The organism is Fructilactobacillus sp. X2R1C3 (assembly GCF_059901425.1).
This window is the reverse complement of record NZ_JBWXUW010000004.1, coordinates 1-57,671: the sequence shown is the minus strand read 5'-3', so window position 1 is coordinate 57,671 and position 57,671 is coordinate 1. Positions and strand designations below refer to the sequence as shown.

48 protein-coding genes and 1 pseudogene (1 of these 49 running past the window's edge) are annotated in these 57,671 nt (G+C 39.2%); 28 read left to right on the top strand and 21 right to left on the bottom strand.

Features of this window, described 5'->3' with window-relative positions; all coding sequences use genetic code 11:
• Nucleotides 1-375, bottom strand: the 5' end (the start) of a protein-coding gene (locus AC6UDD_RS05330; protein WP_500719396.1) for an oxidoreductase. Its footprint begins 438 nt before the window's first position; the window shows 375 of its 813 coding nt (coding positions 1-375); the start codon lies at nt 373-375; its stop codon lies beyond the left edge, outside the window.
• 119 nt (nt 376-494) lie between these two features.
• Between AC6UDD_RS05330 and AC6UDD_RS05325 the strand changes: the two genes are divergently transcribed.
• The 10 genes from AC6UDD_RS05325 (at nt 495) to AC6UDD_RS05280 (ending at nt 10,336) form a co-directional block, all read left to right on the top strand.
• The gene (locus tag AC6UDD_RS05325) at nt 495-1,034 is read left to right on the top strand and encodes a TetR/AcrR family transcriptional regulator (protein ID WP_500719394.1); all 540 of its coding nucleotides are present in this window, start codon (nt 495-497) and stop codon (nt 1,032-1,034) included.
• A gap of 12 nt (nt 1,035-1,046) precedes the next feature.
• Nucleotides 1,047-1,742: a type 1 glutamine amidotransferase domain-containing protein gene (locus AC6UDD_RS05320; protein WP_500719392.1), complete on the top strand. Its 696-nt coding sequence runs from the start codon at nt 1,047-1,049 to the stop codon at nt 1,740-1,742.
• 353 nt (nt 1,743-2,095) lie between these two features.
• Nucleotides 2,096-3,142 carry an NAD(P)-dependent oxidoreductase gene (locus tag AC6UDD_RS05315; RefSeq protein WP_500719390.1) on the top strand — a complete coding sequence of 349 codons (1,047 nt, stop codon included), beginning with the start codon at nt 2,096-2,098 and terminating at the stop codon, nt 3,140-3,142.
• Between the two features lie 164 nt (nt 3,143-3,306).
• Nucleotides 3,307-4,479, top strand: a complete 1,173-nt coding sequence (locus tag AC6UDD_RS05310) for an MFS transporter (protein ID WP_500719388.1) — start codon at nt 3,307-3,309, stop codon at nt 4,477-4,479.
• Entirely contained in the window at nt 4,472-5,533 is a 1,062-nt protein-coding gene (locus AC6UDD_RS05305) for a hypothetical protein (RefSeq protein WP_500719386.1), read from the top strand. The genes AC6UDD_RS05310 and AC6UDD_RS05305 overlap by 8 nt, the downstream gene beginning before the upstream one ends.
• Nucleotides 5,534-5,571: 38 nt before the next feature.
• Nucleotides 5,572-6,387, top strand: a complete 816-nt coding sequence (locus tag AC6UDD_RS05300) for a prenyltransferase/squalene oxidase repeat-containing protein (protein ID WP_500719384.1) — start codon at nt 5,572-5,574, stop codon at nt 6,385-6,387.
• 25 nt (nt 6,388-6,412) lie between these two features.
• Nucleotides 6,413-7,279, top strand: coding sequence for a sugar nucleotidyltransferase (locus AC6UDD_RS05295; RefSeq protein WP_500719382.1), 867 nt, complete (start codon nt 6,413-6,415; stop codon nt 7,277-7,279).
• Entirely contained in the window at nt 7,276-8,250 is a 975-nt protein-coding gene (rfbB, locus tag AC6UDD_RS05290; protein ID WP_500719380.1) for a dTDP-glucose 4,6-dehydratase, read from the top strand. Before AC6UDD_RS05295 ends, rfbB begins: the two co-directional genes overlap by 4 nt.
• The gene (locus tag AC6UDD_RS05285) at nt 8,244-9,092 is read left to right on the top strand and encodes an acyltransferase (RefSeq protein WP_500719378.1); all 849 of its coding nucleotides are present in this window, start codon (nt 8,244-8,246) and stop codon (nt 9,090-9,092) included. The genes rfbB and AC6UDD_RS05285 overlap by 7 nt, the downstream gene beginning before the upstream one ends.
• Before the next feature lie 5 nt (nt 9,093-9,097).
• Nucleotides 9,098-10,336 (top strand): hypothetical protein, encoded by a 1,239-nt coding sequence (locus AC6UDD_RS05280; RefSeq protein ID WP_500719376.1) that lies wholly within the window; start codon nt 9,098-9,100, stop codon nt 10,334-10,336.
• On the opposite strand, the gene AC6UDD_RS05275 is transcribed toward AC6UDD_RS05280, so the two are convergent.
• Nucleotides 10,333-10,689: a winged helix-turn-helix transcriptional regulator gene (locus AC6UDD_RS05275; protein WP_500719374.1), complete on the bottom strand. Its 357-nt coding sequence runs from the start codon at nt 10,687-10,689 to the stop codon at nt 10,333-10,335. The two genes, AC6UDD_RS05280 and AC6UDD_RS05275, sit on opposite strands and share 4 nt — an antisense overlap.
• Before the next feature lie 290 nt (nt 10,690-10,979).
• Between AC6UDD_RS05275 and AC6UDD_RS05270 the strand changes: the two genes are divergently transcribed.
• From AC6UDD_RS05270 to AC6UDD_RS05255, 4 genes and pseudogenes are all read left to right on the top strand, one after another.
• Entirely contained in the window at nt 10,980-12,548 is a 1,569-nt protein-coding gene (locus AC6UDD_RS05270; protein WP_500719372.1) for an ATP-binding cassette domain-containing protein, read from the top strand.
• 370 nt (nt 12,549-12,918) lie between these two features.
• On the top strand, nt 12,919-13,935 hold the full coding sequence (locus tag AC6UDD_RS05265) for a zinc-dependent alcohol dehydrogenase family protein (RefSeq protein ID WP_500719627.1): 1,017 nt from the start codon (nt 12,919-12,921) through the stop codon (nt 13,933-13,935).
• Nucleotides 13,936-13,953: 18 nt separating this feature from the next.
• Nucleotides 13,954-14,676, top strand: a pseudogene (locus tag AC6UDD_RS05260) (DUF6198 family protein); the annotation flags it as partial.
• 72 nt (nt 14,677-14,748) lie between these two features.
• On the top strand, nt 14,749-15,141 hold the full coding sequence (locus tag AC6UDD_RS05255; protein WP_500719625.1) for a VOC family protein: 393 nt from the start codon (nt 14,749-14,751) through the stop codon (nt 15,139-15,141).
• Between the two features lie 95 nt (nt 15,142-15,236).
• Here the strand turns inward: AC6UDD_RS05255 and AC6UDD_RS05250 are convergent, their stop codons facing one another.
• Complete coding sequence (locus AC6UDD_RS05250) at nt 15,237-18,011, bottom strand: cation-translocating P-type ATPase (RefSeq protein WP_500719623.1); 2,775 nt, start codon at nt 18,009-18,011, stop codon at nt 15,237-15,239.
• A 262-nt stretch (nt 18,012-18,273) separates the two neighbouring features.
• On the opposite strand from AC6UDD_RS05250, the gene AC6UDD_RS05245 reads away from it, so the two are divergent.
• Nucleotides 18,274-19,185 carry an alpha/beta hydrolase fold domain-containing protein gene (locus tag AC6UDD_RS05245; RefSeq protein ID WP_500719370.1) on the top strand — a complete coding sequence of 304 codons (912 nt, stop codon included), beginning with the start codon at nt 18,274-18,276 and terminating at the stop codon, nt 19,183-19,185.
• A gap of 18 nt (nt 19,186-19,203) precedes the next feature.
• On the opposite strand, the gene AC6UDD_RS05240 is transcribed toward AC6UDD_RS05245, so the two are convergent.
• The 3 genes from AC6UDD_RS05240 to AC6UDD_RS05230 form a co-directional block, all read right to left on the bottom strand.
• On the bottom strand, nt 19,204-19,797 hold the full coding sequence (locus AC6UDD_RS05240; protein ID WP_500719368.1) for a cadmium resistance transporter: 594 nt from the start codon (nt 19,795-19,797) through the stop codon (nt 19,204-19,206).
• Between the two features lie 11 nt (nt 19,798-19,808).
• A complete protein-coding gene (locus AC6UDD_RS05235; RefSeq protein WP_500719366.1) occupies nt 19,809-20,324 on the bottom strand; it encodes a hypothetical protein in 516 nt (171 codons plus the stop codon).
• A gap of 152 nt (nt 20,325-20,476) precedes the next feature.
• On the bottom strand, nt 20,477-21,664 hold the full coding sequence (locus AC6UDD_RS05230; protein ID WP_500719364.1) for a multidrug effflux MFS transporter: 1,188 nt from the start codon (nt 21,662-21,664) through the stop codon (nt 20,477-20,479).
• 162 nt (nt 21,665-21,826) lie between these two features.
• Here AC6UDD_RS05230 and lepB point away from each other — a divergent pair, with 162 nt between their 5' ends.
• From lepB to AC6UDD_RS05210, 4 genes are all read left to right on the top strand, one after another.
• Complete coding sequence (gene lepB / locus AC6UDD_RS05225) at nt 21,827-22,429, top strand: signal peptidase I (protein WP_500719361.1); 603 nt, start codon at nt 21,827-21,829, stop codon at nt 22,427-22,429.
• Nucleotides 22,430-22,493: 64 nt separating this feature from the next.
• Nucleotides 22,494-23,588, top strand: a complete 1,095-nt coding sequence (locus tag AC6UDD_RS05220) for a hypothetical protein (protein ID WP_500719359.1) — start codon at nt 22,494-22,496, stop codon at nt 23,586-23,588.
• A 76-nt stretch (nt 23,589-23,664) separates the two neighbouring features.
• The gene (locus AC6UDD_RS05215) at nt 23,665-24,990 is read left to right on the top strand and encodes a C1 family peptidase (RefSeq protein ID WP_500719357.1); all 1,326 of its coding nucleotides are present in this window, start codon (nt 23,665-23,667) and stop codon (nt 24,988-24,990) included.
• Between the two features lie 285 nt (nt 24,991-25,275).
• Nucleotides 25,276-26,274 (top strand): ADP-ribosylglycohydrolase family protein, encoded by a 999-nt coding sequence (locus AC6UDD_RS05210; protein WP_500719355.1) that lies wholly within the window; start codon nt 25,276-25,278, stop codon nt 26,272-26,274.
• A 215-nt stretch (nt 26,275-26,489) separates the two neighbouring features.
• Here the strand turns inward: AC6UDD_RS05210 and AC6UDD_RS05205 are convergent, their stop codons facing one another.
• From AC6UDD_RS05205 to AC6UDD_RS05190, 4 genes are all read right to left on the bottom strand, one after another.
• Nucleotides 26,490-27,296, bottom strand: coding sequence for an alpha/beta hydrolase family protein (locus AC6UDD_RS05205; protein WP_500719353.1), 807 nt, complete (start codon nt 27,294-27,296; stop codon nt 26,490-26,492).
• A complete protein-coding gene (locus tag AC6UDD_RS05200) occupies nt 27,293-28,042 on the bottom strand; it encodes an ABC transporter permease (RefSeq protein WP_500719351.1) in 750 nt (249 codons plus the stop codon). Before AC6UDD_RS05200 ends, AC6UDD_RS05205 begins: the two co-directional genes overlap by 4 nt.
• A complete protein-coding gene (locus AC6UDD_RS05195; protein WP_500719349.1) occupies nt 28,039-28,914 on the bottom strand; it encodes an ATP-binding cassette domain-containing protein in 876 nt (291 codons plus the stop codon). Before AC6UDD_RS05195 ends, AC6UDD_RS05200 begins: the two co-directional genes overlap by 4 nt.
• A 433-nt stretch (nt 28,915-29,347) precedes the next feature.
• Nucleotides 29,348-29,506: a hypothetical protein gene (locus AC6UDD_RS05190; RefSeq protein ID WP_500694255.1), complete on the bottom strand. Its 159-nt coding sequence runs from the start codon at nt 29,504-29,506 to the stop codon at nt 29,348-29,350.
• A gap of 119 nt (nt 29,507-29,625) precedes the next feature.
• Between AC6UDD_RS05190 and cls the strand changes: the two genes are divergently transcribed.
• Nucleotides 29,626-31,098 carry a cardiolipin synthase gene (gene cls / locus AC6UDD_RS05185; protein WP_500719347.1) on the top strand — a complete coding sequence of 491 codons (1,473 nt, stop codon included), beginning with the start codon at nt 29,626-29,628 and terminating at the stop codon, nt 31,096-31,098.
• Between the two features lie 86 nt (nt 31,099-31,184).
• Here the strand turns inward: cls and AC6UDD_RS05180 are convergent, their stop codons facing one another.
• Nucleotides 31,185-32,609, bottom strand: coding sequence for an NAD-dependent succinate-semialdehyde dehydrogenase (locus AC6UDD_RS05180; protein ID WP_500696202.1), 1,425 nt, complete (start codon nt 32,607-32,609; stop codon nt 31,185-31,187).
• Between the two features lie 186 nt (nt 32,610-32,795).
• Nucleotides 32,796-34,109 (bottom strand): NCS2 family permease, encoded by a 1,314-nt coding sequence (locus AC6UDD_RS05175; RefSeq protein ID WP_500719345.1) that lies wholly within the window; start codon nt 34,107-34,109, stop codon nt 32,796-32,798.
• A gap of 174 nt (nt 34,110-34,283) precedes the next feature.
• Here AC6UDD_RS05175 and AC6UDD_RS05170 point away from each other — a divergent pair, with 174 nt between their 5' ends.
• The 4 genes from AC6UDD_RS05170 to AC6UDD_RS05155 all read left to right on the top strand — a co-directional run bounded on the left by AC6UDD_RS05170 (nt 34,284) and on the right by AC6UDD_RS05155 (nt 43,786).
• Nucleotides 34,284-34,859, top strand: a complete 576-nt coding sequence (locus AC6UDD_RS05170; RefSeq protein WP_500719343.1) for an NAD(P)H-binding protein — start codon at nt 34,284-34,286, stop codon at nt 34,857-34,859.
• On the top strand, nt 34,859-38,443 hold the full coding sequence (locus AC6UDD_RS05165) for a PD-(D/E)XK nuclease family protein (RefSeq protein WP_500719341.1): 3,585 nt from the start codon (nt 34,859-34,861) through the stop codon (nt 38,441-38,443). The genes AC6UDD_RS05170 and AC6UDD_RS05165 overlap by 1 nt, the downstream gene beginning before the upstream one ends.
• On the top strand, nt 38,430-42,155 hold the full coding sequence (addA, locus tag AC6UDD_RS05160; RefSeq protein ID WP_500719339.1) for a helicase-exonuclease AddAB subunit AddA: 3,726 nt from the start codon (nt 38,430-38,432) through the stop codon (nt 42,153-42,155). Before AC6UDD_RS05165 ends, addA begins: the two co-directional genes overlap by 14 nt.
• A gap of 272 nt (nt 42,156-42,427) precedes the next feature.
• Complete coding sequence (locus AC6UDD_RS05155; RefSeq protein WP_500719337.1) at nt 42,428-43,786, top strand: cytosine permease; 1,359 nt, start codon at nt 42,428-42,430, stop codon at nt 43,784-43,786.
• Between the two features lie 61 nt (nt 43,787-43,847).
• Here the strand turns inward: AC6UDD_RS05155 and recA are convergent, their stop codons facing one another.
• Both recA and AC6UDD_RS05145 read right to left on the bottom strand, forming a co-directional pair.
• A complete protein-coding gene (gene recA, locus AC6UDD_RS05150; protein WP_500719335.1) occupies nt 43,848-44,984 on the bottom strand; it encodes a recombinase RecA in 1,137 nt (378 codons plus the stop codon).
• Between the two features lie 105 nt (nt 44,985-45,089).
• Nucleotides 45,090-45,323 (bottom strand): hypothetical protein, encoded by a 234-nt coding sequence (locus AC6UDD_RS05145; RefSeq protein WP_500719333.1) that lies wholly within the window; start codon nt 45,321-45,323, stop codon nt 45,090-45,092.
• Nucleotides 45,324-45,563: 240 nt separating this feature from the next.
• Here AC6UDD_RS05145 and AC6UDD_RS05140 point away from each other — a divergent pair, with 240 nt between their 5' ends.
• The gene (locus tag AC6UDD_RS05140; RefSeq protein ID WP_500719331.1) at nt 45,564-47,258 is read left to right on the top strand and encodes an oleate hydratase; all 1,695 of its coding nucleotides are present in this window, start codon (nt 45,564-45,566) and stop codon (nt 47,256-47,258) included.
• 54 nt (nt 47,259-47,312) lie between these two features.
• On the opposite strand, the gene AC6UDD_RS05135 is transcribed toward AC6UDD_RS05140, so the two are convergent.
• Nucleotides 47,313-47,723, bottom strand: a complete 411-nt coding sequence (locus AC6UDD_RS05135; RefSeq protein WP_500719329.1) for an ImmA/IrrE family metallo-endopeptidase — start codon at nt 47,721-47,723, stop codon at nt 47,313-47,315.
• Nucleotides 47,704-48,021, bottom strand: a complete 318-nt coding sequence (locus AC6UDD_RS05130) for a helix-turn-helix domain-containing protein (protein ID WP_500694272.1) — start codon at nt 48,019-48,021, stop codon at nt 47,704-47,706. The genes AC6UDD_RS05135 and AC6UDD_RS05130 overlap by 20 nt, the downstream gene beginning before the upstream one ends.
• Nucleotides 48,022-48,310: 289 nt before the next feature.
• Here AC6UDD_RS05130 and AC6UDD_RS05125 point away from each other — a divergent pair, with 289 nt between their 5' ends.
• Nucleotides 48,311-50,458 carry a glycoside hydrolase domain-containing protein gene (locus AC6UDD_RS05125; RefSeq protein WP_500719326.1) on the top strand — a complete coding sequence of 716 codons (2,148 nt, stop codon included), beginning with the start codon at nt 48,311-48,313 and terminating at the stop codon, nt 50,456-50,458.
• Nucleotides 50,459-51,115: 657 nt separating this feature from the next.
• On the opposite strand, the gene AC6UDD_RS05120 is transcribed toward AC6UDD_RS05125, so the two are convergent.
• From AC6UDD_RS05120 to AC6UDD_RS05105, 4 genes are all read right to left on the bottom strand, one after another.
• The gene (locus tag AC6UDD_RS05120; RefSeq protein WP_500719323.1) at nt 51,116-51,646 is read right to left on the bottom strand and encodes a hypothetical protein; all 531 of its coding nucleotides are present in this window, start codon (nt 51,644-51,646) and stop codon (nt 51,116-51,118) included.
• 723 nt (nt 51,647-52,369) lie between these two features.
• A complete protein-coding gene (locus AC6UDD_RS05115) occupies nt 52,370-52,915 on the bottom strand; it encodes a hypothetical protein (RefSeq protein ID WP_500719320.1) in 546 nt (181 codons plus the stop codon).
• Nucleotides 52,916-53,040: 125 nt separating this feature from the next.
• Complete coding sequence (locus AC6UDD_RS05110; RefSeq protein WP_500719317.1) at nt 53,041-53,181, bottom strand: hypothetical protein; 141 nt, start codon at nt 53,179-53,181, stop codon at nt 53,041-53,043.
• A 55-nt stretch (nt 53,182-53,236) separates the two neighbouring features.
• Nucleotides 53,237-53,770: a GNAT family N-acetyltransferase gene (locus tag AC6UDD_RS05105; RefSeq protein ID WP_500694276.1), complete on the bottom strand. Its 534-nt coding sequence runs from the start codon at nt 53,768-53,770 to the stop codon at nt 53,237-53,239.
• A gap of 144 nt (nt 53,771-53,914) precedes the next feature.
• Here AC6UDD_RS05105 and brnQ point away from each other — a divergent pair, with 144 nt between their 5' ends.
• On the top strand, nt 53,915-55,267 hold the full coding sequence (brnQ, locus tag AC6UDD_RS05100) for a branched-chain amino acid transport system II carrier protein (protein ID WP_500719315.1): 1,353 nt from the start codon (nt 53,915-53,917) through the stop codon (nt 55,265-55,267).
• 58 nt (nt 55,268-55,325) lie between these two features.
• On the opposite strand, the gene AC6UDD_RS05095 is transcribed toward brnQ, so the two are convergent.
• Nucleotides 55,326-56,507, bottom strand: a complete 1,182-nt coding sequence (locus AC6UDD_RS05095) for a thiolase family protein (protein ID WP_500719312.1) — start codon at nt 56,505-56,507, stop codon at nt 55,326-55,328.
• Between the two features lie 142 nt (nt 56,508-56,649).
• On the opposite strand from AC6UDD_RS05095, the gene AC6UDD_RS05090 reads away from it, so the two are divergent.
• Nucleotides 56,650-57,189, top strand: coding sequence for a hypothetical protein (locus AC6UDD_RS05090; RefSeq protein ID WP_500719309.1), 540 nt, complete (start codon nt 56,650-56,652; stop codon nt 57,187-57,189).
• Nucleotides 57,190-57,671: the final 482 nt, after the last annotated feature.

Below are 57,671 nucleotides of genomic sequence, written 5' to 3'. Positions count from 1 at the left end.
TTTGCCAGTGTGTTGTTTTTCCATATAAGGTAAAACCAGTTTCGTTAGGGCAACTAATCCGAAGACGTTGACGTCAAATTGGCGTTTGGCTTCCTTATTGCTGACGTTTTCGATAGCGCCAAAAGAACCATAACCAGCACCGTTGATCAAGACATCAATCTTGCCGGCGGTTTGAATAACTTGATGAACACCTTTTTGCATCGAATCTTGGTTGGTAACGTCCATGATAATTGGAGTAACCCCGAAAGCCTTTAATGGTTCCATTGCGTCCGTGTTTCTGGCAGCCCCAAAAACTTGATAACCGGAGTTTGCCAGTCGTTTAGCGGTTTGATATCCCATTCCGGAGCTAGCTCCTGTGATTAAGATTGTTTTCATTAGTTACCTCCTAAATGATATAAGTTTCGTTGATTAAGTTACACGAGTATACTATAATACAACTGTTGCATTTGCAACTATTGCATTTGCAACTATTAACCTAAAAAAGGTGATTATTAATGGAAAAGAAGATTGACAGAAGGGTTCGAAAGACCCAAAAAGCCATCCAAGATAGCTTTCGTGAACTGTTGCAGGAGAAACCTAGTTTAGATCACATTTCGGTCAAAATGATTTGTGATCAAGCCGACATTACGAGAAAAGCCTTTTACGACCATTATTCTGACAAGTCGGCGCTGGTGTTGGACTTTATGAATGCGTATTTTAAAGAGTTGAAGTTGACCTGTCAGAATGTTGACGATACGAAAGTTCAGGAAAAGATTGAACTTTGGATTAATTTCTTCACTCAGGACCGCAATTTCTTTCGTAACCTATTAAAAAGTCAAGATTCGTATCAGTTCAGAAAAGAATTCAACTATTTTACCAGGGAACAACTGGCGTTTGTCACTAAAGACATCAGTCAAACGGAACTAGACTTCATTTGCTACGGAATTGATGGCATCATCGAAGAGTTGGTTTTATCAGACAAACAGGTTGATAAGGGTGAACTGGCTAAGAGAGTGAAGGCGATTTTAGTGCCATATCTGAGTCAAGATAGATAGGAGGATGCTGCGATGAAAAAAATTTTAGTGGTCGAGACTAACACGACTAATTTTCCCAAGAGTAATCGACTGACTGGTCTGTGGTTGGGTGAATCAGCTGAGTTTGTGGTGGAAGTTCAAAGGGCTGGATACGACGTGGACTATCTTAGTCCGAATGGGGCATATATTCCGATTGATCCGAGAAGTATGAAGTCGTCGTATGTTGATGCCGACACCTTAAACATGTATCAAGATCGAGACTATCAGAATCGTGGATTGTCTAACACTATGAAGCCAACTGCCATTAACCCAGAAGACTATTTGGCGATTTATTATACTGGTGGCCACGGCGTGATGTGGGACTTCCCCGATGACCCGCAGTTACAGAAAATCAGTTTGGAAATCTATAATAACGGTGGATACATCTGTTCGGTGTGTCACGGTATCGCTGGAACCCTTAACATTAAGCTGCCAGATGGGAAATATCTCATTTCTAATAAAAAGATTACTGGTTTTACGACTGCTGAAGAAGTTTTAAGTGGCAACTATAAAAGAGTGCCGTTCTTAAATGAGAAGGTTGCCAAAGAGCACAGGGCCCATTTTGAAAAAGTACGACCATTTAAAAGCCATGTCGTCAGAGATGGACGCTTAATTACGGGACAAAATCCGCAATCGCCAAAAGCGGTTGCAAAGGAGCTCGTGAGGGCGATAAATAGTAGAAGTGTTTGAACAATTAAAAAAGAGCTAGATATATTTTTATAATATCTAGCTCTTTTTCTATAGATAATATCCTTATTTGTATATTTTCCCAGTATTCATAAATGATAAAAAAATTTATATCGACAGTGCTATTTTTAAACAATTGTAGTTATATCCAAATTAAAATTTATGTGCATTGATAGGTCAAAATTACTTTATAAATAAAAATATATATCTAGAAAAAATTTTTGAAAATGACTTTCTATATTGTACGTAATAATATTTTATAACTTTAATTTTTAGAAGTAACAATTAAATGTTTGTATGTTTTAATATAATTAGTAGTGTTAAATTTATTTTATTAGTCTTGAACTTTGAAATAAATGTTATGTTTTTGCATTAGTAAATGTTTATATAAGAAAGAAGTAACTTTTATGTTTAGGATTACTATATATGATCTCGATAATATGCAAATTCCATATTATAAAAAATTGAATGTATTTAATTATGAATTAAATTTTGTCAATGAACCGTTAACTATAAATAATATTAACGAAGCAAAAAAATCTAATGCAATTTTAATTGCGGGATCATGCAGAGGAGACAAACAGATTTTGAATAAAGTGAAAGAGTATGGAATCAAATACTTTTTTACTAGATCTGCGGGAATAAATAATATTGATGTTAGGTATGCTAGTAAGCTAGGTATAAAAGTTGCTAATGTTCCAGATTATTCTCCTGATTCAATAGCAGAGTTATCTTTTATTTTAGGCTTTAATTTGTTTAGAAAAGTAGCGTTAATGACTAATAATACTAGGAAAGGAAATTTTAAAATACCAGACTGTTACCTAGGGGAAAGTATTAAGAATGCTACTGTTGGAATTATCGGAATTGGTCATATTGGTCTTTCAGAAGCAAAAATGTATCATTCTTTAGGGTCGAGGGTAATTGCTTATCAACGTTATCCAGATAACAGTATTAGTGAAGTTGAATTTGTTTCTTTAGTAGATCTTCTTAAGCAATCTGATATAATTTCTTTACATGTGCCTTATATACAGAATGAAACAAATAATTTGATTGATAAAACTGAAATTGACTTAATGAAGAGTGATGCAATAATTATAAATACCTCTCGTAGTGAAGTTTTAAATTCTAATGCTGTTATTGAAGCTTTAGATAATGATAAATTAGGTGGTTTTGGAACAGATGTTTTTCCTGATGAATCAAATATCTTAGGGCGTGACTTTGGAAGTATAAACAAAATTCATAATAAATCAACTAGAGAGTTATTATCTAAGTATCCTAATATTATGGTTACTCCACATATTGGATACTATACTAAAGAATCAATAGCTGGAATGGCTAAGGGAAGTTATAATAATTTTTATACAGCTATTAAAAATAATAGAGCAACTAATCAAATAAATTAGTATAAATAATAAAAGAAGCTATAACTTAACAAGAATTTGCATTTGTTAAGTTATAGCTTCTTTTTATTACATAGAAATGTTACCTAGTTAAATTTAATTCACTTGTTTGATAAGTTAGAACGCTGTAAGTTATTGTCAAATTATATTTAAGGAGGCTTTTATAGATGAGCAAAGGAAAAAATTTTTTAACAATATTAGGATTGTTTTTTGGTGTATTTGTTACAGGGGCAGATTCATTTATCATTTCACCAATTTTACCTGAAATAGCACGTAGCTTTAATTCTTCAATTAGCTTAGCTGCATATGGAGTAACCATATATGCTCTTTGTTTTGCTGTTGGATCACCAATTTTTGGCCCATTAGGTGATAAATATAATAAAAAGCTACTTTTAATTACAGGAATAACGGTATTTTTTGTTGGAACATTATTGTGTGGTTTTTCTAATAGTTTAGTTAGCTTTTATATGTATCGAGCACTAGCAGGGATCGGGGCTTCATTGTTTGTTCCAAATGTTTGGGCATTTATAGGATCAACTTTTACTGGTGAGAAACTAAACCAGATTATGGGAATAGTTATGTCAGCTCTGTCATTATCTATAGCAATAGGTGTTCCATTAGGAACTACACTAGCTCAACTAAGCAATTGGCATATGGCTTTTTGGGGATCTGCTGGATTAACGTTTGTATCACTAATGTTGATCTTATTGATCCCAAATAAAGAATCAATAACCAAATCTGTTGGATCAATTTCTTATCTTCATTCTTTTAGAAAAGTATTTACCTCAAAAAATGCAATTCCAGCTTTGATGATCACACTGACATGGATGATTGGTTTTTATAGTGTATACACCTTTTTAGGAACATATATTCAAAATAGTTTTGGATTAGATGTTGCATCAACTGGATATGTCTTTATTGCTTATGGATTTTCTAATTTTATTGCAAGTTTTTTTGGTGGTAAAGTTATGACATTTTTAGGAAAGAAAAAATCAATTGATATTAATGCAATTTTGTCAATTATTGTTGTATTAGGTCTAATTGTTTCTAAGAATAATATATTTATAATTATCATTTTATTAATTTTACTAGCATTTGCTCAAGGATTTGGAGTTACATCATTGAATGCTTATATAGTAAATGTTGTGCCATCAAATAGATCTACTTTGATGTCATTTAATAGTTCCTTTTTATATCTGGGACTAACTTTAGGTTCAGGAATTGGGGGAATTATCTATGAATTTGTAGGATTTATGGGTATATGTCTGATGTCAGCCCTTGGTCTCTTTATTGCATTAATAATTACTAACCTATTAAAGGAGCAAAATAATAATGAATAGTAAAATTTTAAACGATGTTAATAAGGTTTTAAAAGAAAAGTTTTGGGATGAAAAATTTGGTGGATTTTATTCGGCTTTAACATATGATAATGATGAATTGACTGTAGAGAAAAAATTATCAGATCAAATTTATCCATTACTTTTTGCATATTTAGAAAAAGATAATGAAATGATTAAAAGATATTCTGATTATGTAAAGAAGTGGATTAATAACGATTATATAGATATGAGACAACAATATGGGAACCCATTAGATCTAGGAAAATTTAAAGATACAGAAGTATGGTATCAAACTGCTATTATTTTGCTTATAGTAGGGCATGGGATTAACGATCACGATTTTATTAAGATTAGTAAAAATATTAGTAAAAAAATAGATGATAAAGCATATTTAAAAAATAATCACACTTATTTTTCAAAAATGGACCCCAATTGGGAATATTCTGTCGATGGATTTGTAAATAATAATACTCTTGTTTTATCAGGCATTTATGAATCATTATTTTTCAAATTTTTCCATAATAATAACAATAAACTTAAGTTTAAATTAAAAGATGTCGAAAAACTTATTAACAATAAAAATTATTTTATTAAAATGGAAAATTTAGACCAATCTTTGAATATAAATTCCAAAATAACTTTGGTAAGTGAAAGCTATTTAATTTTGCTGTATAGACTAATATATAGAATCGATGGAGATAATAAATGGTTAAAAAATGCAAATAAGGTTATTGGGTATGTTAATTTACATTTTTGGGATTCTAAATATTATGGGTACTTTTCATTCATTGACGTAGATCAAAAAATAACTATCCATAGTGGGTTTGTATCTCTCTTAACTCCGAAGACTCCAATTAAATATTCATTTGGGAATGCATTGTTTTTATATGTAACGAACGGTATTTTAAGTGATAAAAGAACAAAAACAGCTTTACAATATTTAATTTCATTATGTGATTCTAAAAATGGGGGATTTTTTATTGGTGAAGGATACTTTTGGTCTGCTCCAGGTACACCTGTTGGACCATTTCTTAGATCTGTTGTACCCCAGTAGGGACAGCGGGAGTATATTACTTTGGTTCAAAAAAATTTGTGAATTTGTTTAATAAATATCCTAAGACACAAGCAATGTGTGGAATTTTATTTCATAAAATGGAAATTATGGATATAGAAAAAAACATAAATAAGAAATCAACAATAAAAGATAAATTACATTTTACAGATTTGCAGTATAAACCTTATTGTCATAACAAGATCAATCTTAGTAATTATATTAACGTAAATAAATTTTTAAGGTGGGTTAAAAGTTCTTATACTAAAGGATCTGGGTTCGGATGGACACCTTATAAGTCACCAATTGGTAATCAATCTGACAGTACCCCGGCAATTTTTGGAACGCAACATGCTCTTGCTAATTTGGCTATATTAAGTTCTAAAATATATAACATAGATGAATTATCATATTGGATCAGAAACACACAAAATAGTAAAGGATCCTTTTGTGAAACATTGGGTGGTCCCTCAGATATGTTAAATACTTACTTAGCAATTAATGCTTTAAGTATTGTTGGAAAATTGAATGATTTAGATAACAATCATAAAAAATTATGTATTAAGTATTTAAAAGATTGTCAGAATTCAGATGGTGGATTTTCTCAAGATTGTTTTAATTCATCTAGTTTGATAGCAACATATCATGCTGTTGCATCATTGTATATGTTAAATGAAGAACCACTATATGTTGATAAGTGTATTAAATTTTTAAGTAAATGCCAAACACCCGATGGAGGAATATCAAACATACCAGGAGCTAGTACAGGAACAATTGATGAGGGATTTGCAGGAATTCAATCATTAGCAATGTTAACTAAACAATTGGATAGGGCATTTGCTGTTATTATCTCATAATTTATTTTTATTAGGAGGATCAATTATGAAAGGAATACTACTTGCTGGTGGTAAAGGGACAAGATTATATCCTCTTACTAAAATTATATCTAAACAATTAATGCCAGTTTATGATAAACCAATGATTTACTATCCCTTATCTACTTTGATGTATTTAGGTATAAAGGATATTTTAATAATTTCTGATAAGAATAGTCTCAGGTATTATAAAAAAATGTTCAAAGATGGTAAACATTTGGGAATTCGTATTTCGTATGAAAGGCAAGAAAAACCCAATGGAATTGCTGAAGCTCTAAAAATTGGCAAAAACTTTATAGGAAATTCAACAGTTTGCTTACTTCTTGGGGATAATATTTTTTGGGGAAATAATTTAAAAGAGGTATTTTCCCCAGAAAACTTTCGAAATGGAGCTAGAGTATTTGGATATCATGTTAAAGATCCAGAACGTTTTGGAGTTGCTAGTGTAAATAAAGATGATCAGGTAATTTCAATAATTGAAAAACCAGTTAATCCGAAATCATCGTTTGCAATAACAGGATTATATTTTTTCGATAGTAAGTGTACTACCTATGTATCAAAGGTATGCGCTTCTAAACGTGGAGAATTAGAAATTACTGATTTAAATAATATTTATATTAAAAATAGATTATTAAAAATGAAAAAAATAGGTAGAGGAGTTGCTTGGATGGATGCGGGGACCCAATCATCATTAATACAAACAGGTAATTTTATCCAAGCTATAGAAAATAGAGAAAACCTGATGATTGGGTCTGTTGAAGAGACAGCGTATAACTGTGGATATATAGATCATGATCAATATATAAACCTTCTTAATAGTATGCCTAGTAGTGAATATAGCTATTTGCTTAAAAGCAAGGAGAACTTAATATGAATATATTAGTTACGGGAGGAGCTGGTTTTATTGGCTCTAATTTTATAAATTATATAATAAAACATCATTTGGAAGATAATGTGGTTAATTTGGATAAACTAACTTATGCTGGTAATTTAAATAATCTTAATGATGTTTCTAAATCTGAAAAATACAGTTTTGTGCGTGGAGATATTAATAACTCAGAATTAGTTTCATATTTGATGGATTATTTTAAGATTGATCATGTTATTAATTTTGCAGCTGAATCTCATGTTGATAATAGTATAAAAGATCCAGGAATTTTTGTTTCAACAAATGTTGAAGGAACATCTACACTTCTTCTAAACGCTTTGAGACATAATATTACTAAATATGTGCAAGTATCAACTGATGAAGTCTATGGAAGTTTAAATATAAATGATGACAGAGCCTTTAAAGAAAGTGATGCTGTAGATCCAAGTAGTCCTTACTCATCCTCTAAAGCAGCAGCAGACTTGATTGTATATTCATTCTATAAAACTTATGAAATGAATATAAATATTACTCGATGTTCAAACAATTATGGTCCATATCAATATCCAGAGAAATTAATTCCTAAACTAATAATTGATGCACTGAATAATAAAGATTTACCCATTTATGGAGATGGTGAAAATGTTAGAGATTGGATATTTGTTATTGACCATGTTAAGGCTTTGTACGAAGTTTTAAGCAATGGTGTTTCTGGACAAATATATAATATAGGAACTCATAACGAACATAGTAATAATGAAATAGCTAAGAGTATTTTAAAAATTGTTGGCAGGTCTGCATCTAAAATTAAGTATGTTAAAGATCGACCAGGGCATGATAAAAGATATGCTATTAATAATGATAAGATTATAAATTCTTTGAATTGGTATCCTAAAGAAGACTGGAGTGATGGAATTAATTATACCGTTGCTTGGTATACGAAAAATAAAAAGTGGTGGGAAAAGTTATTATGGTAAAAAGTTTAATTGAACCACTAGTTTCAATTGTTCATTCTTATATTTCTAATGAATCTGTTTGGATAAGATGTGAAGGATTTTTGTTTAATTCAACAGTATTAGATAATTCATTTATTGGATTTAGATGTGTTATTGATAATACGTTCATTAATGAGTACTGTCAGATCGCGTCTGATGTAAAAATAAAGGGATCTGACAGTGATAAAGTAATTATTAACAAATATTCATGGATTGGAACCGGATCTACCATTAATAAAGGTATAAATATTGGTGAAGGTACAGTTGTTGGAGCAGGTTCTCATGTTACCAATGATACTAAGCCTTATAGTGTTTACGTTGGTAGACCAGCACATTATTTAAGGAATAGAACTTTGCTTAATTTAAAAATGCCTACTTTTTCTAAATTTTTAGCATTTATTAGTTTATTTTATAAAGATAATCCTCCTGAAATAAGTAGATTTATTAATTATTCTAATGATAATTTTGAAAATAAACATATTGGAAATAATGTAATAATAAGTGGAAGAAAAAGTTTTAAATATCCAGAAGGTGGATTACGATTATCCAATTCCGTTATTGGTGATAATTCAATTTTGGAGACGTCTGGAGGATTAATTATTGATGATAATTCGAGAGTTGGTAGTAACGTAAAAGTTATAACGACTTCTCATAATTATCATTATTTATCTCTTCCTCAAACAACAGCTCCAGTATATATTGGTAAGGGTGTTGTGATTGGGAATAATTCTATTATATTTCCAGGAACAAAGATAAAGACTGGGGCAATAATTCCAACTAATTCATTAGTAATTGGAAATAAAATAGTATCGGATAAGAGGTGAATAATATGAGAATTGGATTTGTACCTAGAGGCACTGGATCTGGCCATAACATGCGTATGTATTCAATTGCTTTATCCATGAAAAATAAAAATCCAAATATTCACACTTATGCATATTTGGATTCATTACAAGATACGTTTGCAAAAATGTTTAAAGAAATTGGAACAGTTACTGTTAACTTAAATCCTACTGAAGTAGTGGATTATTCTAATCATTCTATTATGAATAAGAATATTAATTGGAACAATGTTGTTAATAATTTTCTTGGCCCATCTATGTTTAACAGTAAAAAGGTTTTAACTTTAATGAAACACTTTATAAAAGATGGAATTGATTGTGTTGTTTCTGATTTGGACTTAAGTGCAGTGGTTGCAGCTAAGTTTTGTCATATAAAAGCAATTTTGGTAACAGAAAGATTTAACTCAACGATAACTTTGTTGTCAAATGAACAGCTTGAAGATGCAGGATTTAACGTTAATATAAAAGAAATGGATGAAATAAGAAACGTAATGACGAATCTTTTTAATTGGTGTGCAGACAATGCTGATTTGGTAATTACCGATTGTCCTTATGTTGCACAGTTAGATAGAAACCCTCATTTTAAATCTCTTTTAGATACTGGGCATGCAAAATTTGTGGGGCCAATCATTAGATCCATTTCTAATAAGAAGAATGATATTTTATATGCGAAAAAATTTTTGTCTACTTATAATATTAAAACGTCAGACTTTATAATAACAGCATCAATTGGTGGTACTTCTATGTTTAAAAAAGACAAAAAAACCACTCAAAATGAATATATAAGCATATTCGAACATCTGAAAAGAATCCATAAAAATATCAAAATGATATTAATTGCACGTGAAAAAATAAATGTTCCTAATGGAATAATTTGTTTAAAATATCTGCCTAATTGGTATGGATTATTAAGAATGAGTAATTTGGTTATAGCTCATCCAGGATGGATTACTGTTACAGAAATATCTGCTCTAAAAGTTCCTGCAATTTTTGAATTAAGTTCGAGAATGGAATATCATGAATGGGATGAATTGATTAGATTAAATTATCTTGGATATGCTACTGATATAGGATTTAATTTCGATAAAATTAATGAACTCATTAATAATGTTATTGATTATAAGGGATTATCTAGAGATATGTATGAAAGTTATAAAAAAGTGGCTCCATGGTCTGATGGAGCAGATCGAGCCACTAAATTAATTTTAGATATTATTAATAATTAAATACTTTTGTTTTCTAATTTTATATATTTGGATCCCCATTTATCCATTTTTTTGATAATTGAAACTAGAGATTTCCCTATAGTCGTTAATGAGTAATTTATGCTAACATTATCCCCATTTGTAATGGTAATATTCTTTTTTATAATATCATCAGATTCTAGTTGCTTTAGCTGAATTGCGAGCATCCTTTTAGAACAAGTTGAAATTTCGTTATTTAGTTCATTGAAATGAAGTTCTTTACTCATGAGTCTACAAAGAATAATTGATTTCCATTTTCCAGATAAAATTTCCAAAGTTGTATCCAGCGGACAAATTTCATTATGTTTGTTGCTACTTCTAAGTGCCTTATTCATTGTGCTCCCTCCTCTTCAGTTTTTAATTATAGAATGAATTACTAGTTTGTAAAATGATTTATGAAGTTAAATTAAACTATTCTCTGGAATAAATTCTATAACGTGTTTAGTTTTTTATGACTTATTAAGTAGTTGGAAATTTAGAATTATATTAAAGACATATGGTTAGTATAATTTAGATGTTGAACATTAAGTTCAACATCTTTTTTTGATGGTGCTATGATTATCTCAATTTATTTGAATCACATAAAAATTAACGGTAGTTAATATTAGATATTGGGAGTATGCCGATGAAATATTTTGCTAAACATTTGATTAATCGAATTGGTATTTTGAAGATTATCATTTACCTTTTATTTTTATTTGTATCGTATTCCATCTTCTACTTACAGCCGTATTTACTAAGTAACATCATTAGTTCAAACGGTAAAAAAATCATCTTTACGAGTTGTTTATTGTTTTTAACGCTAATGATTCCTTCGATTACCACTTATGTTAGTAATTATTTTTTACAAGCTACCCGTAAGTATTCTAAACAGGAGATCTGGTCAAACATCGAAAAGGGTGGTTATAAGTACTTTCAAGCAGAAAAAGTGGGCAAACTTCAAAGTTACATTGATGAGGTATCATTTTCATGTCGTAAGTTGGCTCAAGAGGTGATGCCAGCAGGGATTAAGGGAGTTGCCTTACTTTCTTTATATACCGTTATTTTGGCTAAAATGAATTTAATGATTGGAATTTCATATTTAATTGTCTTTCTTCTCTACATTTTACTTTCCGTTAAATTGTCGGGAAAAAATCGTCAATATGTCCGCGACTCTTTAAGTAAAACTTCCAAAGTGAATGAATACATCTTGGATTTTTATAATAATAAAGAAACAATTTATTCGCTAAAAAGTTTAGGTTACGAAAACGGTATTTTTAATAACCTACTAAATAATGAGAGAAAAATCTATTATAAATTACAAAATAAAATTAATGGATCTGCGATTATCCAGCAATTATTTATTGTGGTGATGGCTTTTGGAATTATTGTATTTATCAGCATTGTCGGTAAGAACAAGGATTACAGTATTTCTGGACTTTTAATTTTAGTGTATTCAATCATTAGTTTGAGTCAATTTGGGTCCGAGTATCTGGAGATGATTGAGCTTTTTGATCGTATCAGGTCAGGATTAGACGATTTACACTATCCTGTTTTGGGTTCGTTTCATGAAGGCAGAATTTTTGCCCCTGGTAGTGATTGGTTGGAGGTTAAAAATATTAAATTTAGTTATCGTAATGGCAAAAACATTTTTAGCCATTTGTCATTAAACATTCATAAGGGTGAAAAAACTGCGATTATTGGTGATAATGGCTTAGGGAAAAGCACGTTGTTAAAAATAATTGGTGGACTGTTAGTGCCACAAAGGGGTGAAATTATAATTCCAGCGGGAGGTCCAACTGATGTTGTTTATCTTGGTCAGGATACACCGCTATTTAACCGATCGTTATACGATAATTTAACGTATCCAGGAAAGTCAAAACCATCGTTTAACTTAATTAATCAAATTTTTGACGAAATCGGATTGGAGAAAGTCTCAAAAGATGATGCTTTGAAAAGTTATTCTACCAAAGAATTTAAGAGTCATTTTTCCGGTGGTGAGCAACAGAAAATCCTGATTTTGCGAACTTTTATTCAAGATCCATCGGTGGTTTTGTTTGATGAAAGTAGTAGTGGACTTGATCCACAATCTGTTAGTCTGTTTTATGAATTAATGGAAAAGTATTTAAAAAACAGTACCGTTATTTCTGTCGTTCATAATAAGTCTGAACTACAGTACTTTGATCATGTAGTTAATCTAAATAGCTTAATTTGATAGTCATCCCCGGGACACTAGTACATTTTCTAGCGGTTTGGGGATGTTTTTATTTCCGAACAATTCGTGTGATTTTCATTTTTATTTCGTTTTACCAAAACAATTATTGTGAAATTATTATTTATATTAATTTATTTCAGAATAAAATGAGAATTAATATGATTTGAAATGTTGATCTTAATATATTTACTGATTCAGCAGGGCTTGTGAAGTTGTTATTTATTGCCATGCCGTTAGTGTAAGCGGTTGCATTATTAAATTTGTGAGTATATATTGAATGCGTAAATAAAAACAAGCGCTTATTTTACTTACTATTAATTAATACTAAATTTAACATGATAAAAAGAGGCTATTTATTATGAACGATAAAATGAATGCTTTAGTAATGACTGCCAAACAAAAGATGAAGATGGAGCAGATTGACACTCCAACCCCAAAAGATGATGAAGTTTTAGTTGAGACGGCATATGCCGGAATCTGTGGGACTGATAATGGGCTGTTCAACGGACTCCCAGGCTCCACTGACGCCACTCCACCAATCGTGTTGGGTCACGAAAATTCTGGGATTGTTGCCGCCGTTGGTAAAAACGTCCAAGAGTTTAAAAAGGGTGATCGGGTGGCCGTTGACCCCAATATTTATTGTGACAAGTGTTTCTATTGTCGAACCGGTCGTTATGAACTCTGTGACAACTTGTCAGCCATTGGAGTAACTCGTAATGGAGGACTTGCTCAATACTTTACAGCACCTGAAAAAGTGGTTTACAAGTTACCAGACTCAGTCTCACTTCAAGCTGCATGTTCACTTGAACCAATCTCTTGTGTGGTTCACGCAATGAAGATTACCGAGAACATTACCCCTTACCAACACGCTTTAATCATTGGTGATGGCTTCATGGCTCGATTGTTCGCTCAAATCCTGCGTGACTATGGGATTCAACGAATTGATTTAGCCGGAATTCTGGACGACTCGGTGCTTGACCGCTTGAAGTCGGAATTAAAGTTAGACAACGTGATTAACACGACGAAGACCCCGATTAAAGAAAATTATGACTTTGTCGTTGAAGCCGTTGGTCGTCCTGAGACTCAAGAAGAGGCCGCTGAGCACACCAACAAGGGTGCGCAAGTGCTGATGTTTGGAGTTGGTAAACCGGATCAGACCTTCTCAATGAATACTTACAATGTCTTTAAGAAACAGTTAACGATTAAGGGGTCGATTATTAATCCTCATGCCTTTGAAGATGCGATTGCTTTACTGGCATCCGGTGCCGTTAAGACCACTCCGTTCCAGGATAATATTTTAAAGCTTGACGAAGTTGAAGGAGTTTTGAACCACACGACCCCTAAGACGGGGAAGTCAATTGTCGCAGTTAACCCAGAACTTAAATAGAAAAATGTGGTGATTGTTATGACTTCAAAGAAAACACCACGAACGATTTCGATGAGTGCTTCGATTATTTATTTTATTATTTCAATCATCATCAATTCACTTGGAAACGTTCTGACGTTGGTCACCAGTGCCAAGGTGGTTCCGCAGTTTTTAGGATCCGCCTACTGGACGGCGGCCGAAACCAACTTTAGTATTGCGATTCATTGGAATCTTTTTTGGACTTTTGTCCTAATCGGTGTCGTCATCATCATTTTAAACGCGTTATTGCTTGGAAAATGGGACTGGGGTAGAGCCATCGGAAACATGATTTTCATGATTCCGTTTTCCTGGTTAGTCCAGGTGTTCTATGACCTTTTGACCGAGATTATCAAGTTGCCAGAAGCCCGTTCGTTGGGCTTAATCACCGTTTACGTGCTAGTCAACTTTATCGGAGTTGCGTTTATTGCGATTGGAATCTCGATTTATCAACGAGTCAACCTGGTCTTACACCCCAATGACGATCTGATGCAGATCTTGCGTTTCAAGTATTTTAAAGGAAACGCCGCTAAAGCAATGTGGGCTTCATACATCCCTCCAACTGTCATCGGAATTGTTGCGATTTTGATCACGCATCGGATTGAATACTACGGGATTGGAACGATTTTTGCCTTTCTTTTCCAGGGTGGCATTACCGGAATTGCCGATAAGGTCGTCTTTCCAAGTCTCAAGCACCAAGCTCTAGACACGTCCACCGGCATCGAAGATTCAACGGTGGCAACTGATGTCGATGTCGACGAACACCAACGATCGCATATGAGAAAGAGGAGTAAGAAAATGAACATTAGTGATTACTTTACTGGTCTTCAGCACGTGGGAATTCCCACTAAAGACCTCAACCAGACCATTCAGTACTACGAAAACCTTGGTTTTGAAAAGGTTGGCGACTTTCAAAATGGGAACGTGCACTGTGCCTTTATGAAGTACGACAACCTGACCCTTGAAACCTGGGAAGGTGAACCAACTAACCCGGTTGATGGTGCAATTAACCATTTTGCCTTAAATACCACTGATATTGAAAGTGCCTTTAAGGCCGCCAAAGAAATGGGACTGAACGTCGATGATGATCAGATTCAATACATTGGGGCGTACTGGACGAAGGGAATTAAATTCTTTAACGTCTATGGTCCCAACCACGAACGTATTGAATTTTGTCAGATTCTGAAATAAGAATTGATTGCCATTAAAATTATTAAACCCTTGATTTTTAAAACCCATACCAAAAAGGGGATGTTGAACAATTTGTTCAGCATCCTCTTTTAATTTTATAGGGCTTTTTCTAGTTTTTGGAGATGAGACATGTGTTGGTTGAACTTGTTGTGAACGTGTCGTCTTACGAAGTACTTTCTGACCTCATCGATTAGAACCAGTGGGATTGGGATGGCAATCAAATAGATCCAGTCACTGACACCAATTGCGGCGGTTCCAAAGACACTTTGTAAGAACGGAACGTAGATTAGAAGGGTGATTAGGACAATCTGAAAGGCAATCCCCCACATGATGCGGTGGTTACTAAAGATTCCAATCTTAAATAGGGAAGTCGATTCGGTTCGACAGTTCAGAACGGCAGCGATTTGACAGAAGCCGATGGCAGCTAGGGTCATGGTGGTAGCTTCGGCGTAGAACGTCCCACTGCCAGCTAGCGGAATCTTGGGCCAACCGTGTTGGTAGTTGGCAAAGAAGTAGCCGCCGGTCGACAAGATTGACGCGAACAGTCCGTACCAACCAAACGCCTTGGCAATGATGCCCTTGTTTAGGAGGTGTGAGCTTCTTGAACGTGGTGGCCGTTTCATGATTCCTGGTTCACTCTTTTCGGTCCCAAGTCCCAGCGCTGGCAGGAGGTCAGTCCCCAGGTCAACGGTTAGGATTTCCATAACCGTCAGTGGGAGTGGAATGGCACCGTTTGAGATTAGGAACAGGATTGATGGAAAGGCTTCGGCCATATTACTGTTCAAGATATAGAGCAGGAACTTCTGGATGTTGCTGTAGACGGTCCGACCCTCTTCAATGGCGGAAACGATGGAGGCAAAGTTGTCGTCAGTTAAAATCATGTCGGCGGCGTCTTTAGCGACGTCGGTTCCGTTAACTCCCATGGCGATCCCGATGTTGGCCTTCTTTAATGCCGGAGCATCGTTGACACCGTCACCAGTGGCGGCAACCACGTCACCGTTCTTTTGACACATGGAGACGATACGATACTTGTCTTCTGGGGCCACCCTGGCAAAGATGACTTCACCCTTGACGGCCTCTTGAAGTTGATCGTCTGACATCTTGGTTAGTTCTTCTCCAGTAATGACGCGCGCCTTGTTAGAGGTAATGCCGATTTGGACGGCCACACTCTTGGCGGTCAAAGAACTGTCTCCAGTGACCATGATGATGCGAATATCGGCGCTGTGACACTTCTTAACCGCGTCAAAGATTTCCTCTCGTGGCGGATCGGACATGACTGCTAAACCGACGAACACGAGATTCTTTTCGGTGTTATCAATCATGGCTTGTTTCGGATCGTCGGTATCATCATCGCGGTAGGCAAAGGCTAATGAACGGAGTCCCTGTTTGGCGTAGTCGGCGTTCGCCTGGTTAATCTTTTGTTTATCGGCGGTAGTGATGGGACGAACTTGGCCGTTTACCAGGATTTTGTCACAGATTGAAAGGATGTTATCAAGACCACCCTTAGTGTAAATGACGTTATTTCCATCTGACGACGCTTTTTGAATCGTGGTCATCCGGCGTCGATTGGCGTCAAATGGGAGTTCTTTTAGTCTTGGCGTTTGTTTTGCCGCAGCGTCACGGTTTAAACCAGCCTTGTCGGTCAAGATGTTCAGTCCGGCTTCGGTTGGAGTTCCCAAAATTGACGGAGCTTTCTTGTTGTCTGGGTCGTACTTAATGGCCGTGTCGTTATTTAACAGGGCAATCTTTAACAGGAGGTCCAAGTCCGGTTCGTGAGCAAGATCAACGTCTTGTCCATTGAACTGGATTTTGCCGTTGTTGAAGTACCCGGTTCCGGTAACGGTATACTCCTTGTCTGGAAGCCAGACGTGGTTGACCGTCATCTGATTTTGGGTCAACGTTCCGGTCTTATCAGAACAAATGACGTTCGTTTCACCCAAGGTTTCAACGCTGTCTAAGTCCTTTAAAAGGGCGTGGCGTTTGGCCATGACCTGAGTACCGTGGGCTAGAGATAACGTGACGGTCGGAAGGAGTCCTTCTGGAATGAAGGCTACAATCATTCCCAGTGCGAAGATAAACGACTTGGTAAGTGGGTAATGAACGAAGTAGATGGCAAGGATAAAGAACGTAATCCCAATCGCAAAGGCGATAATCGAGATTTGACGAGTGAGACGGTTTAGTTCCTTAGTAAGTGGGGAGTCCGTCTTCTTCTGGTTTTGCGTCAGGCTGGCAATCTTACCGAATTCGGTGTTCATCCCGGTCTTAACGGCTAAAACGGTCGCCGTTCCGTTGGTAACGACGGTTCCGGCGTAGACCACGTTACTGATGGCAAACTTGCCGTCGCCGTGTTGGTACTTCGGGTTCTTGTCAACTGGAAGTGATTCACCGGTTAAAGCGGATTCGTCGACCTGAAGTGACGAAGAGTGGACCACGACTCCGTCAACTGGGATGGCGTTGCCGGCTTGCAGTTGCAGGAGGTCGCCGGGGACTATTCCCTCGGCGTTGATCTGAATTGATTTCCCGTTTCTGATGACGTTGACGTAGGTTGGTAGTAGATTACTCAGGGCGTCCGTGGCTTTTTTAGCCGCGTGTTCCTCCCAAAATGAGAAGAGTCCATTAATAATGTTGACCGCCCAGATTGCGATTCCAAGGTCGACGGTGCCCGCCAGAATGGCAATCACACCACTGACCCACAGCAGCATGGCCATTAGTGAAGTGAAGTTTTTGAGGAAGGCGATTAAAACCGGTTCCTGCTTACCCTTCTTGATGACGTTGGCTCCGTTTGCTTGTAACTTTTGTTTAACTTCGCTGGTAGTTAGACCCTTGGTGCTCGATGTGTCTAACGTGCTAGTGAGATCTGACAATGGCATTTTGGCGTAATCATCGTCAGTTAGAATTTTGTTATCCAATGTTTCTCACCCCTTTTTCCAAATATCGTTTAGAATGTGCTTCTAAACAACCGTGGACTGATTTTAGCCTCTTTTTTTAAAAAAGCAATAGAAAAAACTGACTTTCGTAAAATAAATTAATTTAACTTGAATGAGGGTTGAACAATCACGATTAAGTAGGAATAATTGCCGGCCTTCTGCTTTTGAATTATCATAAAATTAACTACTTCAAAGGAGTCTTAAAATGGTTAAATTCATTGAACGTGAACATAAATTTTCCCCAGCCGATTCTGACTTCGTGGACCGCAAGTTCATCGATGTGGCCTATGCGGATGGAGAACGACACAAGCTTGACGTTTACCTGCCAAATGAAAAGCGCGACCGTTATCCGGTCATCATTGATGTGCATGGCGGCGGGATGTACTTCGGACAGAAGAGTTCCTTTAAATTGAACGGTGCTTTGGAATTGTTAAAGCGCGGTTACGCGGTTGTCAGTCCCAATTACTCACTTAGTTACATGAAACCATTTCCCACCGCAATCTACGAATTAAAAGCGGTGGTGCGCTTCGTGAAAGCTCACGCTGATAGTTATCACTTCGATAGTAACGCAGTTTTCATGATGGGTGAATCATCAGGGGCTCAGTTAGCGATGTTACTGGCAGCTTCTGAAGCCAGTGGGCACCTTGAAAGTGATTTTGGTAGTAACTTTGACTACTCGAGTCAGGTTGATGGCGTGATTTCTTCGTACGGATTGTACGAAATGGACCTTTTAAAGCCAGAGTTTGAAGCGCTTGGGCAAAGGCCTAACTTTTATGAGACCGGTGACGCCGATTCGTTTGAGGGCGCGATGCTGGGATTTCACCGACCGATTGACGTTCCTGACCTAGTTGCCGAGGCCAATCCGGTGACGTACCTAAATGAAGCCATGGTTCCGGCACTTCTGTACGCGGGAACCGGTGACCGCGTTGTTCCGTACGTTCAGACGATTAACATGGCAGCGGAACTCATCAAGTTCATTGGCAAAGCGAACGTTGAGGTTCACATTGTTGACGGCGTTCCCCATGGTCCGAGTGGTTTCATGAATGAGACCGTGTTTGACCAGAAGGACCAGTTCATGAAACGAGTTATGAAACAAAAGAAAAATGCATCCAATTAGGATGCATTTTTTGTTTAATTAGTGAAAGAAGTGGGCAATCGTTCCATTTTGAACTAAAACGGAGATTCCTAGAAGAATGTACACGAATGATGACAGGTAACGACCGTACTTTCCTAACAGATTTTTAATCGGTTTATTGTCCTCGATTAAGATGGCGCAGAAGAAAAAGATGACCGCCATGATGAGCATGGTAATTAGGGCTACCAGTAATTCTAGATTAGTCTTTCGGATGAAGATGGGGATGAAGACGGCGACGTTATCAGCACCACACGCGGTGATGGTGATTGCCACGACTTTCATCACGGTTTTGAATTTCGATCCATTACTGGTACTGATATCACTACTAGAGTGGGATTTGGGTGGAAATAGCTCCTTAATTCCGAATAAAATGGGAAAAATGCCAAGAAGACCGAGAATCCACATCTGGGGAACGGCTCCGAGGATCCGCGCAATGATCATTGGCAATAGGGTTAGTCCCACGGTTCCAATTAAATCACCGGTTAGAACCAGTTTGGGGCTCCTGTATGCTCCTAATAGGAGAACCAAGACGAGCAGGTAATCTAGATTGGTTGAAAAATAAGCCACGATTGAGCTGAAAATAATTTCGATCATTGGTTCACTCCTTAAAATGCTCGAACGGCAATGACGATGCCGTCTGCGATGAAGAACAAGGCCAATAAGATGACCATTTCTGAGGTGGAGACAAACGACAGAATGGTGAGGGCAACTGAAACGATGATGCCCAAAATCCCGAGGCCAATCACGACTGTGTGGTACCACTTCCGAACCTTAGGAATGAATTTGACCGTTAAAAGTTCGGTGAGGGAATCCACGATGATCCAAGCAAATATTAAGAGCAAGACCACGTGAAAGTTCAAGAATTGATGAAAGAACAAGATGATGCTGATTACAAGTTCAATCGTTCCCGTTATGATCAGGGTCTTATTAATCACGTTGAAATAGTTGGACAACTCATAGTACAAGACGTAACGGTAAATTCCGGCAAGTAGGGTTCCAAGCGCCATAATGGTAATTAAAGAACCAAGCGGTCGGATAAACAGGAGGAACGCAACAAATAAAAAGTAGAGTCCAACTACGAGTGAGAAGGAGTCGAAACGTTTGTTTTTGGTGGTGAGCATGGATGGGTCTCCTTACTGATAGAATAGATCTGCAGAAAACCTGCAGAAAAGATAAGACAAAAACGTTGATTTGATAGTCTTTGTGTACTTAAGGGTGCTAAAAACCTGCAGAAAACATGAAGAAAACCTGCAGAAAAAATTAATTATTAACTTTATTTTCTCACAGTTTTTGGTTTGACCAACAATAAGTTAATCAGAATCATGGCAATTAAGATAATGAGTCCCATCGGCAGATACGTATTTTCACCCATGATACCAACGAGTGGCGAAACAATTCCGCCCATGGCGTTTTGCGTCAGGCCCACGAGAGCGGAGGCACTCCCGGCGTTCTTACTGGCAGCGTTCATAACTACGGTCGTGGACAACGTCAGCATGGCACCGATAAAGAGGAGAATGATGAAGACTAGGATGATAACCACTAACAGGTTTTTAAACCAGATGGCACTGAGGATCAGGATGAAACTAGTGACGATGGTGGCCTTAATGAATCGTTTTAAAAGGGTAATGGAGTCGGTCTTCATTACCAAGCGACCAGGCAAGGCGCTTCCGATCCCAATGGCAACGCCATTTACGGCGTACAAGAAGCTGAAGTCCGTGACTGACATGTGGAACTGACTCTGAAAGACAAAGGAAGAGGAAGAGATGTAGCTAAATAGTGACCCGTAGACCAGTCCGGTTGCAAGCACAAGCCGGAGAAACTTGGGATCCTTTAGTAGGTAAAACATCTGCACTTCGGATTGAAAAAGAGAACCGGTGCTGCGGTTTTCGGGCTTCAAGGTTTCGGGAATGCCAAAGAGGCACATGAAAACGATGACGATTCCAATCACCCCTAAGATGAGGAAGATTCCCTGCCAGTCGGTAATTTTGATAATTAATCCACCGAAGATGGGGGCAATGATGGGGAAGATGCCATTGACGGCGGTCAATAGTGAATAAAAACGGGTCAGGATTTTCCCAGAAAACATGTCACGAGCAACGGCTCTAGAAATGACTTGACCGGTTGCCCCGGCGATTCCCTGAACCAGTCGCAAACTGATGAGCGCGTAGACGTTGGGAATGAACGCAATCATCGCAGATGAGACACTAAATAGCAAGAAACCGATGATTAGTAGTGGTTTTCTACCATAATGGTCACTTAAGGGGCCGATGATGACCTGACCAACTGCCAGTCCAATCAGACAGGCCGTGATGCTTAGCTGCATCATGGAGGCGTTGGTGTGAAACGTTGCCATCATCTGTGGGAGCGCTGGCATATATAGGTCCATCGATAGTGGGCCAGTTGCGCTCACGATCCCAAGGAGGACCGCTAACCAAATGACGTGACTTTTCTTTGTTTCCATTTTTTCATCCCTAGTAAAAAATTTGCGATCAATGACGCACTAATTGCTATTATAAGGTATACTTACTAAATATATAAAGGAAATTTTCGGGATGGAGTTCGTCCCGTGACAAATCATTAGTGATAGAATAAAATTATACATAATGATTGAGGAGAATCTGAAATGAAATTTTTTAAGAGCATCATGAGTTGGGTCATACCGATTGTGATTGGGTTGATCCTAGCCTTAATAATCAGACAATATCTATTTACGCTGGCCAAGGTTGACGGACCATCGATGCAACCGAACCTTGAAAATGGAGAACGAATCATGGTCTTCAGACAGGCGAAGATTAAGCATCGAAGTGTCGTCGTGTTCAATGCGGCGGGAGAGGATCCAACCGCTGCACCGAACACCGACTACGTTAAGCGGGTAATTGGACTTCCCGGTGACACCGTTGCCTTTAAGGGTGGCAGTATCTACGTTAACAACAAGAAGGTTAACCAGGATTACATCAGTAAGAGTCAGCAGCAACAGGGAACCTACTACAACCGGATGCCTGGCGACTGGGATCTTACCAGTCTATCCAAGAACTGGCCTAAGAATAAAGGGGCCGTTAAGGTCCCAAAGGGAGAGTACTTCGTTCTAGGTGACCACCGGAGCGTCTCAAATGACAGTCGTTACTGGGGCTTTGTTCCAAAGAAGAAGGTCGTGGGAGTTGTCAAGACCTTCCCATGGAGTACCACCAAGCAAAAGCGGTATAATATTAATGAATTAGGATATTAAATCAATAAAAAGCTCATCATAAATATGATGAGCTTTTTATTTAAATTAATTTTTGGAGGATTTTATGAAAGGATTGATGAAGAGACTTTTATTTGTGGGATGCTTAATATTTGTTGGCGTGGTCGTCATTTTTTACATTTTAGGGTTTATGAAATCAAATCAAAATGAGACCCAATCATCAAAACAAGCACACGCATATCAGGTAGTTAACAACAAGGATTACTCACGGGGTTATTATCCATACGAATCAGCCTACAAACCTGATGAGAACTATCCAAACACTTTACATACGATTCGGGGTGAAGGCCGTTCTGACTTTATCACCCAGTACTTTTTACCTACTTATACCAGTAAATATGCGCGCTTGAACGACCGCAATCACCGGTTGATGCGTAACCCACAAAGCGTGGTGCTTCATGGGCAATACGCTTACATTATGTACACCTTCTACGGTGGTTCCAACACGGGATTCGTGGTGCGTTATGATTTAAAAAAACTAAACGAACTGGGATTTGACCTGCCGGGCTACATGGGAAAGTTTCGTCACAGTAAGACCGAGTTATCCGCCATCAAGGTTGGACCCGTCTTTCATACGGGGCACGGGCAGTCGATGGCCTATAACCCTAAGAATAAACAGATGTGGTTTATCAAACAGAATGGGTTCAAACCGGTTGTTCAGCGCCTGAACATGGACACCTTAAAGCCGGAACAAAAAGTTAGAGCACGGGTTCAGTCGACCATTCCGGGTAAGGTTCCGATGGGGATGGTCCTCGCCTTCGATAAAGCCGGTCAGGCTTACTTTTACAGCATCACTCATCACGGTATCGCTCCAAGAGGGGCCGTCAAGATTTATCGCGGCCAGATTAACGAGCGGGGAGCTAAGTTTAAACTAATTCCGCAGTTAATCAGACACGCTCCTGGGATTGTTCCCCAGTCACTATCGTACAATGATAAGAATAATAACCTGTACCTCGTTTCTGATGGTGGCATCATGCGGATTCCGGTCAATAAGTTAGGCCACTTAAAGACCAGCGACATCCGGACGATTATTACCGATGGTCACCGTGAATTTGAGGGACTGTCGTTTGAAAACGGGAAGGGCATGTTGCTGGTAAACCGTGGTCCCGAGTTGATGCGGATGACGAATCCTAATTTTTAGTCCCTTCGCTTGTAAAACGATTAGTTGAGACTTAGAATTACAATTAACTAATTAATCGAAAGAAAGGACGAAGATAATGACGGAATTTAATCATCCAATTACACCAGACGACGTTGATCAAATGCAGGCCGATCTGGAAGTGCAACCTAAAAATGAAGTGATTTCACGGGCCATCATGACCAATGGGATTGATAAAGCTTCAGAGGACCCTAAGACAGCGGTACGTCTGAACCGCACCTTCTCAATTGACATTGATACGGGCACCGTTTCTAATCAGAAACATAGTGGACGATGCTGGCTATTCTCATTGTTAAATACCTTGAGACATAAGTTTGCGGTCAAATACAACAAGAAAGATTTTGAGTTATCCCAGAACTACCTGTTCTTCTGGGATAAGATTGAACGAGCTAACATGTTTTACGACCGCATGATTGCACTGGCCGATCGCCCAACGAGTGACCGGGACGTTGACTTTTACTTGAGCATGCCGGGTGAAGACGGTGGCCAATGGGCTATGGCGGCGGCACTGGTTCAAAAGTACGGTGTTATGCCCAAAGAGGCCTTTCCAGAAACCGCCGTTACCGATGACACCACCGACTACGATGAGGTGATGGATCGAAAGTTACGTCACGACGGGATGGTCCTCAGAGACTTGGTTAATTCTGATGCCTCAGACGACGATATCAACCAAATGAAACAGAAGATGATGACAGAGGTCTACCGAATGACCGCATATTCATTTGGCGTTCCACCAAAGACCTTTGACCTTGAATATCGGGATGATGATAAGAAATATCATTTGGATCAAGGTTTGACTCCCAAACAGTTTTACGACAAGTACATCGGCGTTGACTTAAGCGATTATGTCGTTTTAACCAATTCACCTGACAAGAAAATGGATGAGATGTACTCACTCCCAAGTCAGAACAACGTTGAGGGTGGCATGCCAATTGAGTTTTTGAACGCCCCAATGGACGAACTGAAGGAAGCCGCCATTAAGCAACTTAAAGATGGTGAGACCGTTTGGTTTGGCAATGACGTACTGCATCAGATGAGTCGGCAAAAGGGCTACTTAGACAGTAAACTCTATCATCAATCCGCCCTATTCGGGGTTGATATGACCATGACCAAGGCTGAACGCCTCAAGTACCACGAAGCTGAAGTTTCCCACGCTATGACGTTGACCGGTGTTGATCTAATCAACGACGTGCCAACGAAGTGGAAAGTTGAAAACAGCTGGGGCAAGAAGGTCGGAGACGATGGTTACTTCGCGATGACCGACGAATGGATGCAGGATTTCGTTTACGAAGTGGTTGTTAAGAAGAGTTATTTAAAGCACACCCAAAAAGAGGTTCTGAAGAAGGCTCCAATCAAGTTGGATCCATGGGACTCATTACAATAAAAATTGATTTAACACCCTTCCGTTGTGGAGGGTGTTTTTTTATGGCTTATTTTATTCCGTATGATAATGAGCTGTTACACGCTAAAATGAAGATCGAAAGCAATCTGAAAATTAAGGAAGTCCATTAAACACTGCCAGATTAGCTTTTATAGAGCCTTGTTTTAGCAGACAAAAAAGTTGTATTTAAATTAAATCATCCTATGATTAAATTTAATAAAATAATATTAATTATTAAGATGAATTTAATTTGAGTTTATACTTTCAGAAATCTAAGAGGAGAAAAAATTGCGAGATAAGGATAAAATTTTAGGCACCCTGTATGGTCAAGCCATTGGTGACGCGATGGGGATGCCGAGTGAGCTTTGGCCGGCTTCCAAAATTCAGGAAGTGTTTCATGAGAGAATTACAACTTTTTTGGATGGTTCCTACGAAAATGAAATTGCCAGAAACTTTAAGGCCGGCGAGTACACTGACGATACTAACCAAGCCTTTGCCATTTTGGATGGCCTAATTGAAAATAATTGGGTGCCGGATTCACAAATCTTAGTAAAACATATTATTGCCTGGGCTGATGCCGTTGATGCGTGGAATCATGATGTTTTAGGTCCGAGTAGTAAGGCAGCCCTCAGCTTAATAAGGAAGGGGAGAAGTCCTACTGCTGTCACTAAGGAAGCGTTGACCAACGGCTGTGGAATGCGGATTGCACCAATCGGAACGCTTTTTGAACCCGATGAACTCGATGACCTAGTTAAAATGGTGGTTTCCGTTACCAAAATTACACACTCAAGTGATGTGACGCTAAGTGGAGCGGCGATGATTGCGGGAGCAGTGTGTGTTGCCGTTAAAGGCTACGACTGGGACAAGGTGGTTGAATTTGCAATCGAGGCAAATGATCGTGCCCTTGGTTTAGGAGCTCCGACTTGGGCCGCTAAAAATAAGGATCGTCTGCGGGTGGGATTGTTCTTAGCAAAAAAGTATAAAGGTGACGAAGAAAGTTTTAGTCGTACCATTTATGACACCGTTGGAAGTGGAACGATGGCATCGGAGAGTATTCCATCAGCAGTGGCAATTGCGTACTTTACTCGTGACGTTAAAAAGTGTGCCCTTCTTTGTGCTAATCTCGGTGGCGATACGGATACAATTGGAGCCATGGCAACCGCAATATGTGGAGCAAAGATTGGAGCAAAAAACATTCCCGAAGAATGGAAAGAAATTATCGATATCAAAAATCCGCAACATGACATCAACAAATTGGCAGATGCGATTAGTAGTTTTAAAGATTAAAGAAAGTGATTAATCAATTACTTTAAGAAATGATTTGGCCGCAAAAGTAGTTAGTCAGGATGCAGGTGCGCTGTAAATCACTTCCGTATGACAATTTTTAGTTGCAAAAAAGACAGCTGGATTTAGTTCAGCTGTCTTCATAATTGCCCGTGTGGCAACGTTATATTCTAATGAATAACCGCTAGAGTGGCATAATTAAGGCGGTTATTTTTTTGTCACAAGATGATACCAGTAAACCCGTTAATTTGAGTGGCAACCTCTTTTGGTCGAAGCCATTGTAAGAAATGGTGACCATTCATGACGACTGCCACGGAATTCTCGTTGTTATTAAAATAAGGATTTCCATATTTAACGTAATCATTTAGGTTTAGTGTGGAAATGATTGATAAAGTAGGAATATTTGAAGGCATTCTCAAACTTTTAGTTTCATTAATGGTAGGAAAGGATTCTTCTAATTCACTAATTTCAAATTGATTTCCAGAAATGTTTTGGTATAACTTCTTGGCAGTTTCCTTTACATCATTGGGTAAATTAGGATTGATATCGGTGTCAATTTCACCATTGATGTGACTACTTTTAGCTTCTTCTAAGTTTTCTTTTAACTCGTCTTGATAATTTAACATCATTTTCGGTGCAGTTGGGTCGATGCCAATGAATCCATTTGGGTTGAGTTCATGTTTAGAAAGAATTGATAACCAGTAAATGGCATTGAAACTATGGGAAACTATCAGGTATTTCTTGAGGTTTAAGGTATTAACTAGTTCAACTAATTCGTCTTCAATATTTATGAGTGAGCGGGTTTTGTGAACAGGATTATCACTAAATCCAGCTCCGAGCATATCAATACTGATAATATTATATTTTTCGGTGTCAATGAATGTAAAAACGTGATAGAAGTCTAGATATGCACTGTTGATTCCCACGGCGGCAAAAAACAAGATGGTAGGCTTATTTTTATTAAAAATACTGTTAGTAAAACACGTAAATGTTCCATTTTCAGTTTTGATGGACGTTTGTTTCACAGTAATTTACCTCTTTTTTTCAGTAACCAAGTTGTGATAACTAATGCCAGTAAGGTGACTATTAACCAAATAGTGGTTACTTGGATAAACTTCCAATCAATTAATTTAGAGCCGGTCCAAATATCGTAGAAGTTATTCATGGTGTATTTCCAGGGAATTAAATTACCGATAGTCTGGAAGTTCTTCGGTAGTTGGTCAAAACTCATGAAGACTCCCGAGAACATGTATATTATAAATAAAATGGTCATTCCAAGTGGGAAAATCACGTTGGGATTTCGTACTATAAAGGCGATTAATGCCCCAACAAAGAGAAAAACGAGTACGCAATATTCATCTTGAATAATCAATGACACCACATAGGGCCAACTGGGAATTTTTAAATTAAAGAATAGTTTAGCAACTAAGATATTGATGCCAATACTTAAAAGCGACAGGAGAAAATACGAAATAATTTCATTGAAAATATATTTTTTAACGCTGATGCCAAAAAAGTATAGTCGTTTATAAACCTTGCGTTCAATGCTTCTGCCAATCCATTCCGGGAAACTAATAACAGTTAGGGCAGCTACTCCGATTCCAGTAGTGATCAAGAAGTATTTATCAATAAAGTGATATCCGTTACCAATCGGAAAGTTTTTGTACGAGGCCATCATAATTACCATCATGATGATGGGGAAAATGAGAGTGAAGAAGATTGAGATTGGGATTCTCAGTTGCATTTTTAAAATAATCCATAGTTTTTTCATGAGATAGTTCTCCCTTCATTTTGAAGTGGAATGTAACAGGTCATTACACTCGGAAGCATAAATGTGGCACTAATTTGATTTTGTTTTAGTTCCTGTGTTAACCGGTCTTTTTGTTCGTCGTTTTGACAATAAATGTATTCTTGATTGCCAAACGTGAAAGTACGAAATTTTGAAGTAAGGGACTTAATCTGTGGTGAAAGTGACGAAGCGATTATTTTGAAACACCCGATGTGTGGGTAGTTTTGAAAGAGCTCCTCACGAGTACCAAAAAATAATAATTGACCCTTTTTCATTATGATAAATTTGTTAGCCCAATCGTTAATTTCTTCAAAGTAGTGAGTTACATTTATGACGGTCTGTTGATTGGTTTTTTCTCTCATAATTGTAAGTAAATCGCTTCGCTTCTGTGCGTCTAACCCAGACGTCATTTCATCCAAGAAATAAATTTGGCGATTTTGGGCTAGAACCAAGCCCAAAGTCAGACGTTGCTTTTCGCCGCCCGAGAGGTTTTTGATAAGTGAATTAGAAAGCTTATTTAATTTATAGGTGGTTAAAAATTGGGAAATGTCTTGGTTTTTCCATTTTGGAAATACTAATTGAATGAATTCTTTAACCTTAATAAGGTCGCTGTAATCATTGTCCTGAAAGACAATTCCAACGTTTTTATCAGAGAACTCTTTTTGAATACTTCCTGATTTAATGGGATTTTGTCCTAGAATGGTGTTGATGAGGGTGGTTTTGCCGGCTCCGTTCTCGCCTAAGAGGGCCACCATGTCTTTAGAGTTAATGGTAATAACGTGGTCCTTGAAATCAATAATATTCCTGCCAGATAGATTAACTCGCAGATCGTTAATTTTTAAGATTGTTTTCATATGTATGAGCTCCTCATGAAGTTCTGGATTAATTGCTTTGTGACATTATACACTATTACAAACCATTTAACAGCGGGTTAAAATTACAAAACACCGCTACCAAGCGGTAGACACCGGTTTATTTTGCTTGTATAATTTGCACCAATAATTGTTACACAAGCAGTAAAGACAGGTGGGAGAGTAGGATGAAGTGGTTTTTGAAAATTGGATTGTACGTCGTTGAATTTATGATATTTGGATCGTTATCTTTGGTACTCGTAAGTCTCCCCATTGATTACTTTCCAATGCTGATACTGCTTTTCTCCAGTTTGGCATTCTTATTAATCATCAATCAACGCGTTCAGAGTACAATTAATCATCATTATCGATATAAATGAACAAAAAATAAAAAGTGTTTCGTCGTGAGCAAAAATCACTAACAACGGAACACTTTTTATTTTTTCAAAAACAATTGATAGACTAAGATTGCGATGACTATGGCGGCAAAAACCACGGTTGCGACCTGCGGATTGGCAATCAAGGCGTTGACTAATCGATGAAGAATCGAAAAACTGTGCACACCATGCAGTCCAAGAACAAAGTAAGAATTCATTTTCATCACCTGCTATTTCATGCGAAGTACATATTATTTTAATCCATCGTTAGCAAAAAAGTAAGCAAAGTCTTTTAAAATTATGTATTATGGAGGTATAAAACCTAGGAGGATCTACAATGGCAATTGATTGGATGTTAATTTGGCACATTATCGTCATCGGTAATGCGATTTTTGCGATTATTACCGTGTTCAGGCAACCCCGAGACATCGCTGCAACGTGGGCATGGCTTTTAGTACTGGTATTTTTACCATTACTAGGCTTCATTATCTACGCTTTCTTTGGAAGAAAACTACCTAAGAGTAAGTTCTTCCGGTTAAAGGGTAGCGTGAAAAAACACGTGAGACATGAACTCAGTGAAGAAAAGGCAATGCTTAAAAAACCAAAGGATGCTGACACGAAGTCGAAACAGATTGCGTGGGAGTCAGCTAACATGGTTCGCATGTTTATGAATTCTGATACGTCCCCGCTTTATGACAACAACAAAATCGACGTTTTCACTAATGGCGACAAGTTGATGGATCAGATGTTCTCCGACATTAAGAACGCTAAAAGTTCCATTAACCTTGAATTCTACACTTTTTATGCTGATAAAATTGGGAAAAAGGTCCTAGCTGCATTGGTTGAGAAGGCCAAAGAGGGCGTTGACGTCCGGGTCATCTATGATTCATGGGGTTCGATGGGAACCACGCAGAAGTTCTTTAAACCGCTGTTTGAAGCGGGTGGTCATGCTTACCCATTTCTACACACCCATTCTAATTTCTTTGACTTCCGGGTTAACTTTCGGGATCACCACAAAATCTTGGTAATTGACGGTCAGCACGCTTATGTTGGTGGTTTCAACATTGGAGACCAGTACATGGGTTGGAGCAAGAAGTTTGGTAATTGGCAGGACTGTTCGATTCGAATCCACGGGAATGCCATTTATGGACTGCAATCTCAGTTCATCTTAGATTGGAACGCCACTGATGGTAACCTGCAGATTAATCCTAACAATCCCGAAATGATCAAGAAGTACTATCCGGTCATTCACACGGATGGGGAAGCAGTGATGCAGATTGTTTCCAGTGGTCCTGATACCAGTATGGAACAGATCAAGATTGGCTACATCAAGATGATTGAGATGGCCAAACACAAGGTCCAGATTACCACGCCATATCTGATTCCCGACCCATCGGTCTTAGACGCTTTAAAGATTGCATCCATGTCGGGTGTTGACGTCCAAATCATCGTGCCAGACATGCCAGATCATCCGTTCGTATATCGTGCCACCCAGTACTATGCGCGTCAGTTAACCAAGTTGGGGGTTAAGGTTTACTACTATAACAACGGGTTCATGCACGCCAAGACGGTGGTGGTCGACGACAAGATTGTCTCGGTCGGATCCGCCAACATGGATTACCGTAGTTTCAAGTTAAACTTCGAGATTAATTCGTTTACTTATGATGAAGAATTTGGAAAACGAATGGGAGCGGTCTTTGAAGAGGACTTGAAGAACAGTACCCTGCAGACAACGAAGATGTTTGAATCAGAATCATGGTGGTTAAACTTCAAGCAACACTTTAGTCGTTTGTTGTCACCAATTCTATAAAAATAACAAGAAGACACTAGACAATTTCGTCTAGTGTCTTCTTGTATAGGGGAATGGACATCAATGATGTTCATTTTTGTTTGGTTTTATTTTTCTGGGTCAGTGGCGACCAGTGCACCTGCCAGGTTATGCATATCTGGTTCTTGAGCGGTAACGATCAATTGTTGATTGACGAAGGCCATTTGACCAATGTCACTCATTTCTCTCCCGTAGCCAGAGCCTTTCACACCACCGAATGGTAATGCTGGAAGGGAAGCGAGGAAGTTATTGACGAAGACCATCCCGGTTTCAATCTGGTCGGCAACCTTGGCGCCGTGTTGGGGATCACCAGAGAAGACGATTCCACCTAGTCCATAAGGGTTGTCGTTTGCGAGGTCAATGGCTTCTTGTTCGCTGTGAGCCTTGTAGACCGAAGCAACCGGACCAAAGAATTCAGTGGTGTAACCAGGGTTGGACTTGTCGATGTCGGTAAGAATGGTTGGCATGAAGAATTGACCTGGGAGATCAACTGGTTCATTGCCATAGACCACCTTAGCACCGGCTTTAATGGTGGCATCAACTTGGGATTGAAGTTTGTCCTTAGCCTTCTTGGAATTCATTGGCGCAAGCGTTGTTGATGGGTCCATTGGATCGCCCATTTTAACCTTACTGAAGTCTTCCTTTAATTTCTCAACAAACTTGTCGTAGACGTTGTCCATGACGATGAAACGTTTGTCAGAACAGCAGACCTGACCGTCGTTATAGAGACGAACCCGCCAAGCAATGTCTTCCGCCTTGTCTAAGTCAGCGTCATCTAGGATCAGGAATGGGTCCATTCCACCGAGTTCCATTGAGTTTTTCTTGAGGTTCTTACCTGCCGCTTCAGCAACGGATGAGCCACCTCGTTCGGATCCGGTTAAGGCAACGCCTTGGACCCGCTTGTCTTCGATGGCTTTTGTGACCTGATCGTATGATAGGAACATGTTAGTCAAAGCGCCCTTTGGTGCCCCAGCCTTTCTGATGACGTCCGCAAATGATTGAGCTGAGTCTGGGATGTTTGAGGCATCCTTTAGAATCATTGGGTTACCAACCATGAAGTTGGGAGCGAAGACTCGCATGATCTGGTAGTAAGGGAAGTTCCATGGTTCAACCATGACTAACGTCCCAAGGGCGTGGTAGTGAACCTCGGCCTCGCCAGTTACAATTGACGAGATGGCCTTTGGTTGAAGTAATTCTTCACTGTGGTCGGCGAACCAATCCGCGATAATGGCACAAAGCTCAACTTCACCTTGAGATTCACGGAACAACTTGCCCATTTCGATCGTAGCGGTTTTAGCTAAATCATCCTTGTTGTCACGCAAAGCCTTAGCAACGTTGTGTAGAATTTTGGCTCGTTTTTTAATGTCTTGTTTTTTTGTTTTTTGATAAAGCGCTTCGTCAGTTTTAAGCACTTGCTCTAACTCTGCGTCGGTAGCGTTTGGATAAGTCTTAATTGTTTCATTGTTAAATGGATTTACAGTCTCATATGCCATAGTAATTCTCCCTTATTATAAATAAACGTGAATTAAACTTTAGTGACCAAATAACTATGAGAATCAGTTAGCTAACTCAGATCTCACCTTGAGTATAATCCATTCGGAAGCGGTTACAATGAAATTGGCTTAATTGTTAAAAAAAGATTGGCTCCCGAAGGCACCAATCGTGATTATCTATTTTTGTTATTTTACGTTTAAGATCCACAAGAAGACTAAGAAGATAATTGCTAACGAATACATCATCCAACCGACTTCCTTACCACGTTTAGCGGCAATCATGGTAATCGGATAGGCGATGAAACCAAGTGCAATTCCATCTGAAATACTGTACGTCAGCGGCATTCCAATCGCAATGAGAAACGCTGGGGCCGCAATCTCGAACTTATTCCAGTGAATGTTTCCAAGCGATTTAGCCATTAAGATTCCAACGATAATCAGTGCCGGAGCGGTCACCTGACTAGTAATGACGGTCAAGAGTGGTGAGAAGAACATTGCTAACAAAAACAAAATTCCGGTCACAATGACGGTAAAACCAGAACGGCCACCAACCGCAATGCCGGCTGATGATTCAACGTAGGCACCCATTGGGGAAGTTCCAAGAAGTGAACCAACCAGCATGGTAACCGAGTCGGCACCTAAAGCCCGGCCAATGCGGGGAATCTTGTTGTTTTTCATGTAGCCAGCCTGTTCGGCTAATCCAACTAACGTTCCGGCGGTATCAAAGAAGGTTACCAAAAGGAACGTCAGCACGACAACGATTAGTTGCGGCGTGTTGATTTTGTCAATGTTGAACAGTCCAACTAGGAAAGTGGACTTAATGCTTGGAACCGACGAGACGATTCCAGTGGGCATTTTGATTAATCCGAAAAGGACTCCAATCACGGCTGAAGCAACCATCCCAATGAAGATTGAAGCTGGGACGTTAGCGGCCATCAAGAACAAAGTGATGACTAAACCGGCGACTGTCAGTAAAGTAAGGGGATTACTGAACGAACCGAGGCCAACCAAAGTGGACTTGTTGGCAACCACGAGGCCACCATTGTTCAATCCTAAAAAGGCGATGAACAGGCCAATACCACCGGCAATGGCCGATTTGAGGTCGGACGGGATGGAGTCGATGATCTTTTCACGCAACTTGAGCAAGGTCAAGATGACGAAAAGAATCGAAGCGACAAACACCCCGGCCAGTGCGGTTTGCCATGGAATCTTCATCCCAATACATACGGAGTACGCAAAGAAGGCGTTGAGCCCTAGACTGGCGGATAATGCAAATGGGTAGTTCGCGATGATTCCCATTAGGAAACAGCCAAAGGCAGAGGCGAGGGCCGTTGCGGTAAAAACGGCACCTTTATCCATCCCTGCGGCACCCAAAACGTTCGGGTTTACGAATAAAATGTACACCATGGAAACAAAGGTCGTAACTCCCGCAACCGTTTCACGGGTAAAGTTAGTTCCCAATTCCTGAAAGTGAAAAAACGAGGCAATTCGATTAGCCATTTCCACAACTCCTATCAAATTAATATTCGGTTTTTCAAAAACGAATTACGATAATAGGATAACACAAAGTTAAAATGTGTCAAATCACGAACGATCCTAATTACAGGGCAAAAATCGTGCATTAACGTCCGTTGACATGTTTGTTAGAATTAGAGTATGAATGGAGTTTTAGAGATGAAGAAGATTTTATTATTAGGAAATACTCCGGCCGAACAAATGGTCTTTAACTACTTTAATCGAAGTAATAAATTTCAGGTTTTTGAGATTACCGCGGGCAATTTTACTAAGGAACAAACTTATCAGGGGCATTTAAAGGATGTTGATATCGTGGTTTCTTTTTTGGGACCGATGGACGTTGATTTGGACATGGAAGCGTTGTTTTCCGTGATTTATTCGCATCGCCTTCAACTTGAACGAGTCATTTTTCTTTCGGTAGCGGGCATTGACAAAGAAGTTGACGGAAAGCTGGATTATCCCGGTGTTGACGATGTTTCCGAATTTTTAAAGCAGCAGCAGTACGCCGTAAAAGTAATTGATGAATCGGAAATTCCCTACACCGTTTTTCGCCTGGTTAACGTAGTTAATACCAAACACAACGATGGTTACACGATTGATGAGGGAAAGCCCGTTCCAGTTGGAGACGTTTCCCACGAAACGGTTGCTCATTTCGTGATTGACGCAATCGTGAACGAGAAATTTATCAATCAGTCACAAGCCCTCATTGAGGAGCGTTCAGAAAGGAAAGCATAATGGCACTACAATTTGTCCTTGGCAAAGCCAGTAACGACCATTTTAAAAAAGTGGTCGGAAATCTTGATAAGTCCATGCAGCAGCATCCACACGATGCTTATTTTTATTTGGTACCGAATCACATCAAGTTTGAGTCCGAACTAGGGACGCTGAAACAATTGAATCATAAGCAGCAGAGCACGTTTGCTGAGACACGGGTCCAGGTCTTTTCCTTTTCGCGATTGATGTGGTATTTTCTCGGCAACAGTAAGGGGTATCAACTACCCCGGCTTTCAAAAGATGCCATCAACATGATAATTTTCCAGATTATTGAAAATCAACAAGAACAATTATCCGTATTTAAGGGCGAGGGTGCTCAACCAGGCTTTATTTCGCAGGTGGCTGATCAGATTAACGAACTGCAGCAGGGCAAGATTGACCCCGATACCTTGGATAAGATTGCTGGTCTTGATCCTGGAACGATTAATCCCGAATTGCAGGGAAAACTGAAAGATATTAGTGTGATTTATCGCGAATTCTTGAAAAAAACGGACGGAAAATATGTCTACAGCTCACAGACTTTAACAATGTTAAACCAGTATCTGCTGAACACCGACCTGTCCCAGATGCATTTTTACATCAGTGGTTTCTCGCAATTTTCCGCTTCGGAACTAGACATCGTCAAAACGTTGATTGATAAGGCCAAAGACATCACGATTGACCTCAACTTGGACCGTTCGTATCCAAATGAAATGCCCGATAACTCGGCCTTCTTTTTGCGTTCGGGAAGACTGTACAATCAGTTGTACCAGTACGCTAAGGCAAGTGGTGTCAAAATCATGACCGATCAGTACGCGGGCGATTGCCGTTGTAATGACGGCATCAAGGAACTAGAGGACTACTGGATTTCAAGTAGTCAGGTAGGAACACCCATTTCGCCGAACACGACTGGTAACTCGGACCTCGAACTTTTTCGGGCTGATTCAAATTACGACGAGTTGATGAACATTGCGACCATGATTCGTCAGATGGTTGCCACGGGACGCTTTCGTTATTCTGATTTCATGGTGGTTACCAGACATTTGGACAAGTATCAAAACGTCATTGATCCCATTTTTCAGATGCAACAAATTCCGTATTTCGTGGACATTCAGAAACACATGGACAATCATCCCTTAGTGGAACTAATTGACGCGTTATTTTCCATCTATCGCACCGATCGGAAACGGAATTACCGCTACGACGATGTGATGCGATTACTAAAATCAGAATTACTGTTGCCAAAGGATAAAGACGGAAAACCGATGAACATTGATCGTTACCGTCGTTGTCTTTCGTTGTGTGAAAATTTAGTCCTAAAGAATGGCTACGAGGGGAAACGCTGGACTCAGGACCAAGACTGGGAGTACGCCACCGTTTCTGACAACGATACGGGGATTGTGTCAAATCGAAATAAGGAAATCTCCGCTGACATCAACGTCATTCGCCACTTTGTAAAAGAGACGTTACCACCATTTTATAAGAAAATGGCGCAAGCCAAGACGGGAAAAGACGCTGCCAACCTGCTGTACCAATTTTTGGATGAAAATGGTGTAATTAATGAACTAAAACACTGGCAGGATCATGCCACCGAACGGGGTGACCTACAGGAAGCTGGTCAGTCTGAACAAGTTTGGAACACACTGTGTGGTTTACTAGACAATTTTGTGACTTTTCTGGGTGACCATTCCTTTGAAATGGACACCTTCCTGGACCTCTTAAAGGCTGGTTTTGAGGGAGCGTCATACTCCCAGATTCCATCAACCTTAGATCAGGTCACTATTTCTGAAACAGGACTAGTCCAATTGAACGATAAAAAAGTGACCTTTGTAATGGGGGCTGACGACAATAGCATGCCGGCCACCATTGAAAACAATAGTCTTTTTAACGACGCTGATCGTGACCAGATGAATGAGCACTTTACTGATGATCAGTATTTAAATGACAACAGTGAGACCCAGATGGTCAACGAACCCTACTTAAATTATTTAGCCTTCATGACCCCATCCGATAAACTGGTCTTTTCGTACAACTTGGGTGGCGGAAAGGAAGACGTGACTCAGTCCATCTCACCGTACGTTTCCAGAATTAGGGATCACTTTAACCTAAAGGAGCAACATGTAAGTGGAACACCAGCATCGGATTCTAATGATGTTCGGCAGTTCATTGGTTCCAAGCGTGCCACCCTGAAATTCTTGGTCAAGGCCGCACTCGATGCGAAGGTTAGTGGTAAAAAATTGAGTCCAGCGTGGAATCAGATTAAAGCGAACCTTGAAAATGACCCAACGATGCGGACCATCACGCAGAAGTTACTTGGCAGTCTGACGTATGAGAACGTGCCAGCTTCTTTGAAGCCACAAATTGTCACGGGGCTGTACGGGAACACGATTAATACCTCCATTTCTAAGCTAGAAGAATTCTACTACGATCCGTACGAATATTTTTTGAAGTATGGACTACGACTAAGAGAACGAGACGAGTTTAACCTTGACCCCAGTAGTACGGGGACGTTCTACCACGAGTCCCTTGATGAGCTGGTCAAGAAGATTAATGCCGAACACATTGGCATTACTAAATTAACCAACGAACAGATTAAAAACATGGTAACTGAAATCACAGACACCATTATTGAAAACGATCCGAACCTGCAGTACGAAATCCTGAAGAGTTCCAACCGGATGGAGTACATTGCTAGGCAATTAGTCCAAACCGTGATCCAGATGGCGACGGCACTTAGAGACCAGTCCCATTACACCAAGATGCGGCCAAAAAACACCGAGGTCATCTTTGGTGAACCAGGAAAACCGAATGGCATTGACGGATTGAACTTTGATTTAGGTAGTCAACACTCGGTGAACGTACGGGGTCGAATTGACCGGATTGACCAGATGTTCATTGATGGGACCGAGTATCTGGGAGTGGTTGACTATAAATCTGGTGAAAAGAAGATTGATTTATCGGAAGCGTATGACGGAACTCGAATGCAGATGATGACCTACCTTGATGCGGTGCTGCGAAATCAGGACAAGCTGTCTACTACTGACAAGGTGAAGTTAGCGGGAGCACTTTACATGCACATCTTTGACCCGATTTTGAAGCCGCAAGATGTTAAGAATTTCGATGATCCGAAGCAGTTGGAAGCCGCGTTGATGAAAGCTCATAAGTACACGGGCCTTTTGGTTAATAACGACGGCATGTTGAAAGACATGGTCAATAACGTTGACGATGCCGGTAATATTTATCCCTATCAGTTTACTAGCAAGGGTGATTTATACAGTAATGCGGTCAAGACCAGTATTGTTGAACCACGTGACTTGGACCTCTTACTGAAGCGAACTGAGGATCGGATTAAGAATGCCGGTAAGCAGATTTTTGCCGGAAACATTCAGTTGGAACCGTCTCAGTATAAAGACCAATCCAAGATTATTTATTCTCCCTATAAACCGGTTATGCAGTTTGACCCATTATTAACTGAAAACAACTATCGAATTGTGAAAGACATGGGGAACAACAAGGACGTGATTGACTTCTTAAGAAAGGAGGCACGTGATAATGGCGAACAATAGTATGAATTTTACCCCCGAACAAGAAAAAGCCATTACGGAAAAGTTTCCGGGAAATGCGCTAGTGTCGGCCTCGGCTGGTTCGGGAAAGACGCGGGTGCTGGTTCAACGAGTCCTAAATAAGGTCGAACACGGCGTTGACGTCGATCATCTGTTGATTGTGACGTTCACTAAGGCCGCCGCTAAGGAGATGCAGGACCGCATTAAAAAGGGTCTCCAGGATCAAATTAATCAGACCAGTGACAATGCGCAAAAACGAAACTTGGTCAAGCAAATTCGGAAGTTGTCAGTGGCCCACATTTCAACGATGGATGCTTTTTGTCAGTGGTTGGTCCAGAAGTACTACTATGCCATTGACCTAGATCCCAACTTTCGGATTTTGGCCGATCGAACGGAGCTAGAGATGCTACGGGATTCCGTCTGGGAAGACGTGCGCGAAGACCTGTATGGAGACGATGAGGATGGGTCATTTGCCAGATTAACCCGCAATTTTTCAAGTGATCGGGGTGACGACGGTTTAACCGACGTGGTTTTGGGACTTTATGATTTCGCAAACGTTGATCGAGATCCAGTAGCGTGGTTAGATAAGCTTTCAGGCTTGTATCAGATGGACGGTAGTATCACTCAGAGTGCGTTTTACCAGAAGTACCTCCTCCCAGAACTTCAAAACAAAATGAAGCAGGCCATTAGTTTGCTTGAACAGTCCCGTCAGGAATTTTTAAACGGTGCCATGTCTGATCGGGCCGATTTGGTTGAATCCGACATTAAAAAGTTGAATCAGACTTACGATCGGTTGAAAACAGCGGACTGGGATGCCCTCTATGATGTATTTCATGATTTTAAACTGGGAACCATGTCTCGGAAAAAGGTGGATGATTCTCAAAAAGAATTCAAGAAACGAGCCATGGAACTGCGTAAAAATGCTGATGATACGATCAAAAAGAACCTTACTAATCGTTACTTTTTTGCCAAGCAGGCTGACAATTTAGATGTGATTCATCATTCTGAAACCATCGTTAACAAGTTAGTGGACGTCGTTAAGACATTTTCGACGCGCTATGCTGAGGTCAAAAAACAAAAGCACGCCTACGAATTTATTGATATTGAGCACTTTGCGTTAAACATTTTAACTGGGAAAGGCAAGGACAGTCATGAAATTCAATATCAGTTTCAGAACTACTTTAATGAAATCATGGTTGATGAGTATCAGGATAATAACCGACTGCAAGACGCCATTTTAAACGCCATGAAGAATCCGAAACACGAGAACATGTTCATGGTGGGCGACGTGAAGCAGTCGATTTATCGTTTCCGGTTGGCTGACCCGGGGATGTTTCTAGAAAAACTCGATAATTATCAAGAATCCGATAATCAAGATACGGCGGTGGTCTTGGCCGATAATTTTCGTTCGGCCAAAAACGTCGATGACTTTACTAACCTAGTCTTTTCTCAGATCATGGATCGGGGTCTTGGTGAAATGAACTATACCGGCAACGCCAAGTTGAAATATGGAGCCACTTACTACGGTGACGACGTGCAATCAAACGCCAATATCATGATGTACGTTGATGATTCAGACCATGATGACGACGATCTGACCCTTGAACCAGACAATAGTTCTGAAGGTCAGATGAAAATGGTGGCCGATCAAATCCAGGACCTAATTAAAAAGAAGATGCAAATCTACGACAAGACCACGCACGAGATGCGTGACATTCGTTACGGTGATATTGCCATCTTGGAACCAACCCGGAAGAACAATTTAGATATTTCCAAAGAATTTGCCCAAAAACAGATCCCACTCTCAATTGATGGTGGCGAGAGCTACTTCAAGACCACTGAAGTTCAGATTATGATGTCACTCTTACAGATTATTGATAATCCCTATCAAGATATTCCGCTCGCGGCGGTCCTGCGTTCGCCAATCGTGGGAATGGATGAAAATGAGATGGCTTATCTGCGAATCAACCACAAGACCGGTGACTATTTCACGTCGCTTCTTGATTTCTACCACAACTATCCGACACAGGAACCAACCGAATTTGGTAACTTGGTTTCCAAAAAAGTGCAGTTGTTCTTGGATCAACTGAATGATTTTAAGGACTTTGCGACAAAACATGAGCTTTCAGACTTGATCTGGCACATTTACAGTGTGACTGGTTTCTTGGACTACGTTGGTGGGATGCCAGCCGGAAAGAAGCGCCAGGCTAACCTGCACGCTTTGTATGAACGAGCCGCTGAATACGAAAAGAGTAGTTTTAAGGGTTTGTTTGCCTTCGTGCAGTTTGTGAAACGACTGCAGGACAAGGACGACGATTTAGCGGAGGCTCCTGCAGAAGTTGAGACTGACTCGGTTCACGTCATGACGATTCACGGTAGTAAAGGACTAGAATTTCCGGTGGTCTTTTTGATGGACGCTACCAAACAGTTCAATAACTCTGACAGCCGGGGAAACTACATTTTCAATAATAAATTGGGAATTGGGGTTAAATACTTAGACCAAAAAAAGCATGAACTTTTGCCCAGTTTGCAGTACGTGGCCATTAATGATTTAGAGTACAACAGTATGCTAGCTGAAGAGATGCGGCAGTTGTACGTTGCGCTGACGCGGGCTGAGCAGCAACTCTACATCACTGGGATTGTTAAGAACAAAAAGTCGGTCGAAGATGAGACCAAGAAGTGGGAACGCGCCTATCAGAGTTCAGACCTAGTCTTAAACCAGTCCACGAGAAGTAGTGCGAATAACTTTATGGACTGGATTGGGGCGGCCCTTGTTCGTCACCCGAACTACTATCAGGACCGTGGAAAAGTTGATGCCACTCACGTTTTGGCGAAGGATCCGACGAACTTTAAGGTCGAATTTGTGACGGCGAAGGATTTGAAGCAACCTGGGACGACCGAAACAAAGTCGGCCACAGAGGAACAGGAATTTCCAGCTGATCAAATTGATCAATCACAAATTAAGCAGATTATGGGGTTCAAATATCCATACAAAGCAGCCACTACCACCACGGCCTATCAGTCCGTCTCGGAAATCAAACGATTGTTTGATGATCCGGATAACATTCAGCTGGGAAGTGTCGCCGAGAGTCGCAACATGATTTTAAGGCGAACGCGATACAATAACTCAACGTTTATGCAGCCGCAGTTCATGCAATCGGTCGGACAACCCAACTCGATGGAAATTGGAACGGCAACGCATTTGATTTTGCAGAAGATTAACGTCAAAGAACCGGTTAATTACGAGACGGTTTCAGAACTTCTGGCGCAGTTGGTTAATGATAAGTTAATCACTCCAGAAGTTGGTAAAAAGGTCAACGTTGACTCAGTTGTCGAGTTTTATCGAAGTGACCTAGGCAAACTGATTAAGGCTCATCCCGATCAACTTCATCGGGAAGTTCCGTTTTCACTACTGGTTTCAGCCGACCAAATCTTCTCTGAATTTGAAAACGATTCGGAACAAAAGTTGTTGGTCCACGGAATTATTGATGGTTATCTTGATTTAGACGATGGACCCGTTCTGTTTGATTACAAGACCGATTTCGTTAATCCAAAGAAGCCAGATGTGAGTGTCGAGAAGATCATTGACCAGTATCGTGGTCAGGTAAATATCTATGGGATTGCTTTATCTGATATCTTAGGCAATCCGGTTAAAGACGAATATTTATACCTACTATCAAATAATACTTTGCAACGAGTTAGAGCTAAAAAGTAAATAATAAGAACGTCAGTCAAAAGTGATTGACGTTTTTATTTTCCTAAAAAACGAACAATGTTAGCTAGCCAACTTAATTGATTCAAAGAAAAGCGAATGATAAAATTTGTGATAACTCAATGATTTACCTAATGTAATTTAGAATTTTCGTAATTGAGGAGGAGTTCGAATTATTCGTTGTGAAGGATTCTTTCAGTGGTATACTTGAAATAAGTTGCAAATACGACCATCAGACAGTAAACCAAACCAGTCGTTAATAATTGGAGGATAAAATGGAGCGAAATAAGAAATATGCATTTGAGTCAATCCCAATTTCCGAACGAGACATGAACTATTGGGATATGTTTGCCACGTGGTTCGGAGCGAACGCTAACAACGGAACTTGGTTCATTGGTGGCGTGATTGCCGCCGCTGGTTTCTTTGGCGGGATTAGTTCCGCCGTCATTGCTTCGGCAATTGCCTTCGCGTTTTTGAGCATGGTAGGCTACATGGGATATCAAACTGGGGCATCGACCACGATCTTGTCCAGAGCTCCCTTTGGAATTCGAGGAAGTATCGTGCCATCAGTCATTAACCTGACGCTCTTTATGGGGTGGACGGCCGTTAACACGTTTATCGCCGCCACGTCCCTTGCGTATCTGTTCCACAGTATGTTTGGCTGGGCGTTGTTTGGTCAACCCGGCGGCTACTTTGGGATTATTGTTGGAATTATCATCATGAGCATTCTGCACTTACTTAGTATCATCGCTGGTCCCAAGTCCGTTCAAATTATCGAACGAATTGGAGTGATTTTGGTAATTATTTTTGTGATTATCGAAGTCATCGTGGTCTTTCGTGATGTTTCGTTTTCACAGATTGCCAAGTATCAGGTTCCAATGAAAGCCCGGATGCCATTTGGGGTCGCCCTCGATACAATTGCCGCAGCTGCCCTTGGCTGGGTAGTTGGTGGAGCTGACTTTACCCGGTTCACTTCCAGTAAACGCATTGCCACCCAGGCTCCATACGTCGGTGCCATCCTTGGGATGGTCAGTTTCGTCATCATCGGTCTGTGCACGACGCTGAGTGTTGCTTTGACGTCCGGGGTCTTTAATCCTAATAACTCCGATCCTAGTACGGTTGCTAATAAATTGGGACTAGGGGTTATTGCGATGGTTGTCATTGTCTTGACCAGTATGACCGCCAACGCCGTCAACATTCAGTCTGGTGGATCCGCTCTAAATAATCTGATTCCTAAGATTAGTTTGAATAAATCGCTGTTCATCGTTACCATCTTGTCCATGATTTTGACACTGGTTCCCTTGATTAACGGTAGTTTCCTCGATGCCTTTACCGCATTTCTAAACTATACGGGGATGTTCCTTGGTCCAATCATTGCCATCTTGGTGGTTGATTACTTTGGGTTGTCAGATGGGAAATACGATTTAAAAGCCTTAGAAACTCCCGCAGGAAAATATTGGTACAAAAATGGAATTAACTGGTTTGCGATGTTATGTATCGCCATCGGGGTGGTATTGTACATTGCGTTAAACATGTTGCCAATTATTAAGGCGACGGTTGGAGCCACTTTCATTTCTATGATTGTGATTGCCATTATTTACTACGTTGGTAGTAAGTTAATGCGAAAAGCTTAATTTAATAACAAACAAAAAAGCATCAAATCATTACATAATGATTTGATGCTTTTCCTTTTAACTAAACATCTAATTTAGTTTCGCTATCTTTTTTGGAACTTGCTTTAGTTGTTTTCTTAGTAGGGGCCTTATCGTCAGTTGATTTGGATTTTGCATCCTTGTCACTGTCATCGTCCTTTGATTCTTCATCATTAGCGATGCCATAGGCTTCTCTGACCTTGTTCTTGATTTCTTCGACCATCTCAGGTTTGTCACGCAGATTGGCCACGGTCTTGTTTAGGCCTTGTCCCAGTCGTTCCTCACCGTAAGAGTACCATGATCCAGATTTGTCGACGATGTCTTTGTCAACGGCTAAGTTGACCATGTCAGCAATTGGTTCAATACCCTTTCCAAAACTCATCAAAGTATCGACGGTCTTGAATGGGGGAGCCACCTTGTTCTTTACGACTTTAATTTTGGTTTCTCGACCAACGACGTCTTGACCTTCCTTTGATTGCTTACCAGAACTAACACGAAGTCGCACACTTGAGTAGAACTTAAGGGCCCGACCACCAGGAGTTGTTTCTGGGTTACCGAACATCACACCAACTTTTTCTCTTAGTTGGTTAATGAAGATAACGACAGTATTGGTCTTGTTGATACTGGAAGCTAGTTTTCTAAGTGCCTGTGACATTAGACGAGCTTGTAAACCAACGTGAGAATCACCAATGTCACCCTCAATTTCAGACTTTGGAACTAAGGCGGCCACTGAGTCGACAACGATTAAGTCGATGGCACCAGATTGTACCAGTGCATCGGCAATTTGTAGTCCTTCTTCACCGGTTCCTGGTTGAGATAACAAAAGGTTATCAATGTTAACTCCCAGGCTGTGAGCGTATTCTGGATCCATCGCGTTTTCGGCATCGATGTATGCGGCCGTTCCGCCAGCTTGTTGGAGGGCAGCAACGGTCTGAAGGGCAATCGTGGTTTTACCAGATGATTCGGCACCGAAGATTTCAACGACTCGGCCACGAGGGAAACCCCCAATACCAAGCGCGATATCTAAGGATAAAATGCCGGTTGAAATGGAATCAACGTTTTGGTTAGGGGATTCGCCCATCCGCATGATAGCGCCAGTTCCAAATTCTTTTTTGATTTTGCTGAGTGCTTTATCGAGCTCAATTTGACGCCCGTCGACACTGTTTTTAGAATTTGCCATAAAATTCCTTTCCTTTTACATAATTGCGAACGTACGTTTGGTTATTTAATATAATCAATTGTACACTAATAATTACGCAATTTCCAATTAAATCAAATCAATTAATTAGATTCGTTTATTGATGTAATATGGTGAAGTTTGATCGTTATCTGGATTGTCTGATTGTGCGTTATCCGAAAGGAAAATATCGAATGATTTTTTGTCTTTTCCATGAACTACTACGACGTTTTTGGCTTCCACTTGCTTATCACGGTAGAGTTGAGCGGAACGAACCGCATCATTGTAATCGTGAAAGTTTCCAAGTGAGTCGCCGGGGTTGAAAAATACTGTTTCTGGCATAGTAATTACCACCTTTCTTCTACTATATTGTACCAGATTATGACCTCAATTATCTATTAGCGGGCTGACGTGTGAGTTGCTTAATGGTTGATGTCAGAACATTAATTAAATAAATTATTAAATCAAATTGAGAAGTTACATTCCAACTTTTGGGTACGTTATAATATAAATATAAGCATATGTGAAACTGCTAACATAGAGACCAGTGCTTACTACGTATTTAAATCTAGGAGGTTTAATATGACTAAGAAAAAAGCAATTATGATTGGTGCCGGCATTTCCAACATGGCCGCCGCCGTTTACTTGATTCAAGAAGGCCACTGGGACGGAAAGGACATCACTTTCTATTCGTTGGATGACCATGGCGCAAATGATGGTGCCAAAACTGATGTGACCGGTAATGAATACTGGAATCGCAATCACGAAACGTCCGACCAGACTGGTTTTGTCGCTCGTGGGGGAAGAATGTTGAATTACCGGACCTACGTTGATTTAATGGATCTCCTAAGTCGGGTTCCGTCAGCCACCGAAGAGGGAATGACTGCCGCAGAGGACACGCGTGACTTTGACTCTAAACACCGGACTTACGACAAGGCGCGTTTGATGGAAGGCGAAAAGGGAATCATTAACTCCGCTAAAATGGGTTTTAACAACAAGGACCGGCTCCTACTTACGAAGTTAATCATGATGCCAGACGACAAGGAGACTGAACTTGATAACATCTCCATTGCTGACTACTTCAAGGACGATCCCCACATGTTTCAAACTAACTTCTGGTACATGTGGGAGACGACCTTTGCCTTTCGTACCCAGAGTTCAGCTCAAGAACTCCGCCGTTACATGCACCAAATGATTTATGAATTTACCCAAATTAACACGCTCGTGGGGGTTAACCGAACTCGATATAATCAGTACGAAAGTTTGATGCTACCATTAATTAATTACTTGAAGAAACAAGGCGTAACGTTCGTCTTGAACCGTCGAGTTAATGATTGGGACTTCAAAGAAACCCCAATGAACGAAGAAATCACCGTTAAGGGTCTAGAAATGGAGAACGTTGACACTGGCCAAAAAGAACACGTCGACGTTGATGACGAGACCGCGGTCTTCTTCACCAATGGTTCCATCACCGATTCTGCCACTCTCGGAGACTTCAACACCCCATCAGGGGAGAACACCGATTATGGAGCTGCCTCAAGTTTATGGAAGAAAGCCACCAATCACTTCTACAACTTAGGTAATCCGGACAAGTTCTTCGCCGACCGGAATGCTAGTGGTTGGAGTAGTTTTACCGTAACCACTAAGGATCACACTTTCTTAAACGAAATCACCCGTATTACTACTCAACTACCTGGGAATGCTTTGAATTCCTTCCTATCAACGAGTCCAATCACTCCGTTAGGTCAAAAAGACGTGAGAATGTCGATTGTGGTTCATCATCAGCCTCATTTCACCGACCAAAAACCAAACGAAACCGTTCTTTGGGGATACTTCTTGTATCCATATCGTCGCGGTGAATTCGTTGACAAGCAGTACATCAAGATGACTGGAAAAGAAATGGTTCAGGAGTTGATCGGGCAACTTTCAAAGGTCGACCCGGGTCCCGTAAACATTCGTGATAAAGAAAAAGAAATCATGGATTCAATTGTTAACTCGGTTCCGGTATACATGCCATACGCTTCGGCATTGTTTAACAACCGTGCTAAGATTGACCGTCCCAAGGTCATCCCTGACCATTCAACGAACCTAGCCTTCACCGGTGAGTTTGTTGAACAACCTTACCAAATGGTCTTCACCGAACAAAGTGCCGTTCGTTCCGGTGAAGTGGCTGCTTACCACTTTGCTGGTGTTCCAATGTCAAAACTCGTTGACAACCCACGATTTGATAAGAATCCGAAAATTTTGGCCAAGGCCGCTAAGAAATTATTTGAATAGATGAGCGTAAATGAAAAGCTCAACTTCGAAATGAAGTTGAGCTTTTTTGATGTTTCAATCAACATAGTCTTTAATTTCAGTAAAACACACGTCACGTAGTGAATCCGGGATGGCAAATAAATCCATGAATTCCTCTAGGTTAATCTGGTCAATTTCCTTGTTGTCAGCGTATAAAGGAACTAGAAGCCTAACGGCATTCACGTTGGCCTTTCGTTCGTACTTGGGATTCATCAGAGTGGTAAAACTGAGAATGGCGTCATCTTGATCGCACTGCAGGACGTGGCTAATCTCGTGCGCAATGATAAACGGAAGTTGTTTTCGTGGTTGCCAGTTGGCATTAATCACAATTGAATGGGAGCGGACGTCCGCAAAGGATTGGGTATTTTGATGGAGTTTGTCCGTGTATACAACGGCAATGTCATTATCTAACGCATAGTTAAAAAGACTATTGATGATTTCGTGCATTTCGAAGTTTCCTTAAGATTTCCACGACTGTTTCACGGTCTTCTTCTGGGATGGGTTTGCCCCCAAACATCATGATCGTTGAGAGGTCATCTAAGTCGGCCGAGTTGCCGGTTGAGTTTCCTAAGAGATAGTCAACGGAGACGTTGAAGTAGTTGGCAACCTTTTTGAGTTTTTGCGAATTAGCGGTTTGGTCCCACTTTTGCATGGTTCCGTTGGAGAACCCAAGTTGATGTTCTAGTTCACGAATGGAAATATTTTTATTTTTAGCAAGTTCTTTAACACGTTGGTAGATCGACATTTTTGACTCCTTTTAGTTATTTACATAGAAAATTAATCTATGAAATTGTTGACATGTAGAAATAATGGATATATGATTGTTCCCGTAAACAGATGAGAAATCAAGCAACAACCTCGAAGAGAGGTCGGTTTAGATTATTTCAGCTGATTTTCTTTACCATCATTGTAGAACTTTTGTCTATAAGATTCAATGATTATTCTACATGATTGCAAATTGATTTTGATGTGTTTACGTGCGAGTTAGCGCTAGCTCTTAAATTTTATAAAGAAAATTTTAGGAGGAAATAATTATGGATGAACAAGTTTTAAGCGTTCAAAAGTGGTTGAACCAAGAATACGGTAATGTTTCAGGATTTGATAAGGTCAAGGAAAATGGAAAGACAGGTTGGCCAACAATTTATGCTTTAAGAATGGGACTTCAGCATGAACTAGGGATTAGTCCACTTGGTAGTGGTTTTGGTGATAAAACCAAGAAAGCACTAAGTGGAATGGTCGATCAGTTGAAGGTCGGTTACAAGGGCAAGATTGCGAAGTTAATTCAAGGTGCCTTCTGGTGTAAGGGAATTAGCCCGAATGCGTTTGATGAGAAATATACCAAAGATACACAGAATGCAGTAAATAAATTACGTAATGATGCTGGATTAAAAAGTGGTTCGATGACGGTCATTTTAATGGGAGCATTATTCGACATGAGTGCTTTCACTATCATTGATGATGGAACTGATGGTGTACGAGGGATGCAACAATATTTGAATAATCATTTTCTGAATTTTTTTGGTGATGATATTGGTTTGGTTCCTACTGATGGTATTTATGATCGGAATACGAATACCGCATTAATTTACGCATTGCAATCATCTGAAGGGATGTCTCCAAGCACTGCTAATGGTGTATATGGACCCGGAACAATTGCACGAACACCCACTGTGAATCAAGGTGCGAGTGGCTTGATTGTTAGAATTATTCAGTATGGACTTTTAGTTAATGGTTTTATGTTTAATCGTGATGTTGATGATAATTTTGATAGTTCAATTGCTAGTAGTGTTGTTAAGTTTCGTAAATTTATGAATCTGCCACCTTTCACCAGTACTGCAGACTTGACTGTCATTAAGGGATTATTAACGAGTAACGGAAATACTAACCGTGACTCAGATACGGCCGATACTGCTACTCAATTAAATTCTTCGGATGTGAACCTATTAAAACGTTATGGCTTTAGCATTGTTGGAAGATATTTAACGGGTAGTGTAGGAGCTGGCTCTAAAAAACGTGATAAAAATCTGACGACAGCTGAATTAGAAACAATCAAAAATGGAGGTATGAGTGTTTTCCCTATTTATCAAGATGGTGGGGATGAGATTTCATATTTTAAGTATAATCAGGGATTTAAAGATGCTTTAACAGCTTCTAAAGCTGCTAAACAACTTGGATTTCCTAAAGGAACGACTATTTATTTTGCAGTTGATACTGATATTCAATCCGGAGATATTGATGGAACAGTTAAACAATATTTTGAGGGAATATCTGATGCAATGTCTTACTATAATATTGGAGTTTATGGAACGAGAAATGTTTCTACTCACATGATTAGTTCAGGACTTGCTAAGTATTGTTTTGTTTCAGATATGTCGTCAGGATACAGTGGAAATCTTGGTTATCCGATGAGTAAAAATTGGGCTTTTGACCAGTTTACTGAATATTCACTAGGTCATTTAGATATTGATCAAGTTGCTTCATCCGGGAGAGATCACGGAGAAAAAGAATTCTCTACTGGTGGTTTAACTTCTCCATTAAATGCTGTTAGATTCTTGTTGGATAATTCATCAATTCAGTTTAATCAACCCATTTTAGAATTTGATGAGGATTGGATCAATGTGAAAGTTAGTGCATCTGAGAATGTTCAACATGTAAATAGTTCTGGGATTTTTTCAATTAAGAATGGTAAGATTTCAAGTGATTTTACTGGCTGGTTTTCTAAAGAATATGGCTTGTCTGCTTCAATTTCTGGAGTTGTATTTAATCAATTAATGAAAACGATGTTTCTTGATAAAATTAATGATGGCCAATTAACTATTCAAGCTAGCTTAACAAGTGATGGAAAGGTAGGAGTTTCAGCAACTTTTAATGTATTTGAATTAAAGGATAAAAACATTTCTGGAAGTTTTGCTGTTAACTTTGATATGACAATTAAACCTTTTAATATTCCAACTAGTGTCTTGGGTGCAGCTGTAGAAGTTTCAGAAAAAGTTTTGCAATACTTTAGTTCACATAAGAAAGAAGTAGCCACAGGATTAATGGAAAGTATAGTTCCACTTAGTGGGGCAATTAAGGAGGTCTCTAATATGAGTGTCGATGAAAGAAATGCATCACTTGATTTGTTAGGGGAGAGATTAGGAACAGTCTTTAGATTACTTTATACTGCGATGGAAGCAGTATAAAGTTAAGGACATCTCATTTTAATGGGATGTCCTTTTTAATAAAATATAAAATGATAAATTATTCCACAAATAATATTTATAAACGATAAAGCGCAAGCAACTATCACTAAATAGTAGATAAAGTTAACATGCTTGAAAAAGTGTTGTTTTAGATTTTTAAATTCGTTATCTGTGTTACTCATATAATTAAAGTGTTTTAATTTATGAATGGTTAAATATAAGATAAACGAGATGAACAATGTTGAGCATATCATTAATACAAGAAAATAAGTTGTATTTCCTAATAAAAGGTCCCAACGATCGTTTAAGGTTATTTTCCACAAATCTTTTTTATCGAAGGTATTTACTGTAATGTTATTAATAAAGAAGTATGCAATTAATATTAATATATATGAAATTGAAGAAACACTTTTATAATTTTTATTTTCTTTTTCTAAATGTTTTCTAGAGCGTTCATACGCGATACATAAATATATTACAGGTATAATTAAACAAAAATATATTATATTAGAAAATACATAGTAGATGATTGGTAAGGTAAATTGCAAAAGAATTCCTCCAATAAGAATGTTCATTAATGCTTTTTTATCAAGCTGAATTGTGTGACCTAATTCTGACTTTTCTTATTATGATTATGTTAATAAAGAAAATCATCTATTAAGGCAGCTTACTTTGTTTAAACTTTTTAATTCCCTCAGTAAGTTCTTTTGAATATTTCTTTTTCCGATATTTTAAAATGCTTTTAGAAATATAATATAATAAAAATCCAGAGCAAATTAAAAACGTTGGCAGCATTGGAGATTCATATGCCTCCCATAAATTGTTTGAAAGTAATAGTATTTCAATTGATCCAATGAAAACAAAAATTCCAAAACACAGAAATAAAATAATGACCCATAAACAATAATAATGTTTTAACCTTGAAGGTCGCATATGCTTAATCTTATATTTTTCTATCATTAATCTTATTGTAGTTCCTAGTGCGGTAATAAATAGCGAGAATGTAATTCCATCGATTGTCCCCATGATCCAAAGGATGAATTTGTTTGCATGCATATTAAGGAGAATGAATCCCAAAGTGAAGGTAATGATTACCAATATAATGGATGGTAACAATAAGCGTGACATAATGTGGTATTTATGTAAATATTCTTGGTAGTCTTTGATGTAGTCCGGTTTTTCAGACATTTATCTTCCTCCTCACAATTATGATATTACCTTATTAGTAAAATACAAAATGGTAGATTATTCCTAATGCAACATTAATAAATGAAATTATGCAAGTAAATATAATTAATATATAGATATAGTTAATATGTTTAAAAAATGATTGTTTCAGTTGCTTAATTAATTTTGGTTGTTGGTTCCCATTATTGTAAATGTTCCAGCGTTTAATTGTCATGTACAAAACAATACTAGTCAGAATAATTACGTATGACATTAGCATAATTAGTCCACTAGGGTTCCCGATTAAATAATTCCAGCGATCTGTTAATGTTTTGTTCCACATATAATTATCAGTTAAAGTATGTCCAATGATATTGTTAGAGGCAAAATATAGAAAAAGAATCAAAATGTATATTAGGGAAGAGATATTGTTAAATATTTCTTCCCTTTTTCTTAAATAATGTCTGGAACGCTCATAGGCAACAATTTCATAGATAATTACTATAAGCATACAAAAAAAGAATAATTTAGCCAGCAGATAATAACCTAATTGAAAATATGATTGCAAAATAATTCCTCCAGTAAAAGTGTTCATTAGGGCTTTTCTATTAAACTGAGTAGGTTGCCTTAATTATGTTAGCACTAGTATGCTTGAAGTAACAATAGCATCAGCCAGTAGAAGGTATTTGACATGTAAAGAGAGGATAACATCGAAATATTACTTTTCTTCATTTATAAGAACGTTTATTGAATTTCTTCATATGTTCCATTTTTCTTAACACGATAAGTTCCTGCAGTTCCAGATCCACCTTGATCTCTGTAGGATTTAATTACCAATTGGATATCATAGTAAGACCCATCAGTTGGTAAAGATTCGTATTCCATATCGTCACCAAAACCTAAGCCATTTTTTAGGACATTAATAGCTTGTTCAGGATTGTTGACTACATTATTTTGCGCTTGATTGGACTGATTTTGTTGATTGTTTCTTTGATCAGAGTTGTTAGAGGAATGTGTAGATTGAGCCTCATTAGTAGAAGAGGATGAGTTGTCATTGGAACTAGAGGGAGTGTCTGAACTCATATTACTTTGACTATCTGTTGTAGATGATGTCTGTGGTGAGTTTTCAGAGCTATCCTTGCTATTGCTTGTTTTTTTATCCTTTGTTTGCTCTACTTGTTTCGTCCTATTATATGTTTCATTATGACCTGAATTTGAATACACGATAAATCCAATCCCAATTATTAATACGATAATAACGACGAATACGATTGTCTTTTTGTGTTTCATTAAAATTCTCCTTAACTAAATTAATGGTGTTAAGTGTAGTAAAGTTTCAATGTTTACACAAATTGATGTTTAAAGAATCCAAAACAAAAGGCCCAACCCATAAATATCATAGGTTGAGCCTCTTTTTATGCCAGAATAATTAGGATGATAATGAAACAAATTGCCAACACCGATAATGCCAAAAAACGTTTTGACGTTAATTTGTGGTTCTTGTGATAGGTCCATCCCATGCAACCCAAAATTACGATCAATCCGAACGTTGCCATTATGATTAATTTGATTAATACCGCTGTGTCGCCCAATTTGGCCACTTCCTAATTATTATTTTAGTTCGATTTGGTAAGCGAAACGTTTTGTTCCATGACTCTTTTTACCGTTTGCGTAAATGATACCACGTTTAGTGAAACCATTTGAGAGAATGACGTGCTGCATTCCCTTGTTATCGGGATGAGTGTCGATTCTGACGTCTTTAAAACCACGAAAGGCTGAGATGGTGAAGAGACCACTGATGAATTTGGATGCTAGTCCCTGACCACGATAGTCATTTGAGACGGCGATGCGGTGAATGGCGGAGTAGTGACCTTGATCACCGTTTTCCCACTCGCCACCCTCAAGGTGTAAGTAATCGGGGTCGATTCCTAAGTGCAGGGTTGCGGTTCCAGCAACTTTTCCGTCAACGTCTAAGACGTATGAGATGCCAAATTTAACGTCTCTGGCTAAATCTTCTTCACTTGGATAATCGCTTTGCCACTGGTCGATACCTTGTTCTCCCAGAAACTTTTTGGCGTTTTTGATGATAGTGTAGATATCGTTTAAGTCAGCTTCGGTAGCTTTTCTTACGTAAATAGTAGACATAATAACACTTCCTTACTTTTATTATCAGACGATAAATAATTATAGTGAAGCTCATGTGGTTTTTCAACCACCAAATTAATTAGGGCGCCGGCTTTTTTTCTGGTAAAATGCATTGAACAGTAATTTAGGAAAGTTGGGAAAAACTTGGAAAAGAAATTAAGTGTAAGACAGATTATTTACGTCGGGATAATGTTGTTTGGAATCTTCTTTGGCGCTGGCAATTTGATCTTTCCTGTTAATATGGGACAGATGGCTGGTGGCAACGTTTGGTGGGCAACGCTTGGGTTTGTTTTAACTGGAGTTGGTCTTCCCATCCTAGGGATCATTGCGTTAGGGGTCACCGACAGTTCCGGAGCCTTTGAAATTTCTTCAAATGTCAGCAAGTCGTTTGCGTACGTCTTTACGATTTTAATTTCTTTTATAATGGGACCACTTTTGGCCATTCCTCGTTTGGCAGCCACTTCATTTCAGATTGGAATTGCACCATTTCTTAGTTCTGGTCGTCAGCAGTTAGGCTTAATCGGATTTATTTTAATTTTCTTCATTGCCGTTTTTTTACTCTCGTATAATCAAGGGCGCTTACTGGAATACATCGGAAAATTTTTAACCCCGTTGTTTTTGATTCTACTGGCAGTCATCATCGTCATGTCGATTGTTAAACCAATGGGGTCGCCACATTTCTATCATCCAATGGGTGAATATGGTCACTCTCCGCTCCTTTCGGGTTTTGTTGAGGGATACAACACGCTTGACGGGGCCGGATCGATTGCTTTTGGAATCGTGATTGTGGAAACCGTGCGTGGACTAGGAGCTAAAAGCCCCAAGCAGTTAGCCGTTAGCATCGGAAAGGCCGGCTTGATTGGTGGATTGATGATGGCAGTCGTCTACGTTCTATTAAGTTACATGGGCGCTAGTAGTCTGGGTGATTTTCGGCCGTCAGCGAATGGTGGCATTGCTTTAGTTCAGATTGCGACGCACTACTTTGGTGGTTATGGGAACATTTTGTTGGCACTAATTGTGATTGTGGCCTGCCTTAAGACGGCGATTGCGATGAGTAGTGCCTTTGCGGACACGATGTCTGATGTCTTCCCGAAGCTTAAGTACCTTCCCGTTCTGATTTTTGCGGTGGTGATGTCGACACTTTTGGCAACGCTGGGGCTGACTGAAATGATTAAGTTTATCATGCCATTCTTGATGATTGTTTATCCGTTTTCCATCTGTCTGATTTTGATTTCGTTAATTAAACCATTACTTAAAAACTCTAAGATTGTTTATCAGATGACAATCTGGTTCATCGCCATTCCGGCCTTTTTAAGTGGGATTACCACCATTCCCGAATTGACACACGTACCAGAATTAGCGTGGTTATTTAAAATTAATGACCTTTTGCCACTAGCGCAGTACGGAATGGGATGGGTTTTGTTCGCACTGATTGGATTTGCGATTGGATTGATTCTTTCGGTGAAAAAGACCAGAAAACAATTGAAGCAAGGATAAATAAAGACCCCAGTAGTTAGAAATGAATCTAACTACTGAGATCTTTTTTGTTTCTTCATTATAATGTGTGAACGGTCATCGCCATTCCCATTCCACCACCGATACAGAGGGTGGCAAGACCTTTAGTCTGACCAGTTCGTTTGAGGTTGTTAATTAAGGTGATGAGGATTCTAGAGCCGGAATCTCCGAGAGGATGACCCATTGAGACGGCACCACCGGTAATGTTAAGCTTGTTATCGGGAAGATGGAGGTCACGCGCTACCGCTAAACTTTGAGAGGCAAAGGCTTCGTTTAGTTCAAATAAATCAAAGTCCCTGATTTGTCGACCTGTCTTATCCAGTAGTTTATTAACGGCGTAGTAGGGGGCATATCCCATGATTTTAGGGTCACATCCGGCTTCGGCGTAGTCATCTAGGACCGCCAGCGGGGTTAGACCAAGTTCGTTGGCCTTGCTTTGCTTCATTAATAGGATTGCAGAGGCCCCATCATTTAGGCTGGCAGCGTTTCCGGCTGTCACCGTGCCGTTTTCTTTAAAGGATGGTTTTAATTTTTTTAATTGTTCCATCGAGGTGTCAAAACGAACGCCCTCATCCTTATCAACCAAGGTGTTTCCGTGGCGATTTTGAATTTCAATTGGGATCATTTCTTCATTAAAGTAACCATTTTGTTGAGCTTTACTGGCTTTTCGATGGGACTGAAGGGCAAAAGCGTCCTGATCCCTTCTTGAAATGTTGAACTGGTCGGCAACGTTTTCGGCGGTCATTCCCATTGGTTTTCCACTCCAGGCGTCGTTTAGTCCGTCCTTTTGAATGCTATCCTCTAGAGTGATCGGTCCAAACTTGTGGCCCTTTCTTTCGTTCATATTTAGGTAAGGTGCGTTCGACATGCTTTCGGTTCCCCCGACAAGGACAATGTCAGCATCACCCATTTGGATGGCGGATTGTCCCAGTCGGACCGCTTTCATACCGGAACCACAAACTTGGTTAATGGTGGCGGCAGTGGCTGTGTCAGAAATGCCGGCGTTTAACTCAATTTGTCTGGCGACGTTTTGTCCACCGCCCGCTTGAATTACGTTTCCAAAGATGACTTGGTCGATTTGTTTTGGATCAATGCCCGCGTCTTTGATGGTTGCTTTGGCGGCAATGGTTCCAAGATCAACCGAAGTCAGGCTAGCAAGGGTGCCGTTGATTTTACCAATCGGAGTCCTCTTTGCGCTTACAATTACGATATTGTCATTCATAGATTCGATGCTCCTTTGACATGATTCGTTGATAATTATACATGTTTTTGCTTAACTTTTTTTAAAGTGCAAAAGTTAATGTTAAGATCGGGTTTCTACTATAATAAAGTGAAGAATAAGATTAGATTTAGGAGATGAAGTCATGGATAAGGATGAAGAAGTACAACAGGTAGGGGAAATGATCGATCGTTGGTTAGATGATATTGATGATGAACCTGATGTTTCAGAAAAAACGCAGGATGAGATTGACGAGATTGATACCATCATTGATAGTTTTGCTGAAATTGCGATTGTTGGGTTGGGAGTTCAGCCTAAGGACTGGAACGTCGATTTGGTTACTAACGTAATGTTTAATCGTTTTACCTTGATGCTAGATAGTGATGAAAAGACGGACTCGTTGTTTCAACTAATTCCGTTTGCCTTAATCCATTTATTTTCTTATTTAGATGATCACGGAATTATTAGTAATGGTCCTAGTTTGAATAAATGGGTAGAAAATAATAGTAAAGCATTACGTTCAATGTACGATTCTAATTTTGATGCGTTTTATAAGAAATTGGTTAGTGCGATGGAAGATGCTGACGTTGATTTAGAGGACAAAAGTGCAGTGGATGCTTTTACGACGCGCTATCTAAGACAACACCCACAAGATGGAATTGACTTGTATTCGAAGAAGAAGTAGGCCAAGTTATTTGTTAAAAACTGAAAATAAAAAAAGTTTGACCTTTTTTGACCAAAAGTGTTGACAAATGATTTGAACGCATGTATAGTAGTAAATGCTCAGTGAGGGAGACAAAGTGATTTGATAATAATCAATTAGTCACTGATTATGAACTGAATTAATTATTTTAATCATTTCTCTTGCATCTTCATTATGAGCGTTGTATAATAGTCTTTGTTGTCTGGGTTATTCAGATGTGATGTTTAAACAAATAAATTTAAAATAATTGAGTTTATCTGTTGACATTGAAAATGCAATGTAGTATAGTCATACATGTTGCGTTAAGGAAGAGCTAAACGACAACAAATCAGGGTAGATCTTTGAAAACTGAACAAGATTTTGATTACAAGTGTAAGGTAATTTTAAGTTGTAGAACTTAAAATTAAACATTTGCGAAGTCAATTCGCTTTTTAATTCTTTTGAAAAAGAATAACAACAAATAA

Excerpts from the sequence above, each read along its gene's own strand:
- AC6UDD_RS05280 (WP_500719376.1), top strand. The coding sequence starts at position 9,098 with ATGAGAATTGGATTTGTACCTAGAGGCACTGGATCTGGCCATAACATG.
- AC6UDD_RS05275 (WP_500719374.1), bottom strand. The coding sequence starts at position 10,689 with ATGAATAAGGCACTTAGAAGTAGCAACAAACATAATGAAATTTGTCCG.
- AC6UDD_RS05235 (WP_500719366.1), bottom strand. The coding sequence starts at position 20,324 with ATGCTCACCACCAAAAACAAACGTTTCGACTCCTTCTCACTCGTAGTT.
- AC6UDD_RS05310 (WP_500719388.1), top strand. The coding sequence starts at position 3,307 with ATGAGCAAAGGAAAAAATTTTTTAACAATATTAGGATTGTTTTTTGGT.
- rfbB (WP_500719380.1), top strand. The coding sequence starts at position 7,276 with ATGAATATATTAGTTACGGGAGGAGCTGGTTTTATTGGCTCTAATTTT.
- AC6UDD_RS05130 (WP_500694272.1), bottom strand. The coding sequence starts at position 48,021 with ATGTCGATCTACCAACGTGTTAAAGAACTTGCTAAAAATAAAAATATT.
- AC6UDD_RS05255 (WP_500719625.1), top strand. The coding sequence starts at position 14,749 with ATGAACATTAGTGATTACTTTACTGGTCTTCAGCACGTGGGAATTCCC.
- AC6UDD_RS05170 (WP_500719343.1), top strand. The coding sequence starts at position 34,284 with ATGAAGAAGATTTTATTATTAGGAAATACTCCGGCCGAACAAATGGTC.
- AC6UDD_RS05190 (WP_500694255.1), bottom strand. The coding sequence starts at position 29,506 with ATGAATTCTTACTTTGTTCTTGGACTGCATGGTGTGCACAGTTTTTCG.
- AC6UDD_RS05105 (WP_500694276.1), bottom strand. The coding sequence starts at position 53,770 with ATGTCTACTATTTACGTAAGAAAAGCTACCGAAGCTGACTTAAACGAT.
- AC6UDD_RS05200 (WP_500719351.1), bottom strand. The coding sequence starts at position 28,042 with ATGAAAAAACTATGGATTATTTTAAAAATGCAACTGAGAATCCCAATC.
- AC6UDD_RS05215 (WP_500719357.1), top strand. The coding sequence starts at position 23,665 with ATGACGGAATTTAATCATCCAATTACACCAGACGACGTTGATCAAATG.
- AC6UDD_RS05145 (WP_500719333.1), bottom strand. The coding sequence starts at position 45,323 with ATGCCAGAAACAGTATTTTTCAACCCCGGCGACTCACTTGGAAACTTT.
- AC6UDD_RS05165 (WP_500719341.1), top strand. The coding sequence starts at position 34,859 with ATGGCACTACAATTTGTCCTTGGCAAAGCCAGTAACGACCATTTTAAA.
- AC6UDD_RS05305 (WP_500719386.1), top strand. The coding sequence starts at position 4,472 with ATGAATAGTAAAATTTTAAACGATGTTAATAAGGTTTTAAAAGAAAAG.
- AC6UDD_RS05285 (WP_500719378.1), top strand. The coding sequence starts at position 8,244 with ATGGTAAAAAGTTTAATTGAACCACTAGTTTCAATTGTTCATTCTTAT.
- AC6UDD_RS05095 (WP_500719312.1), bottom strand. The coding sequence starts at position 56,507 with ATGAATGACAATATCGTAATTGTAAGCGCAAAGAGGACTCCGATTGGT.
- AC6UDD_RS05245 (WP_500719370.1), top strand. The coding sequence starts at position 18,274 with ATGGTTAAATTCATTGAACGTGAACATAAATTTTCCCCAGCCGATTCT.
- AC6UDD_RS05090 (WP_500719309.1), top strand. The coding sequence starts at position 56,650 with ATGGATAAGGATGAAGAAGTACAACAGGTAGGGGAAATGATCGATCGT.
- AC6UDD_RS05230 (WP_500719364.1), bottom strand. The coding sequence starts at position 21,664 with ATGGAAACAAAGAAAAGTCACGTCATTTGGTTAGCGGTCCTCCTTGGG.
- AC6UDD_RS05265 (WP_500719627.1), top strand. The coding sequence starts at position 12,919 with ATGAATGCTTTAGTAATGACTGCCAAACAAAAGATGAAGATGGAGCAG.
- AC6UDD_RS05110 (WP_500719317.1), bottom strand. The coding sequence starts at position 53,181 with ATGGCAACGTTCGGATTGATCGTAATTTTGGGTTGCATGGGATGGACC.
- AC6UDD_RS05125 (WP_500719326.1), top strand. The coding sequence starts at position 48,311 with ATGGATGAACAAGTTTTAAGCGTTCAAAAGTGGTTGAACCAAGAATAC.
- AC6UDD_RS05250 (WP_500719623.1), bottom strand. The coding sequence starts at position 18,011 with ATGCCATTGTCAGATCTCACTAGCACGTTAGACACATCGAGCACCAAG.
- AC6UDD_RS05220 (WP_500719359.1), top strand. The coding sequence starts at position 22,494 with ATGAAAGGATTGATGAAGAGACTTTTATTTGTGGGATGCTTAATATTT.
- AC6UDD_RS05155 (WP_500719337.1), top strand. The coding sequence starts at position 42,428 with ATGGAGCGAAATAAGAAATATGCATTTGAGTCAATCCCAATTTCCGAA.
- cls (WP_500719347.1), top strand. The coding sequence starts at position 29,626 with ATGGCAATTGATTGGATGTTAATTTGGCACATTATCGTCATCGGTAAT.
- AC6UDD_RS05175 (WP_500719345.1), bottom strand. The coding sequence starts at position 34,109 with ATGGCTAATCGAATTGCCTCGTTTTTTCACTTTCAGGAATTGGGAACT.
- AC6UDD_RS05295 (WP_500719382.1), top strand. The coding sequence starts at position 6,413 with ATGAAAGGAATACTACTTGCTGGTGGTAAAGGGACAAGATTATATCCT.
- AC6UDD_RS05320 (WP_500719392.1), top strand. The coding sequence starts at position 1,047 with ATGAAAAAAATTTTAGTGGTCGAGACTAACACGACTAATTTTCCCAAG.
- AC6UDD_RS05195 (WP_500719349.1), bottom strand. The coding sequence starts at position 28,914 with ATGAAAACAATCTTAAAAATTAACGATCTGCGAGTTAATCTATCTGGC.
- AC6UDD_RS05135 (WP_500719329.1), bottom strand. The coding sequence starts at position 47,723 with ATGCACGAAATCATCAATAGTCTTTTTAACTATGCGTTAGATAATGAC.
- AC6UDD_RS05120 (WP_500719323.1), bottom strand. The coding sequence starts at position 51,646 with ATGTCTGAAAAACCGGACTACATCAAAGACTACCAAGAATATTTACAT.
- AC6UDD_RS05180 (WP_500696202.1), bottom strand. The coding sequence starts at position 32,609 with ATGGCATATGAGACTGTAAATCCATTTAACAATGAAACAATTAAGACT.
- AC6UDD_RS05315 (WP_500719390.1), top strand. The coding sequence starts at position 2,096 with ATGTTATGTTTTTGCATTAGTAAATGTTTATATAAGAAAGAAGTAACT.
- AC6UDD_RS05140 (WP_500719331.1), top strand. The coding sequence starts at position 45,564 with ATGACTAAGAAAAAAGCAATTATGATTGGTGCCGGCATTTCCAACATG.
- recA (WP_500719335.1), bottom strand. The coding sequence starts at position 44,984 with ATGGCAAATTCTAAAAACAGTGTCGACGGGCGTCAAATTGAGCTCGAT.
- lepB (WP_500719361.1), top strand. The coding sequence starts at position 21,827 with ATGAAATTTTTTAAGAGCATCATGAGTTGGGTCATACCGATTGTGATT.
- addA (WP_500719339.1), top strand. The coding sequence starts at position 38,430 with ATGGCGAACAATAGTATGAATTTTACCCCCGAACAAGAAAAAGCCATT.
- AC6UDD_RS05270 (WP_500719372.1), top strand. The coding sequence starts at position 10,980 with ATGAAATATTTTGCTAAACATTTGATTAATCGAATTGGTATTTTGAAG.
- AC6UDD_RS05240 (WP_500719368.1), bottom strand. The coding sequence starts at position 19,797 with ATGATCGAAATTATTTTCAGCTCAATCGTGGCTTATTTTTCAACCAAT.
- AC6UDD_RS05115 (WP_500719320.1), bottom strand. The coding sequence starts at position 52,915 with ATGAAACACAAAAAGACAATCGTATTCGTCGTTATTATCGTATTAATA.
- AC6UDD_RS05325 (WP_500719394.1), top strand. The coding sequence starts at position 495 with ATGGAAAAGAAGATTGACAGAAGGGTTCGAAAGACCCAAAAAGCCATC.